Source organism: Rhizobium sp. BK181, assembly GCF_014193305.1.
In the GTDB taxonomy this organism is placed as follows: domain Bacteria; phylum Pseudomonadota; class Alphaproteobacteria; order Rhizobiales; family Rhizobiaceae; genus Rhizobium.
Map to the genome: position 1 here is coordinate 342,647 of NZ_JACHZA010000004.1, position 55,424 is coordinate 398,070.

General features: G+C 60.3%; 57 protein-coding genes (2 of these 57 running past the window's edge). 25 read left to right on the forward strand and 32 right to left on the reverse strand.

Features of this window, described 5'->3' with window-relative positions:
- The 7 genes from FHT77_RS14040 to FHT77_RS14070 form a co-directional block, all read left to right on the forward strand.
- On the forward strand, positions 1-767 hold the 3' portion of the coding sequence (locus tag FHT77_RS14040; RefSeq protein ID WP_016554928.1) for a branched-chain amino acid ABC transporter permease. 136 nt of this gene lie to the left of the window's left edge; 767 of the gene's 903 nt are visible here — the last part of the coding sequence; its start codon lies off the left edge, out of view; the stop codon is at positions 765-767.
- Between the two features lie 4 nt (positions 768-771).
- Positions 772-2,166: a high-affinity branched-chain amino acid ABC transporter permease LivM gene (gene livM, locus FHT77_RS14045; RefSeq protein ID WP_183755601.1), complete on the forward strand. Its 1,395-nt coding sequence runs from the start codon at positions 772-774 to the stop codon at positions 2,164-2,166.
- Positions 2,166-3,041, forward strand: a complete 876-nt coding sequence (locus FHT77_RS14050) for an ABC transporter ATP-binding protein (protein ID WP_016554926.1) — start codon at positions 2,166-2,168, stop codon at positions 3,039-3,041. The genes livM and FHT77_RS14050 overlap by 1 nt, the downstream gene beginning before the upstream one ends.
- On the forward strand, positions 3,041-3,769 hold the full coding sequence (locus tag FHT77_RS14055) for an ABC transporter ATP-binding protein (protein ID WP_016554925.1): 729 nt from the start codon (positions 3,041-3,043) through the stop codon (positions 3,767-3,769). The genes FHT77_RS14050 and FHT77_RS14055 overlap by 1 nt, the downstream gene beginning before the upstream one ends.
- A 24-nt stretch (positions 3,770-3,793) precedes the next feature.
- Positions 3,794-4,147, forward strand: a complete 354-nt coding sequence (locus FHT77_RS14060; protein WP_114713530.1) for a DUF6867 family protein — start codon at positions 3,794-3,796, stop codon at positions 4,145-4,147.
- Positions 4,148-4,266: 119 nt separating this feature from the next.
- Positions 4,267-5,391 (forward strand): branched-chain amino acid ABC transporter substrate-binding protein, encoded by a 1,125-nt coding sequence (locus FHT77_RS14065; protein WP_016554923.1) that lies wholly within the window; start codon positions 4,267-4,269, stop codon positions 5,389-5,391.
- 127 nt (positions 5,392-5,518) lie between these two features.
- Complete coding sequence (locus FHT77_RS14070) at positions 5,519-6,490, forward strand: 2-hydroxyacid dehydrogenase (protein ID WP_183755602.1); 972 nt, start codon at positions 5,519-5,521, stop codon at positions 6,488-6,490.
- A 71-nt stretch (positions 6,491-6,561) separates the two neighbouring features.
- Here the strand turns inward: FHT77_RS14070 and FHT77_RS31280 are convergent, their stop codons facing one another.
- Positions 6,562-6,822, reverse strand: coding sequence for a GNAT family N-acetyltransferase (locus FHT77_RS31280; RefSeq protein ID WP_246719829.1), 261 nt, complete (start codon positions 6,820-6,822; stop codon positions 6,562-6,564).
- Positions 6,823-7,162: 340 nt separating this feature from the next.
- Here FHT77_RS31280 and FHT77_RS14080 point away from each other — a divergent pair, with 340 nt between their 5' ends.
- The 11 genes from FHT77_RS14080 (at position 7,163) to ureG (ending at position 14,814) form a co-directional block, all read left to right on the forward strand.
- A complete protein-coding gene (locus FHT77_RS14080) occupies positions 7,163-7,984 on the forward strand; it encodes an urease accessory protein UreD (protein ID WP_183755603.1) in 822 nt (273 codons plus the stop codon).
- 20 nt (positions 7,985-8,004) lie between these two features.
- The gene (locus FHT77_RS14085; RefSeq protein ID WP_183755604.1) at positions 8,005-8,307 is read left to right on the forward strand and encodes an urease subunit gamma; all 303 of its coding nucleotides are present in this window, start codon (positions 8,005-8,007) and stop codon (positions 8,305-8,307) included.
- A gap of 7 nt (positions 8,308-8,314) precedes the next feature.
- Positions 8,315-8,569 (forward strand): DUF1272 domain-containing protein, encoded by a 255-nt coding sequence (locus FHT77_RS14090; protein ID WP_183755605.1) that lies wholly within the window; start codon positions 8,315-8,317, stop codon positions 8,567-8,569.
- Between the two features lie 10 nt (positions 8,570-8,579).
- A complete protein-coding gene (locus FHT77_RS14095) occupies positions 8,580-8,885 on the forward strand; it encodes an urease subunit beta (protein WP_183755606.1) in 306 nt (101 codons plus the stop codon).
- Positions 8,886-8,909: 24 nt separating this feature from the next.
- The gene (locus FHT77_RS14100; protein ID WP_183755667.1) at positions 8,910-9,314 is read left to right on the forward strand and encodes a lysozyme inhibitor LprI family protein; all 405 of its coding nucleotides are present in this window, start codon (positions 8,910-8,912) and stop codon (positions 9,312-9,314) included.
- A gap of 16 nt (positions 9,315-9,330) precedes the next feature.
- Entirely contained in the window at positions 9,331-9,954 is a 624-nt protein-coding gene (locus FHT77_RS14105; RefSeq protein WP_183755607.1) for a Urease operon accessory protein, read from the forward strand.
- 3 nt (positions 9,955-9,957) lie between these two features.
- Positions 9,958-11,667, forward strand: coding sequence for an urease subunit alpha (gene ureC, locus FHT77_RS14110; protein WP_183755608.1), 1,710 nt, complete (start codon positions 9,958-9,960; stop codon positions 11,665-11,667).
- 341 nt (positions 11,668-12,008) lie between these two features.
- The gene (locus tag FHT77_RS14115) at positions 12,009-12,860 is read left to right on the forward strand and encodes a GGDEF domain-containing protein (RefSeq protein WP_183755609.1); all 852 of its coding nucleotides are present in this window, start codon (positions 12,009-12,011) and stop codon (positions 12,858-12,860) included.
- A 95-nt stretch (positions 12,861-12,955) separates the two neighbouring features.
- Positions 12,956-13,426: an urease accessory protein UreE gene (gene ureE / locus FHT77_RS14120; protein ID WP_183755610.1), complete on the forward strand. Its 471-nt coding sequence runs from the start codon at positions 12,956-12,958 to the stop codon at positions 13,424-13,426.
- A gap of 7 nt (positions 13,427-13,433) precedes the next feature.
- Entirely contained in the window at positions 13,434-14,105 is a 672-nt protein-coding gene (locus FHT77_RS14125) for an urease accessory protein UreF (RefSeq protein ID WP_183755611.1), read from the forward strand.
- Positions 14,106-14,202: 97 nt separating this feature from the next.
- Positions 14,203-14,814 (forward strand): urease accessory protein UreG, encoded by a 612-nt coding sequence (gene ureG, locus FHT77_RS14130; protein ID WP_183755612.1) that lies wholly within the window; start codon positions 14,203-14,205, stop codon positions 14,812-14,814.
- A 3-nt stretch (positions 14,815-14,817) separates the two neighbouring features.
- Here ureG and FHT77_RS14135 read toward each other — a convergent pair whose 3' ends face one another.
- The 7 genes from FHT77_RS14135 to FHT77_RS14165 form a co-directional block, all read right to left on the reverse strand.
- Positions 14,818-15,498, reverse strand: a complete 681-nt coding sequence (locus FHT77_RS14135; RefSeq protein WP_183755613.1) for a Crp/Fnr family transcriptional regulator — start codon at positions 15,496-15,498, stop codon at positions 14,818-14,820.
- 143 nt (positions 15,499-15,641) lie between these two features.
- Entirely contained in the window at positions 15,642-18,932 is a 3,291-nt protein-coding gene (locus FHT77_RS14140) for an efflux RND transporter permease subunit (protein WP_183755614.1), read from the reverse strand.
- Positions 18,933-18,942: 10 nt separating this feature from the next.
- Complete coding sequence (locus FHT77_RS14145; protein WP_183755615.1) at positions 18,943-20,133, reverse strand: efflux RND transporter periplasmic adaptor subunit; 1,191 nt, start codon at positions 20,131-20,133, stop codon at positions 18,943-18,945.
- Between the two features lie 384 nt (positions 20,134-20,517).
- A complete protein-coding gene (locus tag FHT77_RS14150) occupies positions 20,518-21,489 on the reverse strand; it encodes an ABC transporter substrate-binding protein (protein ID WP_183755616.1) in 972 nt (323 codons plus the stop codon).
- Positions 21,490-21,545: 56 nt separating this feature from the next.
- The gene (locus FHT77_RS14155) at positions 21,546-22,673 is read right to left on the reverse strand and encodes an ABC transporter permease (RefSeq protein WP_183755617.1); all 1,128 of its coding nucleotides are present in this window, start codon (positions 22,671-22,673) and stop codon (positions 21,546-21,548) included.
- Entirely contained in the window at positions 22,670-23,554 is an 885-nt protein-coding gene (locus tag FHT77_RS14160) for an ABC transporter permease (protein ID WP_183755618.1), read from the reverse strand. The genes FHT77_RS14155 and FHT77_RS14160 overlap by 4 nt, the downstream gene beginning before the upstream one ends.
- Before the next feature lie 36 nt (positions 23,555-23,590).
- Positions 23,591-24,421, reverse strand: a complete 831-nt coding sequence (locus FHT77_RS14165; RefSeq protein ID WP_183755668.1) for an ABC transporter ATP-binding protein — start codon at positions 24,419-24,421, stop codon at positions 23,591-23,593.
- A 53-nt stretch (positions 24,422-24,474) separates the two neighbouring features.
- Between FHT77_RS14165 and FHT77_RS14170 the strand changes: the two genes are divergently transcribed.
- Positions 24,475-24,888: a cupin domain-containing protein gene (locus FHT77_RS14170; RefSeq protein ID WP_183755619.1), complete on the forward strand. Its 414-nt coding sequence runs from the start codon at positions 24,475-24,477 to the stop codon at positions 24,886-24,888.
- A 9-nt stretch (positions 24,889-24,897) separates the two neighbouring features.
- Here FHT77_RS14170 and hydA read toward each other — a convergent pair whose 3' ends face one another.
- Positions 24,898-26,352, reverse strand: coding sequence for a dihydropyrimidinase (gene hydA, locus FHT77_RS14175; protein WP_183755620.1), 1,455 nt, complete (start codon positions 26,350-26,352; stop codon positions 24,898-24,900).
- A 78-nt stretch (positions 26,353-26,430) separates the two neighbouring features.
- A complete protein-coding gene (locus FHT77_RS14180) occupies positions 26,431-27,684 on the reverse strand; it encodes a Zn-dependent hydrolase (RefSeq protein WP_183755621.1) in 1,254 nt (417 codons plus the stop codon).
- Between the two features lie 302 nt (positions 27,685-27,986).
- Between FHT77_RS14180 and FHT77_RS14185 the strand changes: the two genes are divergently transcribed.
- On the forward strand, positions 27,987-28,643 hold the full coding sequence (locus tag FHT77_RS14185; RefSeq protein ID WP_016554900.1) for a TetR family transcriptional regulator C-terminal domain-containing protein: 657 nt from the start codon (positions 27,987-27,989) through the stop codon (positions 28,641-28,643).
- A 10-nt stretch (positions 28,644-28,653) separates the two neighbouring features.
- Here the strand turns inward: FHT77_RS14185 and FHT77_RS14190 are convergent, their stop codons facing one another.
- The 11 genes from FHT77_RS14190 to FHT77_RS14240 form a co-directional block, all read right to left on the reverse strand.
- A complete protein-coding gene (locus tag FHT77_RS14190) occupies positions 28,654-29,724 on the reverse strand; it encodes a glycosyltransferase family 4 protein (protein ID WP_183755622.1) in 1,071 nt (356 codons plus the stop codon).
- Between the two features lie 376 nt (positions 29,725-30,100).
- Positions 30,101-30,403 carry a hypothetical protein gene (locus FHT77_RS14195; protein WP_183755623.1) on the reverse strand — a complete coding sequence of 101 codons (303 nt, stop codon included), beginning with the start codon at positions 30,401-30,403 and terminating at the stop codon, positions 30,101-30,103.
- On the reverse strand, positions 30,403-31,902 hold the full coding sequence (gene cysG / locus FHT77_RS14200; RefSeq protein ID WP_183755624.1) for a siroheme synthase CysG: 1,500 nt from the start codon (positions 31,900-31,902) through the stop codon (positions 30,403-30,405). The genes FHT77_RS14195 and cysG overlap by 1 nt, the downstream gene beginning before the upstream one ends.
- On the reverse strand, positions 31,874-34,531 hold the full coding sequence (locus tag FHT77_RS14205) for a nitrate reductase (protein ID WP_183755669.1): 2,658 nt from the start codon (positions 34,529-34,531) through the stop codon (positions 31,874-31,876). The genes cysG and FHT77_RS14205 overlap by 29 nt, the downstream gene beginning before the upstream one ends.
- Positions 34,531-34,866 (reverse strand): nitrite reductase small subunit NirD, encoded by a 336-nt coding sequence (gene nirD / locus FHT77_RS14210; protein ID WP_025658043.1) that lies wholly within the window; start codon positions 34,864-34,866, stop codon positions 34,531-34,533. The genes FHT77_RS14205 and nirD overlap by 1 nt, the downstream gene beginning before the upstream one ends.
- 4 nt (positions 34,867-34,870) lie before the next feature.
- Complete coding sequence (gene nirB, locus FHT77_RS14215; RefSeq protein WP_183755625.1) at positions 34,871-37,321, reverse strand: nitrite reductase large subunit NirB; 2,451 nt, start codon at positions 37,319-37,321, stop codon at positions 34,871-34,873.
- A gap of 18 nt (positions 37,322-37,339) precedes the next feature.
- Positions 37,340-38,602 carry a nitrate/nitrite transporter gene (locus tag FHT77_RS14220; RefSeq protein ID WP_183755626.1) on the reverse strand — a complete coding sequence of 421 codons (1,263 nt, stop codon included), beginning with the start codon at positions 38,600-38,602 and terminating at the stop codon, positions 37,340-37,342.
- A gap of 316 nt (positions 38,603-38,918) precedes the next feature.
- Positions 38,919-40,133 carry a CmpA/NrtA family ABC transporter substrate-binding protein gene (locus tag FHT77_RS14225; RefSeq protein ID WP_183755627.1) on the reverse strand — a complete coding sequence of 405 codons (1,215 nt, stop codon included), beginning with the start codon at positions 40,131-40,133 and terminating at the stop codon, positions 38,919-38,921.
- Positions 40,130-40,744, reverse strand: coding sequence for an ANTAR domain-containing response regulator (locus tag FHT77_RS14230; protein ID WP_183755628.1), 615 nt, complete (start codon positions 40,742-40,744; stop codon positions 40,130-40,132). Before FHT77_RS14230 ends, FHT77_RS14225 begins: the two co-directional genes overlap by 4 nt.
- 568 nt (positions 40,745-41,312) lie before the next feature.
- Positions 41,313-41,801, reverse strand: a complete 489-nt coding sequence (locus tag FHT77_RS14235; protein ID WP_183755629.1) for a DUF1643 domain-containing protein — start codon at positions 41,799-41,801, stop codon at positions 41,313-41,315.
- Between the two features lie 21 nt (positions 41,802-41,822).
- A complete protein-coding gene (locus FHT77_RS14240; protein WP_183755630.1) occupies positions 41,823-42,245 on the reverse strand; it encodes a PAS domain-containing protein in 423 nt (140 codons plus the stop codon).
- Between the two features lie 640 nt (positions 42,246-42,885).
- Between FHT77_RS14240 and FHT77_RS14245 the strand changes: the two genes are divergently transcribed.
- The gene (locus tag FHT77_RS14245) at positions 42,886-43,029 is read left to right on the forward strand and encodes a DUF1127 domain-containing protein (RefSeq protein WP_016554888.1); all 144 of its coding nucleotides are present in this window, start codon (positions 42,886-42,888) and stop codon (positions 43,027-43,029) included.
- Between the two features lie 258 nt (positions 43,030-43,287).
- Here FHT77_RS14245 and preA read toward each other — a convergent pair whose 3' ends face one another.
- The 4 genes from preA to FHT77_RS14265 all read right to left on the reverse strand — a co-directional run bounded on the left by preA (position 43,288) and on the right by FHT77_RS14265 (position 48,348).
- The gene (preA, locus tag FHT77_RS14250) at positions 43,288-44,601 is read right to left on the reverse strand and encodes an NAD-dependent dihydropyrimidine dehydrogenase subunit PreA (protein WP_183755631.1); all 1,314 of its coding nucleotides are present in this window, start codon (positions 44,599-44,601) and stop codon (positions 43,288-43,290) included.
- 15 nt (positions 44,602-44,616) lie between these two features.
- A complete protein-coding gene (locus FHT77_RS14255; protein WP_183755632.1) occupies positions 44,617-45,978 on the reverse strand; it encodes an NAD(P)-dependent oxidoreductase in 1,362 nt (453 codons plus the stop codon).
- Between the two features lie 367 nt (positions 45,979-46,345).
- On the reverse strand, positions 46,346-47,353 hold the full coding sequence (locus tag FHT77_RS14260) for a sensor histidine kinase (RefSeq protein ID WP_183755670.1): 1,008 nt from the start codon (positions 47,351-47,353) through the stop codon (positions 46,346-46,348).
- Positions 47,354-47,553: 200 nt separating this feature from the next.
- Complete coding sequence (locus tag FHT77_RS14265) at positions 47,554-48,348, reverse strand: response regulator (protein ID WP_114713500.1); 795 nt, start codon at positions 48,346-48,348, stop codon at positions 47,554-47,556.
- Between the two features lie 296 nt (positions 48,349-48,644).
- Here FHT77_RS14265 and FHT77_RS14270 point away from each other — a divergent pair, with 296 nt between their 5' ends.
- Both FHT77_RS14270 and FHT77_RS14275 read left to right on the forward strand, forming a co-directional pair.
- The gene (locus FHT77_RS14270; RefSeq protein WP_246719852.1) at positions 48,645-48,806 is read left to right on the forward strand and encodes a NepR family anti-sigma factor; all 162 of its coding nucleotides are present in this window, start codon (positions 48,645-48,647) and stop codon (positions 48,804-48,806) included.
- A gap of 8 nt (positions 48,807-48,814) precedes the next feature.
- Entirely contained in the window at positions 48,815-49,369 is a 555-nt protein-coding gene (locus tag FHT77_RS14275; protein ID WP_016554882.1) for an RNA polymerase sigma factor, read from the forward strand.
- Positions 49,370-49,453: 84 nt separating this feature from the next.
- On the opposite strand, the gene FHT77_RS14280 is transcribed toward FHT77_RS14275, so the two are convergent.
- The 7 genes from FHT77_RS14280 to hemP form a co-directional block, all read right to left on the reverse strand.
- A complete protein-coding gene (locus tag FHT77_RS14280) occupies positions 49,454-49,855 on the reverse strand; it encodes a hypothetical protein (RefSeq protein ID WP_183755633.1) in 402 nt (133 codons plus the stop codon).
- A 9-nt stretch (positions 49,856-49,864) separates the two neighbouring features.
- On the reverse strand, positions 49,865-50,224 hold the full coding sequence (locus tag FHT77_RS14285; RefSeq protein WP_183755634.1) for a YqjD family protein: 360 nt from the start codon (positions 50,222-50,224) through the stop codon (positions 49,865-49,867).
- Between the two features lie 142 nt (positions 50,225-50,366).
- Positions 50,367-51,158: a heme ABC transporter ATP-binding protein gene (locus tag FHT77_RS14290; protein WP_183755635.1), complete on the reverse strand. Its 792-nt coding sequence runs from the start codon at positions 51,156-51,158 to the stop codon at positions 50,367-50,369.
- Between the two features lie 10 nt (positions 51,159-51,168).
- The gene (locus FHT77_RS14295; protein WP_183755636.1) at positions 51,169-52,281 is read right to left on the reverse strand and encodes a FecCD family ABC transporter permease; all 1,113 of its coding nucleotides are present in this window, start codon (positions 52,279-52,281) and stop codon (positions 51,169-51,171) included.
- Between the two features lie 2 nt (positions 52,282-52,283).
- The gene (locus FHT77_RS14300) at positions 52,284-53,180 is read right to left on the reverse strand and encodes a hemin ABC transporter substrate-binding protein (RefSeq protein WP_183755637.1); all 897 of its coding nucleotides are present in this window, start codon (positions 53,178-53,180) and stop codon (positions 52,284-52,286) included.
- A gap of 7 nt (positions 53,181-53,187) precedes the next feature.
- On the reverse strand, positions 53,188-54,240 hold the full coding sequence (locus FHT77_RS14305; protein WP_183755638.1) for a hemin-degrading factor: 1,053 nt from the start codon (positions 54,238-54,240) through the stop codon (positions 53,188-53,190).
- A 9-nt stretch (positions 54,241-54,249) separates the two neighbouring features.
- A complete protein-coding gene (gene hemP, locus FHT77_RS14310) occupies positions 54,250-54,432 on the reverse strand; it encodes a hemin uptake protein HemP (protein ID WP_114713878.1) in 183 nt (60 codons plus the stop codon).
- Between the two features lie 186 nt (positions 54,433-54,618).
- Between hemP and FHT77_RS14315 the strand changes: the two genes are divergently transcribed.
- Together FHT77_RS14315 and FHT77_RS14320 are read left to right on the forward strand one after the other, a co-directional pair.
- On the forward strand, positions 54,619-55,017 hold the full coding sequence (locus tag FHT77_RS14315; RefSeq protein WP_409527454.1) for a hypothetical protein: 399 nt from the start codon (positions 54,619-54,621) through the stop codon (positions 55,015-55,017).
- A gap of 59 nt (positions 55,018-55,076) precedes the next feature.
- Positions 55,077-55,424, forward strand: partial view of an energy transducer TonB gene (locus tag FHT77_RS14320; RefSeq protein WP_183755640.1) — the start only. Its footprint extends 942 nt past the window's final position; 348 of the gene's 1,290 nt are visible here — the first part of the coding sequence; the start codon lies at positions 55,077-55,079; its stop codon lies beyond the right edge, outside the window.

Genomic DNA, 55,424 nt, shown 5'->3' on the forward strand with positions numbered 1-55,424 from the left:
GCGGCTTTGCCGGCCTTATTGTCTTTCTCGTTCTCACATCCATGTTCGCGGGCCTTCCGGTAGCGGTTCTGCTGTTGGTAATGCTGCTCATTGCGATGCTGATGACGAGCTTGTGGAACTGGACGATCGAGCGCGTTGCGTATCGTCCGCTGCGTGGATCTTTCCGCCTCGCGCCTCTGATCACCGCGATCGGCATGTCGATCACGCTGTCGAACTTCATTCAGGTGACGCAAGGTCCGCGCAACAAGCCGATCCCGCCGCTTGTCAGCACCGTTTACAACGTTGCGGGCATTTCGATTTCGCTGAAGCAGATCGTAATCATCCTCATCACGGTCGTGCTGCTGACGGTGTTCTGGTATCTCGTCAATCACACGTCCCTCGGGCGCGCCCAACGCGCAACCGAGCAGGACCGCAAGATGGCAGCGCTGCTGGGCGTCAATGTCGATCAGACGATTTCCGTTACCTTCATCATGGGTGCGGCGCTCGCTGCCGTCGCAGGTACGATGTATCTGATGTATTATGGTGTCGTGAACTTCAACGACGGCTTCGTACCGGGTGTGAAGGCGTTCACCGCGGCTGTTCTTGGCGGCATCGGCTCCTTGCCGGGTGCTGTTCTCGGCGGGCTGATGATCGGTCTCATCGAGTCGCTGTGGTCGGCTTACTTCACCATCGCGTACAAGGATGTGGCGACATTCGCCATCCTCGCTTTCGTGCTGATCTTCAAGCCGACAGGTATCCTGGGCCGGCCGGAAGTCGAGAAGGTATAACGTCATGGAAAATGCTGTACGTTCCGCTGACAAGTCCGCAAACGCCGGACTTGTTCAGAAGGGTATTAAAGAAGCTCTGTTCGCGGCTCTCATCTCGTTCGGCATGTTCGTGCTCTACGTCGGCCTGAAGACCGACCAGAACATCAGCAACGAACTCATCATCGTTCAGCGCTGGGGCCTCCTGGCCATCTTCGTGGCAATTGCTGCCGTCGGTCGTTTCTTGACGGTGGTCTTCTTGAGGCCACATCTCGATGCGCGCAAGTTGGCGAAGGCTCGTAGCGGCGAGCTTGATATCTCGACCGAGAAGGGCTTTTTTCACACGCACTTCTTGAAGATCGCGCTCATCGCGCTGCTGCTCTATCCGGTGTTTATCTATGCCGTTGCCGGTCCACAGGGCTCGCTGAAGTGGGTGGACAACTTTGGCATCCAGATCCTGATCTACGTGATGCTGGCCTGGGGATTGAACATCGTCGTCGGTCTCGCCGGCCTGCTCGATCTCGGTTACGTCGCCTTCTACGCGATCGGGGCGTATTCTTACGCGCTTCTATCCAGCTATTTCGGCCTCTCGTTCTGGGTGCTGCTGCCTTTGTCCGGTATTCTGGCTGCACTGTGGGGTGTCATTCTGGGCTTCCCGGTTCTGCGACTGCGCGGTGACTATCTCGCGATCGTAACGCTGGCTTTCGGTGAAATCATTCGCCTGGTGATCATCAACTGGACGGATCTCACCAAGGGGACGTTTGGGATCTCGGGCATTCCGAAGGCGACGCTTTTCGGCATTCCGTTCGATGCAAGTGCCGGCGGTTTTGCGAAGCTCTTCCACCTGCCAATTTCATCGGCCTACTACAAGATCTTCCTTTTCTACCTGATTTTGGCGCTTTGCATGCTGACCGCCTATGTGACGATCCGCCTGCGCCGGATGCCAATCGGCCGTGCGTGGGAGGCCATGCGCGAAGACGAAATTGCCTGCCGCTCGCTTGGGATCAATACCGTGACAACTAAACTCACGGCCTTTGCGACGGGTGCGATGTTCGGTGGTTTCGCCGGCTCGTTCTTTGCTGCTCGCCAGGGCTTTGTTTCCCCGGAATCGTTCGTGTTCCTGGAATCGGCGGTTATTCTGGCCATCGTCGTTCTCGGCGGCATGGGGTCGCTGACGGGCATCGCGATTGCTGCGATCGTCATGGTTGGCGGTACGGAATTGCTGCGTGAGATGTCCTTCCTGAAGATGATTTTCGGACCGGACTTCACGCCAGAGCTCTACCGCATGCTGTTGTTCGGTCTGGCGATGGTCGTTGTGATGTTGATCAAGCCGCGTGGCTTCGTGGGATCGCGTGAACCGACGGCCTTCCTCAAGGAGCGCAAGGCAGTTTCCGGCAGCTTTACCAAGGAGGGCCACGGTTGATGAGCCCTCAGGAAACAAACATGACCAGCGATACTTTGCTCAAGGTCGAGCACCTGTCGATGAAGTTCGGCGGCCTGATGGCGATCAACGACTTTTCGTTCGAAGCCAAGCGCGGCGACATTACCGCGCTCATCGGCCCGAACGGCGCCGGCAAGACGACGGTCTTCAACTGCATCACCGGCTTCTACAAGCCGACGATGGGGATGATCACGCTGAAGCAGAAGAGCGGCAAGGAGTTCCTGCTTGAACGCCTTCCGGACTTCCGGATCACCAAAGAGGCCAGGGTTGCCCGTACCTTCCAGAACATCCGGCTGTTTTCCGGCCTGACCGTTCTCGAAAACCTGCTCGTCGCCCAGCACAACAAGCTGATGAAGGCGTCCGGCTACACGGTGATGGGGCTGGTGGGCATCGGACCGTATCGGGCCGAGGCGAAGAATGCCATCGAACTGGCGCGCCACTGGCTTGAAAAGGCCGATCTTATGGATCGCGCCGATGACCCGGCTGGTGATCTGCCCTACGGCGCACAGCGCCGGCTTGAGATCGCGCGCGCCATGTGCACGGAACCGGAGCTTCTGTGCCTGGATGAGCCTGCCGCTGGACTCAATCCAAGAGAGTCGGCTGCGCTGAATGCGCTGCTGCGCAGCATTCGTACTGACAGCGGCACGTCGATTCTTCTGATCGAACACGATATGTCGGTGGTTATGGAAATTTCCGACCATGTCGTCGTTCTGGAATATGGCCAGAAGATCTCCGACGGCACGCCTGATGAGGTGAAGAATGACCCGAAGGTTATCGCAGCCTATCTCGGCGTCGAAGACGAGGAAGTGGAAGAAGTGATTGCAGCCGTAGAGAACCTCGAAGGAGGCTCGCACTGATGACTGGTCAGCCACTTCTCAAAGTCCAGGGCGTCGAGACCTATTACGGCAACATTCGGGCTCTGGCCGGAATCGATGTCGAAGTCCATCGCGGCGAGATCGTCAGCTTGATCGGCGCCAACGGTGCCGGCAAGTCGACGTTGATGATGACAATTTGCGGCAGCCCGCAGGCGCGCAACGGTTCGGTGGTTTTCGACGGTCGCGACATCACGCGTATGCCGACGCACGAGATCGCCCGGCTTCGCATCGCGCAGTCGCCCGAAGGACGTCGGATATTCCCGCGCATGACCGTCATGGAAAACCTCCAGATGGGTGCCGGCCTGGATAACCTGAAGTACTTCAACGAGGACGTCGAAAAGGTCTTTACGATGTTCCCGCGGTTGAAGGAACGCCAGACCCAGCGCGGCGGCACGCTGTCTGGCGGCGAGCAGCAGATGCTGTCGATCGGTCGCGCGCTGATGGCGCGTCCGAAACTGCTGCTTCTCGACGAACCGTCGCTCGGTCTCGCGCCGCTGATCGTCAAGGGCATTTTCGAGGCGATCAAGAAGTTGAACAAGGAGGAGGGGCTCACTGTCTTCCTCGTAGAGCAGAACGCCTTCGCGGCACTTCGCCTGTCCGACCGTGCTTATGTCATGGTCAACGGCAAAGTGACCATGAGCGGTTCCGGCGCGGAACTGCTGGCGAATCCGGAAGTGCGTGCCGCCTATCTCGAAGGCGGACGGCATTGAGCATGACGAAGGGGAGACTTTGATATGCAGGGACTTTTCTTTGAGGGCGATACCGGCGTTCGCAGTGCCATTCGGCTTTTCGTCGTGCTGATCGGATTCTGGACCGCTTGGCGAGCAGGCAAGGCTGCGGCGGACAGCTGGAGCGACTATCCGCTGGTGATCGCCTACACGGTTCTGCTCGCCGCTGCGATGCAGTTTCTGCATCACGCACTGTTTGATGGACCGGTCCTCAGCCTCTTTTACTATGTGATTGACCTCGTCCTTCTCTCGATCTTCTCGACGGCCGGCTATCGCTATCGCCGGACCAACCAGATGGTCAACAACTACTACTGGCTATACGAAAAGACGTCCCCCTTCTCCTGGAAGGCAAAACATTGACAGCCGGTTGAATCTAGGGACAGATTGCCCCTTCGAGTGGAACAAGTTTCCTGGCGCAGTAAAGTGGGTAATGCGCTGGGTGGTGGAACAGAACCCGCTAAAAAATTGGGAGTAATAGAATGAAAAAGTCTCTCCTGTCGGCTGTAGCTCTGACGGCGATGGTCGCCTTCAGCGGCAACGCATGGGCCGACATCATCGTTGGCGTTGCTGGTCCGCTGACCGGCCCGAACGCTGCGTTCGGGGCTCAGCTCCAGAAGGGCGCAGAGCAGGCGGCCGCTGACATCAACGCTGCCGGCGGCATCAACGGCGAGCAGATCAAGGTCGTACTCGGCGACGACGTCTCCGACCCGAAGCAGGGCATCTCGGTTGCGAACAAGTTCGCTGCTGACGGCGTCAAGTTCGTTATCGGCCACTTCAACTCGGGCGTTTCGATCCCGGCTTCCGAAGTCTACGCTGAAAACGGCATGCTCGAAATCACTCCGGCCGCTACGAACCCGAAGTTCACCGAGCGCGGTCTCTGGAACACGTTCCGTACTTGCGGCCGTGACGACCAGCAGGGTGCAATCGCCGGCAAGTATCTTGCTGACCACTTCAAGGACGCCAAGATCGCCGTCGTTCACGACAAGACGCCTTACGGCCAGGGTCTCGCTGACGAAACCAAGAAGTCTCTGAACGCTGCCGGTGTTACCGAAGTCGTCTACGAAGGCATCAACGTTGGTGACAAGGACTTCTCGGCCCTCATCGCTAAGATGAAGGAAGCCGGCGTCTCGATCATCTACTGGGGTGGCCTTCACACCGAGGCTGGTCTGATCATCCGTCAGGCTGCCGACCAGGGCCTCAAGGCTACGCTGGTTTCAGGTGATGGTATCGTTTCGAACGAACTGGCATCGATCGCTGGCGACGCAGTCGCCGGTACTCTGAACACCTTCGGCCCCGATCCGACGCTGAACCCGGCCAACAAGGACCTCGTTGCGAAGTTCAAGGCTGCTGGCTTCAACCCGGAAGCTTACACGCTCTACTCCTACGCTGCACTGCAGTCGATCGCTGGTGGCGCAAAGGCTGCCGGTTCCAACGACGCTGAAGCCGTTGCTGCGGCAATGAAGGCAAAGGGCCCGTTCCCGACCGTTCTCGGCGATATGTCTTTCGACGAAAAGGGCGACCCGAAGCTTCCCGGCTACATCATGTACGAGTGGAAGAAGGGTCCGGACGGCAAGTACAGCTACTTCCCGCAGGAAGCCAAGTAAGGGTTCATCCCCGACTTGTGCGGATTTTTGGAAGCCCGGTCGCAAGACCGGGCTTCTTCCGTTTGGCCCTCGGCGTTTTTTTGCGCTACTGGGTAGGAAGTCAATCACGGCAATCGGAACGGTTCTCATGTCCAAACCACGCATTCTCGTCACGCGTCGCTGGCCTGCAGCGGTAGAAAAGATCCTCTCGGACCGTTTTCACACGACGCTGAATGCGGATGATATCGCCATGAGTGGGGAGGCACTGAGCGATGCGCTTGACGCGTACGACGCCGTCCTGCCGACGGTCTCCGACCGGCTGCCGGCTGCCGTCTTTGATAGTGTGACGCAGCGTGCCCGCATCCTGGGGAATTTCGGGGTAGGCTACAATCACATCGACATAGGTGCAGCGAAGGCGCGAGGGATCGTGGTGACGAACACGCCCGGGGTGCTGACCGACTGCACGGCCGATATCGCCATGCTCCTGCTGCTCACCGTCGCTCGCAGGGGTGGCGAAGGCGAGCGCCAGATCCGGGCTGGCGAGTGGCAGGGCTGGTGCCCGACGCATATGATCGGGACGAAGGTCACCGGTAAGACAGTCGGTATCATCGGTTTCGGGCGCATCGGCAAGGCGTTCGCGCAGCGTTGCCACTTCGGCTTCGGAATGGATGTCGTCTTCTTCAATCGGTCGCCTGTCGATCCGACGGAAGCGGCGCGCTACGGCGCAAGACAACTGCCGACAGTTGAGGATGTATTGGCGCTCTCCGATTTCGTTTCCTTGCACTGCCCTGGCGGCGAGGAGAACAGACATCTGATGAATGCTGCCCGGTTAGCCTCGATGAAGCCCGGCGCGTTCCTCATCAACACGGCTCGCGGCGATGTCGTCGATGAAGCGGCGTTGATCGCGGCCTTAAAGGACGGTGTCATCCGCGGCGCCGGGCTCGACGTCTATGCAGCCGAGCCGCATGTATCGGAGGCGCTGAGAGCCATGGAGAATGTCGTCCTGCTGCCACATCTCGGAAGCGCAACGGAGGAAACCCGCACTGCCATGGGAATGAAGGTTGTGGAGAACATCACCGCCTTCTTCGAAGGCAAAGAGCCGCCGGATCGCGTTGCCTAGCGTCTTGGTCCGACTGATGGTTCAGGGTTAAAGACTTCGTTCAAAGTGCAATTCGCCCTCTCGGTTGCCGATCAAGCGCCACCCGGCGCGATGGTAAAGGCGCGCGGCGTTGCGGGATCCGTCGGCAGCCAGATGCTGTCGAAGCCGGCCGATTTCACTGTTGTGCAGGCCCGCTCGAGCAGGGCGCGTCCGATGCCACGGTTGCAGTGCCGCTCATCCACGAACAGTGCCCAGATGGAGCCGTTGCGTGTGTCCGCGGCTGAGAAGCCGCAAATACCGCTTTCATCCTCCCAGACAAAGATGCCGGGATTGACGATGAACCATGTCCTCAAGCGTAACCTTGGACGGATCGGACAGGGCGTTCTCGGAAACGCCGGCGCAGATTTCGACAATCAGGGCGATGCACTGCTTTGTCGCCCTGCGGATCAATGCAGCGTCCTCCAAATCTTTATCATTAGGTCTCGCGTGACCGATCGGAGATCTCATCTTACGGCTTCGGATGCCGGTCCATTGCGCACATGCCGCTTTTGTCGGCAGTTGAGGAGAGGTGCCGGCGTCATAGCGCCAGATCGCACTGCAACTTGGCACGGCACGGGAATTGCTTGCCGTCAATCGCTGGCCGGCGCCAGGAGAAACATCGGGACAAGCCGGCGACGCCTCGAAGGGGATGGAATGATGAACGTTGCTGCGGCCACAAGGCCGCAAAGGGCCGAGGGGCGCGGACATCTGGCTGCGAAGACGCTCGACGGGCGGACCCGCCTGCAAGAGTTGTATCAGGAGGGAGCGGCCAAGATCCGCCTTCCCAATACGTTCGATTCCTCGATGGAAGCCGTCATCATCAATACCGCGGGCGGCCTGACCGGTGGCGACCGGATGAATTGGAGCGTCGCGGCTGGCCCCGGCACCCGGATCGATGTCACCACACAGGCCTGCGAGAAGATCTATAAGGCGTCAGAGGGAACGGCCGAGGTCAACACTAGTATTGCCGTCGGCGCAAACGCCAGGGTGGATTGGCTGCCGCAGGAAACCATTCTTTTTGACCGCTCATCACTGTTTCGAAGACTAAACGTCGATCTTGATGACGATTCCGAATTCCTGGCCGTCGAGGCCATCCTGCTTGGCCGCAAGGCGATGGGGGAGGCTGTCGAGACGGGGCTCTTCCGGGATCGCTGGCGTATTCGCAAAGCAGGTCGGCTCTGCCACGCCGAGGAGCTGGCGCTGCAGGGAAATGTTGCAATGTTTGCCGGTGCCGATGCCGTGCTGTCAGGCAAGGTCGCGTTTGCAACGGTGCTGTATGTCGGGCCGCGGGCCGAAGCCTACCTTGGCGCAGTCCGGCCGTTGCTCGAAGGCCATATGGGCGGTGCCAGTAGCTGGGCCGGCAAGCTCGTCGTGCGCCTTTCGGCGCCCGATGGTTTCGCCCTGAGAAAAATCCTGATCCCGATCATTTCGACCTTGCGCAACGGAGCGCCGGTACCGAAAGTCTGGAATCTCTAGTTCAAGCAGATGGATGCACGATGAACCTCACACCGAGAGAAAAAGACAAGCTGTTGATTTCCATGGCGGCGATGGTAGCGCGGCGGCGGCTGGAGCGGGGCGTCAAGCTTAACCATCCCGAAGCGATCGCGCTGATTACCGATTTCGTGATCGAGGGCGCGCGGGACGGTCGTCCGGTCGCCGAACTGATGGAAGCCGGCGCCCATGTCATCGGCCGTCACCAGGTCATGGATGGTATCGCGGAGATGATCCATGACGTCCAGGTCGAGGCAACCTTTCCCGACGGCACCAAGCTTGTGACCGTCCACGAACCGATCCGCTGAGGTCATGATGCTGGAGCTGCGCCCCAATTGTGAATGCTGCGACAAGGACCTGCCGCCTGACAGTTCCGAGGCGATGATCTGCACATTCGAGTGCACATTCTGCGCCAATTGTGTCGCGGACGTCCTCGGCGGAGTCTGCCCGAATTGCGGCGGCGAACTCGTACGCCGGCCGGTGCGTCCGGCTGCCAAGCTTACCAAATACCCCGCGTCGACAAAGCGCGTTCTGAAGGCCGAGGGCTGCGCGCCCATCAAGGCCGTGTGAGGAGAAGATCATGATTCCAGGAGAGATCATCGCCGCGAGCGGCGATATCGAGCTGAACGTCGGCGCGCCGACGGTAACGCTCGATGTCTCGAACACCGGCGATCGGCCGGTGCAGGTCGGCAGCCACTATCATTTCGCGGAAACGAATGCTGGCCTCGCCTTCGATCGGGAGACGGCGCGCGGTATGCGGCTCGATATCCCGGCCGGGACGGCCGTCCGTTTCGAGCCCGGCCAGACGCGTTCGGTAACGCTCATCCCACTTTCCGGTAAACGCGAAGTCTACGGCTTCCGCCAACTCGTCATGGGCAAGCTCTAAATGACCAGGGAGGAAACGATGCGGGTGAGCTTGCATCTTCTGGCGGTCGGCGTCGCGATGTTCATCGCCTTCGGCGCCAACGCCGAAGATCTGGATTGCAAAAATCCAGTTACACAGGCCGACATGACGGCTTGTGAACAGGCGCGTCAGGAAACTGCCGACAAGGCGCTGAATGCACAATACAAGATCACCCGCGCCGCCCTCGCGGCACTCGACAAGGATCTTGATGCCGATATGCGCGGCGCCGAAAAGGCGTTGGTGAAGGCGCAGCGCGCATGGGTGGATTTCCGCGATGCGGAGTGTGAGGCGGCTGGCTTCCAGGCCCGCGGCGGCACGATGGAACCAATGCTCGTCGCAGGCTGCATTGCCGAGTTGACCGACGCTCGCACCAAGCAGCTCAAAGAACTCGCAGAGACGATGGGCAACTGACATGGTTGGCAGGATCATGGTCGTCGGCAACGGAGAGATCGGAGCGCAGGCCGCCGCTGCGGTAGCAGATGCCGCATTCGTAATCCGATTCAACGAATGCCGCTCCTACGAAGCGAGCCCGGGGCGAACCGACGTCGTCGCCGTCTGCAATACCGGGCGGCCCGGTAAGGCTATGCTTGCCTCCGAGGCGTGGCGGCAGCATCCCGCTGTGCGGGAAGCTGCGGCGATCTGGAGCGTGCGCGATCCGCGGAAGTTTGCGGAAATGCGGGCGCCGCTGGCAGTGACGCACCCCGAGCTAGATGACTTCTGTGACGACTATACGAGTCAATTCAACGCGTTCTGCGCGGACGTTGGCAAAGAGCATGTGGTCGTTGACAAAATGATTCATGAAGCCGTCGACACGGCGCTCGCGGCCCTTCACCCAGCGCCCTACATTGTGCCGAGCAGTGGCATGATCGTGATCGCCGAGGTGATGAGCAGGTTTCCCGAGGCGGCCATCGATCTCGCGGGCTTCGGCCACGTGGGTTGGGAATGGCATCCCTTCGCTGCCGAGCGGCAGCTTGTTGATAGTTATGTCGCCGCTGGCCGCGTTACGCGGCTGCCGGCGAGCGCAGCCATTTCTTCCTCCCAAGGAGCCTGACATATGCCCTACAAGATTTCCCGCGCTGCCTATGCCGGCATGTTCGGCCCGACCACCGGCGACAAGGTGCGCCTGGCCGACACGGAGCTCTTCATCGAGATCGAGAAGGACTTCACCACCTATGGCGAAGAGGTGAAGTTCGGCGGCGGCAAGGTGATCCGCGACGGCATGGGCCAAAGCCAGGCGACGCGGGCTCAGGGTGCCGTCGACACCGTCATCACCAATGTCGTGATCATCGACCACACGGGTATCGTTAAAGCCGATATCGGGCTCAAGAACGGCCGCATCGAGGCGATTGGCAAGGCTGGCAATCCTGATACGCAGCCGGGGGTCAATATCATCGTCGGCCCATCAACCGAGGCGATTGCGGGCGAGGGCAAAATCATCACTGCCGGCGGCATGGATGCGCATATCCACTACATCTGCCCGCAGCAGATCGAGGAAGCGCTTATGTCCGGCGTCACCTGCATGCTGGGCGGAGGCACGGGTCCGGCCCATGGCACGCTCGCCACCACCTGCACCGGCGCCTGGCATATCGAGCGGATGATCGAAAGCTTTGACGGCTTTCCGATGAACCTTGCACTTGCCGGCAAGGGCAATGCCTCGCTACCGGCGGCGCTCGAGGAAATGGTCTTGGCCGGCGCGTCGTCGCTGAAGCTGCACGAGGATTGGGGCACGACACCGGCGGCGATCGACTGCTGCCTTTCTGTCGCCGATGACTATGACATCCAGGTGATGATCCACACCGACACGCTGAACGAGAGCGGCTTCGTCGAGGACACGATCGGCGCCCTCGAGGGCCGCACGATCCACGCTTTCCACACGGAGGGTGCCGGCGGCGGACATGCGCCTGACATCATCAAGATCTGCGGCCAGTCGAACGTCATTCCTTCGTCGACCAACCCGACGCGGCCCTATACCGTCAACACTGTCGCCGAGCATCTCGACATGCTGATGGTTTGCCATCACTTGTCGCCGTCAATCCCCGAAGATATCGCGTTTGCCGAAAGCCGCATCCGCAAGGAGACGATTGCGGCAGAAGATATCCTCCACGATATCGGCGCCTTCTCGATCATCTCGTCCGACAGCCAGGCCATGGGTCGCGTCGGCGAGGTCGCGATCCGCACCTGGCAGACGGCCGACAAGATGAAGCGTCAGCGCGGCCGCCTCAAGGAGGAGACCGGAGAGAACGACAATTTCCGCGTCCGCCGCTACATCGCGAAGTACACGATCAACCCGGCGATCGCCCAGGGTCTCAGCCACGAGATCGGTTCGGTGGAAGTAGGCAAGCGCGCCGATCTGGTTCTGTGGAATCCGGCCTTCTTCGGTGTCAAGCCGGAGATGGTATTGCTCGGCGGTTCGATTGCGGCGGCTCCGATGGGCGATCCGAACGCTTCGATCCCGACACCGCAGCCGATGCACTATCGGCCGATGTTTGCCGCCCACGGCAAGTTGCGGACGAATTCGTCCGTTACTTTCGTTTCGCAAGCGTCGCTCGAGGCCGGTCTGAAGAGCCGTCTGGGTGTCGCTAAAAATCTCGTTGCGGTGAAGAACACTCGCGGGGGCATCTCCAAGGCATCGATGATCCATAACAGCCTGACGCCGCACATTGAAGTCGACCCGGAGACCTACGAGGTGCGCGCTGACGGCGAATTGCTGACCTGCGAGCCAGCGACAGTGTTGCCGATGGCGCAGCGTTATTTCCTGTTCTAGTCGATCATGTGCAGCCGGTACGTCTGCCGGCTGCTGTCAAAGCCATGCGTTAAGGTTGAATCTCCCAAAAGTTGTTTTCTGCTTTTGTATGTTCCACCTTGAGGCGGTCTGTCCGTATTAGGACATTCTTGTTTGTCTTCTCTGGAAAATATCAGAAAAACAACGGCTTGGTCGCTTTGGCTGTTGGGTTGATTCACCTCTGAAGACGTCTCGTTTTCGGGCGACTTTCAAGCGGCGATCAATTCACCAAATTCGCTCAAATCTTAACGATTCACTTAAGAACTCGGCAGCAGTTCGCCTCTAAGCAATGTGCCTGGCGGTGGGCAAGAAGGTCGATTCGCATGAGAATTTCACTCCAGGCGGAGCTTGGCGATTTTCGGGATCGCCACACAATTTACCTGTTCGCTCTCAAGATGAGCTTCCTCGCGGTGACCCTGTCGTCGGTGGTGATTGTGCTGATATTGCCGCCGCTCGACTGGATGGGAATGTTGCCCGTCCCATTCGCTCATGGCGTTGTCTATGGCGTCCTGCTGTCTTGGCTCATCGGCGGTGCCGTGTCGAGTGTGCTGTCGCTGGTGGCGGGTCACGCGATGCATCAACTCAGCGTCTCTCGAGCGGAGTTCGAGCAACTGAGCCGCACGGACGTGCTGTCAGGGCTTCTCAACCGGCGTGCCTTTACCGAGGCACTGGAGCAGGTTGATGGAAATGCTTGCCTCGTAATCTTCGACGTGGACCGGTTCAAGGCCATCAATGATCGCTTTGGCCACGCTTGTGGCGACGCCGTGATCGTCGCTGTATCCGCCATTCTCGCCACTGCCTTCGACGGACACTCCGCCGTGGCAAGGTTAGGTGGGGAGGAGTTTGGCGCGATCGTTGTCGGGGGCTCTGAGGAGCAGCGGATCGAGCGCGTGCGATCCGTCTGCGCAAGCCTGGCGGCGTGCCCTGTTGCGGCCGACGATTGCGTGGTTGCGCTAACGGTGTCGGCCGGCATTGCGGAGCTCAAGCCAGAGCGAAGCAAGGAAGGAGCCTATTCGGCGGCAGACAAAGCACTCTACTTGGCAAAGGCGCTCGGTCGAAATCGTGTCGTTCATGAGAACGAGGGCTTGTATCCGGGTTGGGGTAGGCGTCTTCCAGGCGAAACTTTGGGTGCGCGCATGAGCAACGTGGATTGTGATGAGGCGCGGCTAGCCTGAAGAGATTTGGGCGGCGTTTCCGTGGAAGCTCATTCCTTCTTGCATCGCACAAGGCAATTTTGCATGCTCGCAATCTCAAGCGAATTGGACATGTCATGCAACGCGTTACTTCCTACCTGCCAGCCGGCACGCCTTCTTCCAACCCAATCGGAAAAGTGGTTTTGCCGCACGACTTGAGGCATTTGCGGCGGAAGCTGCTCCATCTCGAAAATGGCGAGATGGTCATGCTCGACCTCAAGGAGCCGGTACTTTTTGCCAGCGGCGATATGCTGGTTCTCGAGGACGGCGAGCTCATCGAGATCGTAGCCGCTGACGAGAAACTTTTCGAGGTGAAGGGCAGGGATCGCCTGCACTTGATCGAGCTCGCATGGCACCTCGGCAATCGCCATCTCGGCGCGCAGATCGAGGAGGACCGCATCCTCATCCTGCGGGACCATGTGATCCGCTCCATGCTCGAAGGGCTGGGAGCGATGGTGCGGGAAGTGAGCGAGCCGTTCCAGCCCGCCCGCGGCGCCTACCATTCGCATGGGCATGATCATGCCAATCACCATCACTCGCACGGCTGAGTAGGACATGACGGATGATGCCGATCTGCAGGCTCTGCTGCGGCTCATGGCCTGGCTTTCGCCAGCTTTCCCTGTCGGATCCTTCGCGTATTCGTCTGGCTTGGAGCGCGCTATCCATGATGGGTTGGTCACCGATGCCCATTCGCTTGCAGCATGGGCGTCGAACCTGATCGAACGCGGGCCTGTCTGGAACGACGCCGTTCTCCTCGCGGAGAGCCACCGTTGTCACGGGCAACCGGAAAGACTTGGCGAACTGGCGGAACTCGCCGAAGCGCTCGCCGGCTCGCGCGAGCGCCATCAGGAGACGATGCTACTCGGCGATGCGTTCTTGTCCGCCGCCAGCGCGTGGCCGGACGAGGTCTTCGATCGACTGCCGCGACACGTGGCGTACCCGGTTGCGATCGGCGCCGTGGCGGGTGCCCATGGAGTGGCGTTGGAGAAGGCGATTGCGGCCTTTCTCCACGCCTATCTCTCGCAGGCAGTTTCTTCAGGCATCCGCCTCGGAGTGGCTGGGCAACGGGATGGCGTTGCCATTCTGTCGCGGTTGGAAGGCGACATAGCCTCAATCGCGAAGCGGGCAGCCGCTTCAACGCTCAGCGATCTCGGATCGGCCACCATCCAGGCGGACATCATGTCGCTTCGCCATGAAACGCAGTCGACGCGTCTCTTTCGATCGTGACTTATCAGGGCCACCAGCCGCTGCGACCTCAGTCATTTGCCGGTGGTCGCCTTTCGAGCGGCACGCTATCATCGGTCGTTATTGGAGTTTTCAAAGCATGAAATCAGGAAACGGACCCCTTCGTGTGGGGATCGGTGGCCCGGTCGGCTCCGGCAAGACGGCGCTCACCGAAAAGCTGTGCAAAGCTATGCGCGACCAATACTCGGTCGCTGTCGTCACGAACGACATTTACACCACCGAGGATGCCGAGGCGCTCATGCGCATGCAGGCCTTGCCGTCGGATCGGATCGTTGGCGTGGAGACCGGCGGCTGCCCGCATACGGCAATCCGTGAGGACGCGACGATCAATCTGCAGGCGATCGCCGGCCTCAACGAGCGGATTCCCGATCTCGATGTCGTGTTCATCGAGTCGGGTGGTGACAATCTGGCCGCCACCTTCTCTCCCGATCTGGCGGATATAACCATCTACGTCATCTCGGTTTGCCAGGGCGAGGAAATCCCTCGTAAGGGTGGCCCCGGCATCACCAAGTCCGACCTTCTTGTCATCAACAAGAAGGATCTGGCTCCCTACGTCGGGGCTGACCTTGTGGTCATGGACCGCGACGCGACACGGATGCGCCAGGCACGACCTTTTGTTTTCTCCGACATGAAGCGTGGTGACGGTGTCAGTTCCATCGTCAGCTTCCTGAAGGAACATGGCGGTCTGTAGCGATCAGACCTGCCGGAGCGCGCTGACATCCTCGATTGCGATGGCACGGCCGCTGACAGTCACGCCCGATGTCCGCAAGGCGGAGAACGCACGTGACAGCGCCTCCGGGGCCAGACCAAGTTTTCGTGCCAGCAGGCTTTTCTGGAACGGCAGCCGCAACGACGCCCGCGCACCTTCGTTGGTGCAGTGGGTGAGGAGATAATGCGCAACACGTTGTTGACTAGTCTGCATGCGATCTCGCGCCAAGCAGTCCATGGTTGACAACAAATGCTGCGACAGGGATCGTGCGATTGCTCTCCCCACCCGAGGCTGTTCATCGAGCAGCCTTCTGACCTGGACAAGATCGAAGCGGGCGAGGATCGCGTGTTCCATTGCCTGGGCGCTATAATTGTACCGGTCGCCGACGAGCACTAGGCATTCTCCGAAGCTGTCGCCCGGCTCGCAGATCCTGATATCCGCTTCGCGGTCTTCTGAACCCCGATAGAGGCGAACATAGCCACTCAGCACGCAGTAGAAGTAGCGCGCGTTGCCGCCTTCGCGGAAAAGAACATCCTGAGGCTCGTAGCGTACCGCCACCGCGCAGGACAGCAGAGCGTCCCGCTCTTGCCGGTCAAGGCTGGACGCGATTAACGCATCACCAAGCATCGCCTGTTGCGCGTTGCTCAGTTTCAAAGCTCTGGTCATCTGTTTCTCCCTGTGGCGCGGCGGGTGCCGCCCCTACCTGACATTGGTAAGGGTAACCGGGAGACGCGGTTCAGAACTTGATCCTGATCAAATGCGAATCAATAAAAAAGCCGGGGTGTTGCCCCGGCTCTTGGGTTCAGTGTCTATTCGGCCGCGAAAGGCGGCAGGCGAACAACATTGCCTGATTTGGCGCGCTTTCCTTCGGGCTTCTCGATTGCCGATACTCGGCCTTCCAGAGCGCCCACAGCCTGCGTGAGTTCCTCGCGGGACAACGCCAAATCTTCCTTGTCCTTCCTGCCGACCAGGCGGCCGAACATCCAGCCGAGCAGGCGGGAGAGATCGTCCATGATGAGGAAGAAGGAAGGCACGACGACCAGCGAAAGGACGGTCGACACGATAATGCCGCCGATCACCGCGATTGCCATCGGTGCGCGGAACGAACCGCCTTCGCCGACGCCGAGTGCCGAGGGGAGCATGCCAGCCGACATCGCGATGGAGGTCATGATGATCGGGCGGGCGCGCTTGCGTCCTGCCTCGACCATGGCTTCCACGCGCTCCATGCCGCGATGACGCATCTCGATGGCGAAGTCGACGAGCAGGATCGCATTCTTCGTGACGATGCCCATAAGCATCAGAATGCCGATCATAACCGGCATCGAGAGCGGGTTCTGGGTAACCAGCAGGCCGACCGCCACACCGCCAATCGCTAGCGGCAGCGAGAACAGGATGGTGAAAGGCTGGATGACGTCCTTGAAAAGGAGGATCAGCACCGTCAGCACCAGCATTAGGCCCATCAACATGGCGTTGACGAAGCTTTGCTGCATTTCGGTCTGCACCTTGGTGTCACCACTTTCGGCCAACTGGACCGTCGGAGGCATTTTGGCTTCATTGACGATCTGCCGGAACCGCGCCGATGCGGTATCGAGAGCCACGCCCTGCGGCAGGTCGGAGCCGATCGACACGACACGGTAGCGGTTGTTGCGCTTGATCGAGCTGACACCTTCCGAATAGTCGATATCGGCGACGGTCGAGAGCGGCACGGTCCCGCCGCTTGCCGTCTGGATCTTCATGGCGCGAAGGGCCGCGAGGTCGCGACGCATGTCGAGCGATGCCTGTACGCGGATCGGGATCTGCCGGTCGTCCAGGTTGATCTTGGCGAGGGCCGCATCGATATCACCAATGGTGGCGACGCGGATCGTCTCGGAGATCTGCTGCGGCGTGATGCCGAGGCGAGCCGCCTGATCCTTGCGTGGGCGAACCTGCAACTCCGGACGGGGCAGGGCGCCTTCGGCACTGACGTTGGCCAGCAGCGGATCGGCGCGCAGCTTCGCTTCCAGAACGCCGACGGTGTCGTTGAGATCCTTCTCGTTCTTGGAGAGGAAGTTGAACGAAAGGTCACGCTCGCCGCGATCGTTGAGCTTCAGGATCCGCACGTCAGGCAGATGGTGGAGCTTGGCGAAAACTTCCTTTTCAATATCCCACTGCGGACGAACTCGTCCCTTCGGTTCCACCTTGGGCAGATAGGATCCTATGATTGGGATTTTAACGACCAAGTCATCCAGCTTCTTCAAGAGCCTCTGATCAAGCTTGTGAAGCGTGAGTGTTACCGTGGCACGGCGTAATTCGAGGTCGCCCTTCGGCGACGCGCCGCCGAGCACGAAGACGCTTTCGACGCCATCGATATCCTTCACGTCCTTGTAGATCGCGTTGGTCGTCGCTTCCGTGTCATCGAGCGTTGCGTTCGGCGGCAGCTCTACGGACAGCACGATACGCGATGCATCTTCCGGCGGCAGGAAACTGCCGGGCACCTGGGCAAGCAGCATGACGGAGCCGATCAGGAAGGCGATCGCCGCAATCAGTGTCAAATAGCGGGTCCACCAGCGGCGGGTCGTGGCGCGCACCAGGCGCGTGTAGCCGCGGAAGAACGCACCGTCATTGTCGTGATGGTCTTCCATCCCGTCCTCTGCCCGCATCAGATAGGCGGCCATCATCGGGGTTATGAGACGCGCCACCATCAGCGAGAAGAAGACGGAGAAGGCAACCGTCAGGCCGAACTGGATGAAGTACTGGCCAGGGATGCCGGGCATGAACGACACCGGTACGAAAACGGCAATGATCGTGAAGGTCGTCGCGATGACGGCGAGGCCGATTTCGTCCGCCGCTTCGATTGCCGCACGGTAGGGCGTCTTACCCATCTTGATGTGACGGGCAATGTTTTCGATCTCGACGATCGCGTCATCGACGAGAATACCAGTCGCGAGCGTCAGGGCCAGGAAGCTGACGAGATTCAGCGAAAAGCCCATCAGGTCCATGATCCAGAACGTCGGGATCGCCGACAGTGGCAGCGCGATGGCCGAAATGAGCGTCGCGCGCCAGTTCCGAAGGAAGAGGAACACCACGATGATCGCGAGCAGCGCCCCTTCGATCAAGGTGTCGATCGCGGCTTCGTAGTTGCCGTAGGTGAAGTAGACGGAGTCGCTGATCAACTCGATGCCGACGTTCGGATTTTCCGCACGGACCTTCTCGAGGCTCTTGGCCACGGTTTCGGCGACGCTGACTTCGCTGGCGCCCTTCGAGCGGAACACGCCAAAGGTCACGACCGGCGTATCATCGAACCGCGAGAAGGATTTCGGCTCCTGGTAGGTATCCTTGATGACGCCGAGATCGGAAACCTTGACGAAGCGGCCGTTCGGCAGCGCAATCGTCGTGTTGGCAAGTTCGGCGACATTGCGGGCGTCGCCGAGCACGCGGATTGCCTGCTCGCTGCCCGCCACCTGGCCGCGGCCGGAGCCGAGGTCGACGTTGGTGCCGCGCAGCTGCTGGTTCACGCTGGCCGCGGTAATGCCGTGGGCGTTCAGCTTGTCGGGGTTGAGCTCGACGCGTACTTCCCTGTCCGCACCGCCGTAGCGGTCGACACGGCCGATGCCGGCCTGCCCCTGCAGGGCACGCTTGACCGTGTCATCAACGAACCACGAGAGCTCCTCGAGCGTCATGTCGGGCGAGGAGACTGCAAACGTCTGGATCGCCTGACCTTCAACATCGATCTTCGAGACGATCGGTTCTTCCACATTAGCCGGAAGGTCGCTGCGGATGCGGTCGATGGCGTCCTTGGTGTCCTGGACGGCCTGCTCGGTCGGGATTTCCATGCGGAACATGACGACGGTCTGCGACTGGCCGTCGGTCACCGTCGACTGGATTTCGTCGATGCCGGTTATGCTGGCAACGGCGTCCTCAATCTCCTTCGTCACCTGCATCTCGAGCTCGGCAGGGGAAGCGCCGCTCTGTGTCACGACGATGGAAACGAGAGGGACGTCGATATTCGGGAAACGCGTGATCGGCAGCTTGTTGAAAGACTGGATGCCGACGAAAAGCAAAAGTGCAAACGCCAGAAGCGAGGCAACTGGATTTCGGATAGACCAGGCTGAAAAGTTCATCGGCCGTCTCTCAGTTTGAAACCGGTGGCTGTTCACGAACCGGCGTGATGCGGTCGCCGTCGCGGACATAGGCGCCCGCCTTGGCCACGACCTCGTCGCCGGCTTTCAATCCCTTGACGATCTCGACATAGGCACCGTCCTGGATGCCGGTCTCGACCTTGGCAAACTTGACGACACTATCCTCGACCCTGCGGGCCGACGACCCCTCACTGCCCGACAACACCGCCGAGACCGGGAGAGCCACGTTTTCCGTGGTGCGCACGACGATGTCGGCGCTGCCGTACATGCCCGAACGTGCCTTGCTGGAGTCATCGATTAGAATGTGGACCAAACCGAGGCGTGTCAGCGGATCAACGGTCGGCGACACCAGCCGCACCGAGCCAGCAACCTTGTCGCGGCTGCCAGAGAGCAAAATGGTGGCCTTCTGGCCGGGTTGGACCTTGACGATCTCGCTCTCGCCCACTTCGGCCACCAACTCGATCTCGTCATCGCGGATGACCGTGAAGAGCGGGTCGCCGGTGGCGAGCGCAATCGCTCCGATCCTGGCGTTCTTCGCCGCCACAGTACCGGAAACCGGCGTCTTGACGTCGGTGCGGGCGAGCTTCAGATCGGCATCAGCGATCTGGCTTTCAGTGACCTTGATCTCCGCAACGGCTACCTGGATCGCCTGTTTTGCCGAATCAACACGGGCATTGGCCGAAGCGGCAGCGGCATCCGCCTGTTCGACGGTCGCCGTGGAAACGGTGCCCTTCTTGCCCATTTCCTGGGCGCGCGCCTGCTGCTGTCGTGCCTGCTCTGCGTTGGCCTCTGCTTCAATCAGCTGTGCCCGAAGCTGCGCGAGGCTCGCTTCGTTCTTGGCCTTGGTGGCCTGCATTTGGCTCTTCTGCAGAATGATTGCATCGTCGTTCAGCGTCGCCAGCGTGCTATCGGCCTGGACCCTGTCGCCGACATCCGCATTCAGAGCGCGGATTGACAATCCTTCGACCTGCGGCTGGATGTAGACTTCCTCGACCGGCTTCACCGTCCCGGTCGCCACGACGCGGTCGACCAGCGTGCGGGTGGTGGCTTTCGTCACCACGATCGCCGGCAGGTTCTGCTGCGGCTTTGCGACCGGCTCTTCCTGGGCAAAAGTCGTTGAAGCTACAACCGCCGCGATCAGCAGGGTGGAGGCGCGAAGTATCTTAACAGGCGTGCGTGCCATGCGTCGTCATCCAGTCTAGTCGGCAGACTCGCGCAAAATCATCAGTTCGCGAACGGCCGGTTCCCGTTTTGGTGTTCTCAGAAGTATTTCCGCATCATTTGCCGACTTTTGCTTAAGTCCCTCATCCGGCAAATCCCGCATCTAAGTGGTAGCGATTTGCCCATTGCGCAAGTCTGGCGGAAAATAATTCCTCATTCGAACACAATAATTACTGAAGTGATGCAGATCAATCACTCGCCGGTTATGCAAGCATTCCGATAGTTGATCGTGCGCCACTTTAGCTATGACGTTGGAGTCTCGCGCGATGCGACATCGGACGCAAATATTTTCATTAAAATGAAAAACGCGCGGGACCCCGCGCGTTTCCTGGTCTGTCGGACGCGTTTACTTGGAAGCCGCGTCCGTGATGTCGTGTGTCCAGGCGCCTGAAGGCTCCTTGTTGATGATCTTCTGGTCGAGGAGAGCCTTTGCCGTGCGATCATAGAGCGTCGTGTCGAGCTTGCCGGTGCCGTCGCCGATCAGCTTGGCCACTTCGCCCATCATGACCTTCTGGTGGTTTTCGTCCTGGCCGCCGGCGTCTACGACGATTCCGGCAGCCTCGTCGGGGTTCTCGACGGCGTATTTCCAGCCCTTCATCGAGGCTTTGACGAACTTGACCATCTTTTCCTTGAAGGCTGGGTCCTTCAGCTTGTCTTCCATGGCATAAAGGCCGTCTTCCAGAAGGTCGTTGCCCATGGCGGTGTAGTTGAAGACGAGCAGTTCTTCCGGCTTGAAGCCTGCATCGATCGCCTGCCAGTATTCGTTATAGGTCATGACGGAGATGCAGTCGGCCTGCTTCTGCAGCAGCGGCTGCACGTCGAAGCTCTGCTTCAGCACGGTAACGCCATCGGCGCCGCCATCTGTCTTGAGGCCGAGCTTGTTCATCCACGCGAAGAACGGGTACTCGTTGCCGAAGAACCAGACGCCGAGCGTATGCCCCTTGAAATCGGCTTCCGTCTTGATCGGGCCGTCCTTGCGGCAGATCATTTCCATGCCGGACTTCTGGTAAGGCTGGGCGATGTTGACGAGCGGAACGCCTTTTTCGCGGGCAACCAGCGCGCCGCCCATCCAATCGACGATGACGTCGGCGCCACCGCCGGCGATTACCTGTTCCGGCGCGATGTCAGGGCCACCCGGCTTGATAGTGACGTCGAGACCTGCCTCGTCGTAGTAGCCCTTTTCCTTGGCGACGTAGTAGCCGGCGAACTGCGACTGCGTCACCCACTTGAGCTGCAGCGTCACCTTGTCGGCAGCCATTGCATGGGCTGCCACGAGCGACATCGCGCTCGCCATCATCGCAACAATCAGTTTTTTCATTTTCTTGTTCCCTCTGAAGTTATGCCCCAATCCCATTCGCGGGAATAAAGCGACGCCTAGCCACCACGGATAGACGGATGCCAGAAAGTCACCGCCCGTTCTGCCAGGGCGACGACGCCGTAGAAGATCGAACCAACAAGCGCCGCAACGGCGATTTCGGCCCAGACCATGTCGACATTCATGCGCCCGATCTCCGTGGAGATGCGGAAGCCCATGCCGACGATCGGCGTACCAAAGAACTCCGCGACGATGGCACCGATCAGCGCCAGCGTCGAGTTGATCTTCAATGCATTGAAAATGAAGGGCATCGCCGCCGGAAGCCGGAGCTTCAGCAGCGTCTGCCAATAGTTGGAGGCGTAGGTCTGCATCAGGTCACGTTCCATCGGACCGGATGCGGCGAGGCCGGCGACCGTATTCACCAGCATCGGGAAGAAAGTCATGATGGTAACGACCGCCGCCTTCGACTGCCAGTCGAAGCCGAACCACATCACCATGATCGGCGCAACACCGATGATCGGCAAAGCCGACACCATATTGCCGATCGGCAGCAATCCGCAACGCAGGAAGGCGACACGATCGGCAAGGATGGCGACGGCAAAGCCCGCACCGCAGCCGATGATGTAGCCAGCGAATACTGCCTTGAAGATCGTCTGGCGTACGTCGTCAGCCAGGATCGGCAGCGAGCCGGCGATCCTGACGCCGATGGCGCTCGGCGGCGGCAGCAGAACGAAAGGAATGCCGGCGCCGCGCGTCAGCGCTTCCCAGATGATCAGGATCCAGGCGCCGAAGATCGCCGGGATCAGCAGCCGCAGGAACGACCGGCCCAAACTGGAACCTGGCGTCATTGCCGAAAGCTCGGTGACGCAGCGCCATGCAAGCAGCCAGCAGGCTGCTATCAGCAGGAAGAAGGATCTGGTGGCCAGACCTTCATTTCCGGTCACATCCGCGAGCAGCACCCATGCCGCCCAATGTGCTCCGACCAGCAAGACGGCGGCAATGTATGGCTTCGGCAACGATGCGAAGGAAATAAAGGCAAGGGCCACGATCAGGGTGATCGTCAGACCGACAGTCAGCGGTGACACAGGGTCCGGCGCGCCTTCGGCCATGAGCGGCAAGGTGATGATTGCGATCGCGGTCAGCACCAGGGCAAGAACGCCCTGCCAGGAGAAGGATATCTTCTTCATGCCGGTCTCCCGCCCATTGAGCGATCGACGATCTTTGCAATAAGACCAACGATCGCGACAAGGCTTGCGGCCAGCACCGAGCCTGCGACCAGTGCCGCCCATATGTCGATCGTCTGGCTATAATAGGAGCCGGCGAGCAGCTTCGAGCCTATGCCGGCGACGGCGCCGGTCGGGAGCTCGCCGACGATAGCGCCGACAAGGCTTGCTGCGATCGCAACCTTCATGGAGGTGAAAAGGAACGGCACGGAGGCCGGAACGCGCAGCTTCCAGAAGGTTTGCGCGGGCGTCGCGTTATAGGTTCGCATCAGGTCAAGGAACATGACCTCGGGCGAACGCAGCCCCTTCACCATGCCGACCGTCACCGGGAAGAAGGAGAGGTAGGTGGAGATCAGCGCCTTCGGGATCAGGCCGGTGATGTTGATGGCGCCGAGGACGACGATCACCATCGGCGCGATCGCCAGGATCGGTATCGTCTGCGAGGCGATCACCCAAGGCATGAGGCTGCGGTCGAGCGCCTTGATATGAACGATACCGACGGCGATCACGATGCCGAGCAATGTGCCGAAGCCGAAACCGAGCAGCGTCGACGAGAGCGTGACCCAGCTGTGGTAGACGAGGCTGCGATTGCTCGAAAGCTTCCGCAGGAATGTGTTCTCGACGACGTTCTGCACTACCTGATGCGGCGCAGGTAGCAATGGCTTCGGCTGCGAGAGCGTCTTTTCGATGAATTCCATCGTACCGGGCGTCTGGTTTGCCCGCTGATCCATATCGCGCTGGAAGGAGGCGTTCATCAGGACTGCCGCGACGTACCAGACTGCGACCAAGACCACGAGGATTGTCAGGACGGGAACGATCCTGTCTTTCAGAGAGTCCGCCTTCATGAGCACCCCCGCGCACCGGTCCTGGTGTTCAGCACCTCAATGCTCATAACTGTGCCCCGCTCTCAGACCATCGCGCACGCGATGGGCGATTTCGAGGAACTCGGGCGTCTCGCGAATATCGAGCGGGCGTTCGCGTGGCAGCGTTGAATCGATGATATCGGTCACGCGGCCGGGGCGGGGGGACATGACCACGATCTTCGTGGAAAGGTAGACCGCCTCGGGGATCGAGTGGGTGACGAAGCAGATCGTCTTGTTGGTGCGCGCCCAGAGCTTCAGGAGTTCTTCGTTCAGATGGTCGCGGACGATTTCGTCTAGCGCGCCAAAGGGTTCATCCATCAGCAGCAGATCAGCATCGAAGGCCAACGCACGTGCGATCGAGGCGCGCTGCTGCATGCCGCCGGACAGCTGCCAGGGGAATTTCTTTTCGAAGCCGGAGAGGTTCACAAGATCGAGCGCGCCGGCGATGCGTTTCTTCTGGTCGGCCGAAGCGTAGCCCATGATCTCGAGCGGCAGGGCGATGTTCTTCTCGATCGTGCGCCATGGGTAGAGTGCCGGCGCCTGGAAGACGTACCCGTAGGCGCGGGCCTTGCGGGCTTCCTCCGGCGTCATGCCGTTGACGGTGATCTCACCCGATGTTTTCCTTTCGAGATCTGCAATCACGCGCAGGAAGGTCGTCTTCCCGCAACCGGATGGCCCGATGAAGGAGACGAAGTCACCCTTGCGAACGTCGAGATTGACGTTTGTCAGCGCGTGCACGGGAGCATCGCTGGCATCATAGGTCAGACAGAGGTCCTTTGCGGATACGACGGAGGCAGCTTGCGTCAATGCTTGTGTATCCTGTTTTCCCCGCGCTTCTGCGCTTTGCATGATAGTATGAGTAGCTGTTTTCATTGTTCCGGCAAGGTCCATGGAGGATGACGATGGACGCGACATCAAAGCCCACCTGTCACATTGTGCGTCCCAGTCATGCCTACGACGGCAAACAGGGGCTGAGTTACTTCGAAGGCATCGCGGCCGAGACGGTCGGCGCCAAGGGCATCTGCATGCATTTGCTGACGATTCCGCCCGGCGTTCGCGCCAAGGCGCATCTGCACGAGTCGCATGAAACGGCGATCTACATGCTCTCCGGCGAGGCTCACACCTGGTATGGCGACGAGCTGGAGCATCATGTCATCGTGCACGCCGGCGAGCTGTTCTACATCCCTGCCGGTGTGCCGCATCTGCCTGCCAATCTCAGCAGTACCCCTTGCACCGCGATCATCGCCCGCACCGACCCGAACGAGCAGGAAAGCGTCGTCTTGCTTCCGGAGCTTGATCGGCTGGTGCAGGAGTGATGCCAAGGATCAGACCCCCGTTGCCGGGATGCCCGAGCGCTCGACCTTGCGGGGCGCGACGAGTTCCTTCCATGTCGACAGCGCCTTGTTGACCGCCTGGAACGGCTCGCGTTTGACGAACTGGCCGTGCCCTTCCTTGGTCTTGACGGTGCTCTCCTCGATCGCGACTTCGCCGCGCGTCAGCGTGTAGCGCGGCAGGCCGGTGACCTGCTTGCCTTCGAAGACGTTGTAGTCGATCGACGACTGCTGTGACTTGGCCGAGATCGTCTTCGAACGATTCGGATCCCAGACGACGATATCGGCATCGGCGCCGACGAGGATTGCGCCCTTCTTTGGGTAGACGTTAAGGATCTTGGCGATGTTGGTCGAGGTGACCGCGACGAACTCGTTCATTGTCAGGCGACCGGTGTTGACGCCGTGAGTCCACAGCATCGGCAGCCGATCTTCCAGACCGCCGGTGCCGTTCGGGATCTTGGAGAAGTCACCGACGCCGAAGCGCTTCTGATCGGTGGTGAAGGCGCAATGGTCCGTCGCCACGACCGAGAGCGAGCCGGATTGCAGGCCTGCCCAGAGGCTGTCCTGATGCTGCTTGTTGCGGAAGGGCGGGGACATGACGCGGCGGGCGGCGTGGTCCCAGTCCTTGTCGAAATACTCGCTTTCGTCGAGCGTCAGGTGCTGGATCAGCGGTTCGCCGTAAACCCGCATGCCTTTCTGGCGGGCGCGGCGGATGGCTTCATGCGCCTGTTCGCAGGAGGTGTGCACGACATAGAGCGGAACGCCGGCCATGTCGGCGAGCATGATGGCGCGATTGGTTGCTTCGCCTTCGACTTCTGGCGGGCGGGAAAAGGCATGGGCCTCGGGGCCATTGTTGCCGTCGGCGAGCAGCTTTGCGGTCATCGAGGCGACGACGTCGCCGTTCTCGGCATGCACCAGCGGCAAGGCGCCGAGTTCCGCACAGCGCTGGAAGGAGGCGAACATCTCGTCGTCGTTCACCATCAGCGCGCCCTTGTAGGCCATGAAGTGCTTGAAGGTGTTGATGCCCCTGTCCTTGACGACGGTCTCCATCTCGTTGAAGACGCGCTCGTTCCAGCCGGTGATCGCCATGTGGAACGAGTAGTCGGCGTTGGCGCGGCTGGTCTTGTTGTCCCACATCTGCAGTGCTTCGAGCAGCGACTGCTCCGGCCCCGGCAGGCAGAAATCGACGACCATGGTCGTGCCGCCGGCAAGGCCCGCGCGCGTGCCGCTTTCGAAGTCGTCGGAGGAATAGGTCCCCATGAACGGCATTTCGAGGTGAACGTGCGGGTCGATGCCACCAGGCATGACGTAGCAGCCGGTCGCATCAAGCGTCTCCGTGCCGGAGAGGTTCGGGCCGATCTCGACGATCCTGCCGCCCTCGATCTTCACATCCGCCTTGTAGGTCAGGTCCGCGGTGACGATGGTTCCGCCCTTGATGACTTTGCTCATGATCAGTTCCCTTGCATTGATTGCTCGCGGCTCTGCGTCCGCTGATAAAAGAAAAGGCGGGAATGACCCCGCCCTTGACTATGCAACGATTTCAGCGGTCTCGACGACGGCGTGGAAGAGGACATCAGCGCCTGCCGTTGCCCACTCCCTGGAGATCTCCTCCGCCTCGTTGTGCGAGAGGCCGCCGACGCAGGGGCACATGACCATGGTCGTGGGGGCGACCTTTGCCGTCCAGCAGGCATCGTGGCCAGCGCCGGAGATCAGGTTCATGTGGCTGTAGCCGAGCCGTTCGGCAGCGCCACGCACGCGGGAAACGAGGGTCGGGTCGAAGGTCACAGGAGCGAAGTGGCCGATCGCCTCGATCGCGCAGCCGACACCGAGCGCTTCGCAGATGGCAGGCGCTTCGGCTTCGATCCTGGCGCGCATGCCGTCGAGCTTTGCTTGGTCCGGCGAGCGGATGTCGACGGTGAAGACGACCTTGCCCGGCAGGACATTGCGCGAGTTCGGGGTGAAGAACACCTGGCCGACGCCGCCGACGGCGCCTGGCTGGTTCTCCATCGCCACGGTCTGCACCATCTCGACGATGCGCGACATTGCGAGGCCGGCGTTGACGCGCATGTTCATCGGCGTCGAGCCGGTATGGGCTTCCCTGCCGGTCAGGGTGAATTCGAGCCACCAGAGGCCCTGACAGTGCGTGACCACGCCGATCTGCTTGTTCTCGACCTCGAGGATCGGACCTTGCTCGATATGGTATTCGAAATAGGCGTGCATCTTGCGGGCGCCGACCTCTTCATCGCCAACCCAGCCGATACGCTTCAGTTCGTCGCCGAAGGTCTTGCCTTCGGGATCCTTGCGGTCATAGGCGTATTCCAGCGAGTGAACGCCGGCGAAGACGCCGGAGGCGAGCATGGCAGGCGCGAAGCGGGCGCCTTCCTCGTTGGTCCAGTTGGTGACGACAACAGGGTGTTTGGTCTTGATGCCGAGGTCGTTCATGGTGCGGACGACTTCGAGCGCGCCAAGTACGCCGAGCACGCCGTCATACTTGCCGCCGGTCGGCTGCGTGTCGAGGTGCGAGCCGATATAGACGGGCAGGGCGTTTGGATCGGTGCCGGGACGGGTCGCGAACATCGTGCCCATCTTGTCGACGCCGAGCGTCATGCCTGCGTTTTCGCACCATGTCTTGAAGAGGCTGCGCCCCTCGGCATCGGAATCCGTCAATGTCTGGCGGTTGTTGCCGCCAGCAATGCCCGGGCCGATCTTTGCCATGTCCATGAGGCTGTCCCAAAGACGGTCCCCGTTGACGCGCATGTTCTCGCCTGGTGCTGCCACCATGTCTAAAGTCCTCGCCTGTTTTTGCGGCCATGCAAAGCACATGTCCGCCTGTTCCCGTGGTCAGTATCCGAGCGCCCTTGTTTGTTTTATTAGCGCCGGAAAATCGCCAGTTGCCTTTGTTTAGCATCTGATCGATAATTTGACCGATTGGTAAACATTACAACTTCCGGCGCTGGGCTCAAGACGAAAATCAGGAAAAGTACAGACAAAATTACCGGCATCTGCTCATTTTTGCGGCAAGCTGTCGCGCCAGCCCAATCTTGAGTGAAACGGTTGAATTTGAAGGGGAAAACAAGGTCAACATGACAATCCCGAGAGCAGCCAAGACCCAGCGGCGCACGCGCATTCAGGAAGAGAAGGAAGAGCAGATTCTTGAAGCCGCGCTCGATGTGTTTTCGGTCAGCGGTTTTCGCGGTTCCACGATCGATCAGATTGCCGAAGTCGCCGGCATGTCGAAGCCGAACCTGCTCTATTATTTCCGCACAAAGGAAGCGATGCATCGGGCGTTGATCGACCGCGTCCTATTTACCTGGCTGGAGCCGCTGAGAGCCTTCGATGCGGACGGCAACCCCGAGAGCGAGATCCGCAGCTATATCAGGCGCAAGCTTGAAATGGCCCGCGATTTCCCGCGCGAAAGCCGACTTTTCGCCAACGAGATGCTGCAGGGTGCGCCGCATGTCGAGGATGAACTGAAGGGACCGCTGAAGCAGCTCGTCGACGAGAAGGCCGAGGTGATCCGCAGTTGGACGAAGGCCGGCAAGATCGCCAAGTGCGATCCCTATCACCTGATTTTCTCGATCTGGTCGACAACGCAGCATTATGCCGACTTCGACGTCCAGGTAAGGGCGGTGCTCGGGCAGGAACATGCCGGCGCCGGTCGCTTCGAGGATGCGGCGCGCTTCCTGGAGCAGTTGTTCATCGACGGGCTGAAGGTCAAGCCAGTGCCGAGCGCCTCGTGATCTGGTCGCGTCACGCCTCGTCGAAATCGAAGACCGCGGTGACGGCGGCACGCGCCTTGGCGTGGCGGGCTTTGTAAGATTGGCGGATCGCCTTCCGTCTTGCTGCCAGCGCAGGGTCCGGCGACATTGCCGATAACCAGGCCAATGCGGTCGGTATAAAGTCGCCGTTCGAGGGGATCAGAAGGTCGCTTTCGTCGAGTTGTTTTCCGATGCAGCCTCGGTTGCACGAGATGACGGCGTTTCCTGCCGCCTTCGCCTCGAAAATCACCAAGGGCTGCGCCTCATTGGTATAGGTGGTCGGGAAAACGAACACGTCGATCTCGCGATAGAAAGCTGTCTTCGCGTCATCGTACAGCGGGCCGCGATACTCCAAAACACTGCTCATTTCTGCGACAGCTGCGTCGATGCGGGCGCGCTCACCGGCGCCGGCCGGACCGGCAAGGACGGCCTTGATCGGCAGGTTCTCCTTCCGTGCCTGCCTTGCGAGATCGAGGAAAGTGTCGAGGCCCTTCTCAGCGGTGAGATTGCTGAGCATCCCAATTACGAGGTGGGTGCTGTCGGTCGCTTCATCGCTCTCCTCCCGCGGGGCCACGTAGGCAGCGTTGGAGATCAGGTGGCAGCGCGTACGGCCGCCATAGGTGTCAGCGAAGCGATCCCGCATCATGTCGCACAGGAAGATGTGTCGCAGATTGCGACCGCCGAGCGTGAGGATGCATCGCATGAGCAGGCTGGGCTTCTCGACGTAACTGAAACTGTGATGGTGCAGATAGGTGGGATAGCCGAGGGTCCTCGCGACCAGCACAATTAGAAGCGTGTAGATCAAGCCGAGGCCGCCTTCGCAGCCGAGATAGCAAACCCGGTTGACGCGCTTGCGATCGCGGAACAACTGGAGACAAGCACCGAGGACACGGGCGATTCTCACCGGATGCTTCAGCAACGAGAGCTTGCCGAAAGGCGGGGCGATGTTGGCGACTGTGATGCTGTTTGCTTCCGAAAGAAGCGCAATCATGCTCTTGGTCGCAAACGAGAAGCCGTTGAGCGGCGGAGGCAACTGACCGATCGCGACTATGTGGCGTGTCATGCGGGGGGCTACCTCTTTGCGCCTCCCGACTATCGCACCGGCTAACGAAAATGCAATCTCCTTGCGCCGTCAGTAGAGAGCGGCGGCTGCAGACGTTCGTGTCCATAACGCGGTCGTACTGAGCTTCCTCGGTTGCTGCCGGTGGCGTGAAAAAGCTGCACCCGCATTCACGAGGCCGAACGTCTTCGGAACCTCGCTCGGCATCGGTTGTAGACCATGAGGAAAGCACAGAAAGCTATTATGCTCGGCTGTTTCCCGTGCTCGCTTGAGCGTGGTTTGGTCACAGCCGGTGATGACAGCTCGGGCACCGCTAGTTACCAGACCGATGCCTGAGGTTCCGCCCGCGAAGAGGATTCGTAGCCTTATGGCGGGGGACTCAACTGAGTTGAAGAGAGACCGCGAGGCTCGCTACCGAAAGCGCCACAGATATGACTGGTGTCGGGGCGCGCATCGTCGCGCCAAGGAGGACACCAACCAAGACGACAAGGATGGCAAGCCCCGGATCGTTGCCGGCAAAAGCCAAGCCGATCGCGGAAAGGTTGATCGCGGTCGCAATTGTTGTGAGCGGCGCTGCCGTCACCGCCGCCTTGGTGTCCGGTGAGAATATGCTGGCGAAACGCGGCCAGCTCAAGGCAATGGCAAGAACGAGGAAGACGGGGGCGATCGCGTGGAACTGCATCAGCGCGCTCCCAAGGCCATGCGGCGATCGCTGCCAAAGCCGTCGGTGTCCTGAGCGACGATCTGGCGTGCTGCAAGCGTGCTACCGATGGCGATCAGCACAGGGTTGTCGTAGCCGATCTGCGCGATCCCATCAGAGATGGTTGCAAGCGTGCCGTTCCAAGCCCGCTCGGTCGTCCGGCTGACGTCGCTGATAATGATAACAGGCGTTTCCGACGAGAGGCCTTCATCGATCAAGCGATCGGCGATGAGCGGCGCTGTTCTGCCGCCCATGTAGAAAACGGTTGTCGTATGGGAATCGGCAACGGTCCTCCAGTTGACATCGGTAGGCAAGCCTCCATGTCGGGAATGGCCGGTGATGAAGCGGACGGATTGAGCATGGTCGCGATGCGTCAGCGAGATCCCGAGGCGCGAGGCCATGGCGCTTGCGGCGGTGATGCCGGGGATGACATCGACAGGAATGTTCTCCCGATCGAGATGGGCAATCTCCTCGCCGGCACGACCGAAGATCATCGGATCGCCGGACTTCAGCCGCACGACGCGTTTGCCTGCCTTGGCAAGCGTCACCATCATGTCGTTGATGTCCTCCTGGCGGCAACTCGTGCGGCCGCCGCGCTTGCCGACGAGCATGCGCTTGGCCTCGCGCCGAGCGAGTTCCAGCACCTCCGATGAAACGAGGTCGTCGAAGAGGATCACGTCTGCGGCTTGCAGGGCACGAACGGCCTTCAACGTCAGAAGCTCCGCATCACCGGGGCCCGCGCCGACCAGCGTTACTCGGCCGCGCGAGGAGTGGGCGGGCGCTTCCCGAAGCCTGTCGGCCTCCTCGAGAAGCAGCCCGCCGACGCCCTCCTCCGGCGTATCGGAACTTGAAAACGCGCGATCGACAAACCGCTCCCAAAAGGCGCGGCGGAGCGGGCCGGGCGTCAGCCGTTCATTGACCCGGTCGCGCAAGGTCTGAGCGAGTTCAGCCCAGCCCTTCAGTGCACGTGGTAGCAATGTCTCGATCCGACGCCGGATCGCCTGGGCGAGGATCGGGGCTGCCCCATCCGTCGAGATCGAGACGACGACCGGCGAGCGGTTGACGATCGAGCCGAACTGGAACTGGCAAAAGGCTGGCTTGTCTATGACGTTGACCGGCACGCCGGCGAGGCGGGCAGCGTCGAAGAAGGCTTTCGCCTCGTCGTCTTCCTCACAGTCGGCAATGGCGATGGCCGCGCCGGCGAAGATCGTTTCATCCCATTCATGGCAGTGACGAACGAAACTACCCTGAGGATGCTCGGCGCCGCGCAGGATGAGCCTCTCGAAAGTGGTGGAAAGCGCGTCAGCATAGACATGCACCTGCGCGCCGCAGGCACCGAGAAGCTCGGCCTTCCAGGCGGCGGCGTCGGAGCCGCCGGCGACGACCACACGCTTGCCTTCGAGCGCCCAGAACACCGGCAGCTTGGCAAGCGGTTCCATGCGGGCGGGTGCTTCATTCCGCGGCTGCTGCAAGACATCCATCGATGATCCCCCTGATCTCGGCGCGGCAGGAGCCGCAGTTGGTTCCGGCATTGAGTTCCTTGCCAACGGCTTCGACGCTGTGGCAGCCACCGCGAACGGCGGCGACGATCTGGTTGACGCCGACGCCGAAGCAGGAGCAGACGGTGGCGCCCGGATCGGGCTTATCTGCGCCGGGGCGACCGGCGACGAGGGCGAAGCGCTTGCGCAGATTGGTGTGCTCGGCGGTGAGCTGCGAGATCGCCCAGTTGCGGGCAACCGCCACGGGTTCACGGGCCAGGAACAGCGCCGCGAGCAGTCGCTTGCCATCGAAGAAGGCGAGCCTCAGATCGCCGGACTGCTGGTCGGCGTAGCCGAGCGGCTCGACATTCTCGGGAATGGCGAAGGTGCTGCGGCACCAGGTGCACCAGTCCTCGACCGGCTGGTCGAAGGCAAGCTCCACCCGCCAGCCGTCTTCGGCCTTTGCCAGCGCCCAATAAGCGGCTTCGAAATTGTCCGGCTTGGCTAAGGAAACGGCAAAGCCGTAACGCGCCGCCTTGAAGCGTCGAGCAGCAACCGCAACATTCTTCGATGCCGGCTGGCCGGAGATTGCGTCTGTCAACGGCGCAACGACGGCGTCGATGCGAGCCTTGGCGGCAAACTGATCGTTCCAGTGCATCGGTACAAAAATGCTGCCGCGCGCCTGACGCTCGGTGATCAGGGCGCGAACCACGGCTTTGCCGTGCGGGCTCTCGATTTCGACGAGGCCGGCATTGCCGACGCCGATCTCGATCGCGTCGCGCGGGTGAAGTTCCGCGAAGGGTTCGGCGATATGGGACGAGAGCCGCGCGCTTTTGCCCGTGCGCGTCATCGTGTGCCATTGGTCGCGGATGCGGCCAGTGTTCAGGGTGAAGGGATAGTCGGCGCTGGTGCGATCCGAGGAGACCGGCTTGACGGCGATGAAGCGTGCCTTGCCGTCGGCGTGGTAGAAGCCGCCCTTGGCGAAGAAACGGGTCACATCAGTCTCACGGCCGGCAGGCTGCGGCCATTGGAACGGCGAGAGCTCGTCATAGGTCTGATGGTTCATGCCGGTATAGGCGCCGATATCGAAGTCGCGACGGCCGTTGTTCTCGAAAGCTGAGAGGGCAGCGTGTTCGTCGAAGATCCCGGCATTGGAGTCGAAGTCGAAGGCCTGCGTAAAGCCCATCCGTTGCGCCACTTCGGCAAGCTGCCACCAGTCGGCCCGAGCCTCGCCGGGTGCATCGAGGAAAGATCGCTGGCGGGAGATCCGGCGCTCGGAATTGGTGACAGTGCCGCTCTTTTCGCCCCAGCCGAGCGAGGGTAGAAGGACATGGGCGTGACGGGCGGTGTCGGTGCTTTTCAGGACGTCGGAGACGACAACGAAAGGACAGGCCTTGATGGCGGCCTCGACGGCGTCGGCGTCAGGCATCGAAACGACCGGGTTGGTCGCCATGATCCAGAGTGCCTTGATACGGCCATCAGCAACGGCCCTGAACATGTCGACCGCCTTCAGGCCCGGCTTTTCCGCAATGGTCGGCGCATTCCAGAAGCGCTGGACACGGTCGCGATCCTCGACACTTTCGATGGCCATGTGGGCGGCAAGCATGTTGGCAAGCCCGCCGACTTCACGCCCGCCCATGGCATTCGGCTGGCCGGTGAGCGAGAAAGGACCCATGCCCGGCCGGCCGATGCGGCCTGTGGCGAGGTGACAGTTGATGATGGCGTTGACCTTGTCGGTACCAGACGAGGATTGATTAACGCCCTGGCTGTAGCAGGTGACGACCTTCTCGGTCGTTGCGAACAAGCGGTAGAATTCGCGAAGCTGCATGGCCGGAAGGCCGGTCATATCAAGCACCTCGTTGAAGGAGACGCCTGTCGCAGCCGTAAAGGCCTCTGCAAAGCCGTTGGTGTGTTCGGCGATGTAATTCTGGTCGATGGCGTTGCTTGCGATCAGGTGTTCGAAAAGGCCGACGAAAAGCGCGACGTCGCTATCGGGACGGATGGCCAGATGCAGGTCGGCGATATCTGATGTCATCGTCCGGCGCGGATCGATGACGACAACCTTCATGCCGGGGCGCGCCGCCTTGGCGGCCGCCAGCCGCTGATAGATGACCGGGTGACACCAGGCGAGGTTCGAGCCGGTGAGGATCACCAGATCGGCAAGCTCGATATCCTCATAGGTGCCAGGCACGGTGTCCGAACCGAAGGCGCGGCGGTGACCGGCGACGGAGGATGACATGCAGAGACGCGAGTTCGTGTCGATGTTGGCCGAACCGATGAAGCCCTTCATCAGCTTGTTGGCGATATAATAGTCCTCGGTCAGCAGCTGGCCGGAGACATAGAAGGCAACGGAATCGGGGCCGTGCTCATGGATGGCGTCCGAAAACCGCTGTGCGACGAGGTCAAGCGCCTGTCCCCATTCCGCCCGCTCCCCCGCAATTTCCGGGTGGAGGATGCGCCCGTCGAGATCGACGGTTTCTCCGAGCGCCGAACCCTTGGAGCACAGCCGCCCGAAGTTGGAGGGGTGGTCCGGGTCGCCCTTGACGGACACCTTGCCGTCTTCCGCGACCTTGGCGATGACGCCGCAGCCGACACCGCAATAGGGACAGGTTGTCTTGACCTCTTTCTCCATCATTCGGCCGCCATCATCAGGCTTTCGAGCGCGATGTAGAGGGCGCCGTCCTCGTTGCGGACAGGAATGGTCCGCACTTCGCCCTCATCGGCTCCGAGCGCCTTGCCGGTTTCGAGCGAGATCACCCAGTTGTGCAGCGGGCAGGTGACGGCCTTGGCATGGACGATTCCCTGGGAGAGCGGCCCGCCCTTGTGCGGGCAGTGGTCCTCGATGGCGAAGACCTCGTTTTCGGCCGTGCGGAAGACGGCGATCTTGCCCTGGGGTGTCTTCACGCAGCGAGCGCCGCGGAGCGGAATGTCGGAGATGTCGCCGATTGAAATCCAGTTCATATCCATCTCCTTACTCAGCGGCCTGCGGGTAACCGATGGTCGCCATTGGCTTGAACTCATGCTTGTCCTTGCCGGAGACGCGCTCCGACCAGGGATCGACCTGGGCGAATTTCTGGGAGAAGACGAAGCGATCGTAGTAGGCCTTGCGCTTGTCGGCGTCTTCCATGATCTGGCGGCGGATCTCGTCGAGGCCGACGCGCTTTGCCCACTTGTAGATGCGCTCGAGATAGCGGGCCTGTTCGCGATACATCTGTGTCAGCGCCACGATATGCTCCAGCGCCTCGTCCTCGCTCCTGACGAGGCCGAGGACCTCCGTGCCCTTGATGTCGAGGCCGGCAGCACCGGCGAAGTGGATCTCGAAACCCGAGTCGACGCAGATGACGCCGATGTCCTTGCAGGTCGCTTCGGCGCAATTGCGCGGGCAGCCGGAGACCGCCATCTTCAGCTTCGCCGGTGTCCAGGAGCCCCACATGAACTTCTCGATGCGAATGCCGAGACCGGTGGAATCCTGAGTGCCGAAGCGGCACCAGTCGGAGCCGACGCAGGTCTTCACCGTGCGCAGACCCTTGGCGTAAGCCTGGCCCGAAACAAAGCCCGCCTTGCCGAGATCGGCCCAGACTGCCGGCAGGTCTTCCTTCTCGATGCCGAGCAGGTCGATGCGCTGACCGCCCGTCACTTTCACCATCGGGATTTCGAACTTGTCGACGACATCGGCGATGGCGCGCAGTTCGTTGGAGTTCGTCACGCCGCCCCACATGCGCGGAACGACGGAATAGGTGCCGTCCTTCTGGATGTTGGCGTGGACACGTTCGTTGATGAAGCGCGACTGGTAATCGTCGGCATACTCATCCGGCCAGTCGCAGACGAGGTAATAGTTGAGAGCCGGGCGACACTTGGCGCAACCGCACGACGTCTTCCATTCGAGCTCCTGCATGACCGCAGGGATGCTCTTCAGGCCCTTGGCCTTGATCAGGCGCCTGATGTCGTCGTGGCCGAGTTCGGTGCAGGTGCACATCGGTGTGACGGCGGCGGGGTTGTAGCTGTCGCCAAGCGTCAGCGTCATCAGCTTCTCGACGAGGCCGGTGCAGGAGCCGCAGGAGGCGGATGCCTTGGTATGGGCGCGCACATCGTCCAGCGACGTCAGGCCTTTGCTTGTGATCGTCGAGGTGATCTTGCCCTTGCAGACGCCGTTGCAGCCACAGATTTCCGCGTCATCCGGCAAGGCTGCAACGGCCGCCATAGGGTCCAGCGGCGACCCTCCCTGATAGGCCTGACCGAAGATCAGCGTTTCGCGCATCTCCTTAATATCGGTCTGTTTCTTTTTCAGATCGTTGAACCAGGCGCCATCGGCGGTTTCGCCGTAGAGCACGGTGCCGATGATCCTGTTGTCCTTCAGCACGAGGCGCTTGTAGACGCCGGCTGAAGCGTCGCGCAGCACGATTTCCTCGCGATCGTCGCCGTCGGCGAAGTCACCGAGCGAGAAGAGCTCGATGCCTGTCACTTTGAGCTTGGTCGGCGTGTCGGAATGCACGAAGGCAGCAGAGCGGTCGCCGGATAGATGCGAGGCGGCGACGCGGGCCATCTCGTAAAGCGGGGCGACAAGCCCGTAGACCATGCCACCGACTTCGGCACATTCGCCGAGCGCCATGATGCTGCCGTCCGAGGTCAGCATGCCGTCATCGACGACGATGCCGCGGTTGACGGCAATACCGGCGTCCTTGGCGAGCCCGACGCTCGGGCGAATGCCGACCGCCATGACGACGAGGGTTGCCGGAATGATGCGGCCGTCGTCGAGCTCGATGCCCTCGACCTTGCCGTTGCCGACGATGGCCTTGGTGTTGGCCTTGGTGATAACCTTGATGCCGCGTTCTTCCACGGCCTTTTGAAGCAGGTAGCCGGCAGCCGGATCGAGCTGGCGTTCCATCAGTGTCGGCATCACATGAAGGACGGTGACGTCCATGCCGCGCGAGGCAAGGCCAGCCGCGGCTTCGAGGCCGAGCAGGCCACCGCCGATGACGATCGCCTTCTCGCGAGACTGGGCGGCAAGCAGCATCGCCTGCACGTCGTCAAGATCGCGATAGGTGATGACGCCGGGCAGATCCTTGCCGGGCACGGGAATGATGAAGGGCACGGAGCCGGTGGCGATCACCAACTTGTCGTAGCTTTCGGTGACGCCGTGATCCGACGTGACCGTCTTGGCCGCACGGTCGATCTTGATGATCTTGTGGCCCTTGTAGAGGGTAATGCCGTGCTTGATGTACCATCCATCGCCGTGGATGATGATTTCTTCGTATTCCTTCTCGCCAGAGAGAACCGGCGAGAGCATGATGCGGTCGTAATTGACGCGCGGCTCGGCGTTGAAGATCGTGACCTGATATTGGCCCGGTGCCTTTTCGAAAAGGTGCTCGAGCATGCGCCCTGGCGCCATGCCGTTGCCGATGATGACAAGCTTCTCAGTCATGGTTTTCAAGTCCTCGGATCAGGTGGCAGCGACGGCTTGGGCGGAGAGGCCGCGTCGGTCGAGTTGCTTGACCGACAGGTGCATCCAGACCAGCGAGATGGCGACGATCGCAAAGAGCAGCATGAAGCAGCTCGACCAGAGGCCGGTCATGTCCTTGAGGAAGCCGAAGGCGATCGGCAGGATGAAGCCGCCAAGACCGCCCATCATGCCGACGATACCGCCGACGGCACCGACGCTCTCGGGATAGTAGGCAGGAATGTGCTTGTAGACCGCAGCCTTGCCGAGGCTCATGACGAAGCCGAGGGCGAAGATGACGACGATGAAGACGACAGGCGTGATGCCGACCGTTGCGCTCGCGCCGGCTGCCGGCAGCGACAGGATGAGCGTTGCGACGGCTGCGACTGCGAACATCACGTACATCACGCTACGAGCGCCCTTCTTGTCAGAGACAACGCCGCCGAAGGCGCGGAAGATGCTGCCCGGGATGGAATAAGCGGCCGCGACCATGCCTGCAGTTGCGAGATTGAAGCCGTAAACACCGACCAGATAGCGGGGCAGCCACAGAGACAGGGCAACGAAGCCGCCAAAGGCGAAGAAGTAGTAGAGCGAGAAACGCCAGACTTGGACGTTCTTCAGCGGCGCGAATTCCTGTGCCAGGCTCTTGGAGGCAATCTTGCCTTCGCGGCGAAGGCGGAATGCCGGGTCATCCGTCGTGGTGAACCAGAAGACGATTGCCATCAGCGCCAGGCCGACGGCCCAGATCTGAGCAACCGCCTGCCACCCCCAGGCGATCAGCACGAAGGGCGCTGCGAATTTGGTCACTGCGGCGCCGACGTTGCCGGCACCGAAGATGCCAAGTGCCGTTCCCTGCTTCTGAGCCGGGAAGAACGGCGAGACATAGGCGACGCCGACCGCGAAGGAGCCGCCGGCAAGGCCAACGCCGAGGCCGGCGATCAGCATCTGCGTATAGGTCTGGGCATAGGAGAGGAGGAAGGTCGCCAAGGCAGCGGCCAGCATGGTGAGCGTGTAGACGAGGCGGCCGCCATAGCGGCCGGTCCAGATGCCAAGGACGATACGGACAAGCGAACCGGTCAGAACGGGTGTGCCGACCAGCAATCCGAACTCGGCCTCGTTCAGGCCGAGATCCTGTTTGATGCGGATGCCGATGATCGCGAAGATCGTCCAGACGGCAAAACAGAGGGTGAAGGCAATCGTGGACATCCACAATGCTTTGGCTGGTTCGCCGGCGGACATGGACTGCGTGTTCCTGATAACAGACATGGCTTCTCCGGGGCCCGACAAGGTCGTGCCTATCCATCGCTAGGGGTTAAAAACAAAAAGCCGCTGGTCAGGGCGCGCTTACACGGGAGGTGCGCGAGATATCCTGATCAGCGGCTTTGCTGTGGGCGCCCGTCGTTGGACGCAAATTCTTGGCCTGTTGGCCTGCCTATAACAAAGCAAGGGCCGTGCCAGTTTAATTAAGTCATTGTTTTTGAATGGATAGCATTGATCGCGAAAATCAGGCGATCATTTATGCGCCAACGCATGCGCAGCAATCGCTCTAAAAATTGTGCAATGCGTATAAAATGGGCATGCTTTAGCTGCGGACCTGGCTGGCGATGTAACTGTCGACGTCAGCGGGATCGAACAGGCCGCCATCGAAGAAACCGTCCGGCCCCAGTGTCAGTGCGCCGCTTGAGCCGACAGGGGTTTCGACCTGAAGCGCACCTTCCACCTTGGAGCTTGCGGCCGGCATGGCAATATTCAGTGCCTTGAGGGCACTTCGGTAAATATCGGGCCGGTAAGTGTCGTTGGCGATCTGCTGATGCTCCGGAGTATGCCGGATGTGCTCCCAGCGAACCATCTGCGTATAGAACCATAGGGCGTGGCTCTTCCAGGGAAAGGTCGCCGCCTTGGCATTGGGGACGAAAAAGTCCCTGATGCTCAGCGTTTCGCCTCCGCCGATTTTCAGAAGGCCGGTTAGTGCGGGCAGCAGACTTTCTGCGGGCCGATCCACGTAGGCGGGCCGCGCCAGGAGGTTGGCAAGTTCCTCGCGATTGCCGGTGTCAGCGCACCAGAGGGAGGCGCCGTAAAGAGCGCGCAAGAGAGCCGCCAGGGCTTCAGGGTGACCATCGGCCCAGCGGCTGTTGACGCCAAGCACCTTCTCCGGACTGGATTTCCAGATGCCCGCCTTCACTGTCGCCAAGTGCGCTCCGCTGTGGAGCACGCCGAGCGTATTCCAGGGCTCGCCGGCGCAATAACCGTCGATCAGACCCGATGTCATCGCATCAGCCATATCGGGCGGCGGCAGGATGCCGATCTCTACATCCTCCTCGGGGTCAATGCCGCTTGCTGCCAGCCAGTAACGCAGCTCGTAGTTATGGCCTGAATAGGGGTGGACGACGCCAAAGCGCAGTCGTTCGCCTTTCCTGTTGTCGATGACCCTGCGCAAGGCGAGACCGCTGGAAAGTGCATCAAGATCCGGCGAGGCGCCGCATTCGGCCATCTCGCTCCACAGGCCCGCGGAAACGGTCACGGCATTGCCGCCAAGTCCAAGCGCCATCGGCACGATCATACGCGGTGCCGGTGCGGTCAGTCCGAGATTGCAGGCGATCGGCATGGGGGCGAGAATATGGGCCACATCGAAATGGCTGACCGCAAGCCGGTCGCGAATCGTCGCCCAGGAGCGTTCACGCACGAGCGTCAGCGCGACGTCCTGTTCGGCGGCAAGGCCCTTTTCCTTGGCGACAACCAAAAGCGCGCTATCGAGAAGCGGCAGGAAGCCAGCGGTAATCTGATGCGTGCTTGTCATGCGTCGGTTCCCGGATCGAGGAGGATTGCGGCTGTGATCAGGCTCTGCGCGATCTCGACGATCTTCCTGTTCTGGTTCATGGCCGTGCGCCGCATGAGCGCATAGGCCTCATCTTCGCTCAGCCCGCGGGATCGCATCAGCAACCCCTTCGCGCGGTCGATCAGCTTGCGGTTTTCCAGTTCGCCGCGCGTTTCCTCCAGCTCACGGTTCAGGCGCGAGAAGGCGTTGAAACGGCTGATAGCCATCTTGAGGATCGGGCGGACACGCTCTTGCTTCAGGCCGTCGACGATGTAGGCGGAAACGCCAGCTTCAACAGCGGCCTCGATGGAAGCTTCGTCCGACTTGTCGACGAACATGGCAATGGGGCGTTTTACCGCGCGGGAAATCTGGAAGATGCTTTCCAGCATGTCGCGGTTCGGGTTCTCGAGGTCGATCACGATGACATCAGGGTTGATTTCCATGATGCGCCTTGCAAGGCCTTTCATGTCATCGATGAGCGTGACGTTGTCATAGCCCGCCTCGCGCAGACCGACTTCGATGATCGACGCCCGAATGCTGTTCTCATCGATGACGAGCACGTTGAGGTCCCTGGGTTTGGCAAGAGGGGTCATTATGCGTCTACCGCCGTGTACTCGTGAGACGCATGGAGCGGACCGTCTTTGATGTCAGTTTGACCGGAAGGGATCATGGCTTCGTCGCAAACGCCCTTGAGTTTTGAGGTCATGCATAGACTCTCGCGAGGCGCATTGCTTGCGCGATGTTCGCCTTAAAATCAAGCTATTTTGCGAATCGCCTAATTATTGAGCTTTTGGAGATCGGGCGAGCATCTCGTCCTTTGTATCTTACTTTGTCCGCGCAAGCCGTAGTTACATCGCCTTTCAAATCCAAGGAGAGAGAAAACAATCGCGACACATGCCGGATGTTCTCTGGGACCGTAACGCAAATGGAGAAACCAACCACCATGTTCACATTTTTGCTTGTCATGGCCGCCACGGCTGTCGCGCTTGCTGGTAGCGTGTTCGCCTCCCGATCGGTTGACGTCGCTCTTTCGGTCGTCCCCGCGAAATATCGTCCCAGCCAAAAACAAACTCTTCGGGACGAGCTTCGGTGAACGCAGGGACTGCCCCAGGTCACATGCTTCATTTGTCGCGCTTGGGCTGGGCTGCCAAGTTTTCCGGTTCAGATCCACAACGGTTTTGGTTCAGCGGTCGCCGAAATATATAGCGGGTGGGAAGGATGCCCGTTGGATGTAAGCTTGAGTGCGCAGCACCGGGACGACCGGAGCATTTCGAAAACTCTGGAACCACGTCCGAGGTACGCGCCGTGTCTTCCCCACGCGCAGACGATTTGGCTGTAGTCCTTGCCGATCCTACGAAGATAACGATCGTTCGCCGGTCCAACAGGATCGGTGTGTTCGTAGATTAAACTTGGAGAGGTCGATCTCAGTGCAAACAGGTTGCCGACCACGAGACCGCCGAATCCCCACGACCTAGCGAAGGTGATGCATCGACGAAGGGTCGGGTCGTCGTCGCGTGCGTTCGCGGTGGATGGGTTGAGCATCAAGAACGCAACTGTTTTCTTCAGCGGGTCCCATTGGCGCTCGAGCCGGTATCGGTAGCAACCGCAACTTGAAAACACTGCTGACGAGACGATGAAATTGTCGCTCATTCGCCATTTTCCACTCGGCCGTCAGTGATGGACCGTCGCCGTTGCCGCCTCGCTTTCGAGGATGACGATGCCGGAATAAAGAACCGGCGTACCGTCGCGATCACGAAAGCATCTGCCAAATGCAGCCTCCCGCACGTAATGATTGTTTGCTGCCATGACACGGTAGACCGACTGCTGCGGTCGCTCGCCAACGATGGTTTCGGTGATGGCTTTCGCCAGCTTCGGTCGATCTTCGGGGTGGACACGGTCCAGATACGACTGAAGCGGCAAGCCGCGCATGGTTTCCCGGGCAGCCAGTCCGAACAGTTCCGCAGGCGCGGCGTCGGCGTACACGAGATCGTTGGTCATATCCCAAGTGAAGATCCCTGCATCCTCTGTTTCGGGGTCGGACAGGTCTACCCCGAAGATGCGGTCGGTGTCCGGTTTGTCGGCGTCCGGCTTCATGGATCCTCCAATTAGGAAGGTTTTAGAGCGTAGTCGCTGTGCGGCAAGGGGAGATCATTCCAGGGTCCGTCTCAGTAGGACCGCAGTAAGTCATCGCTCAATGTGAGGACTTCCATAGTTTATCTCCACCTGCTACTTAGGCGGTCGAAATGCGGCCACGTAAGAGGTTATATGACTGACGCGACAAACAGCATTGCAGCAACGAAGGCGCATGTCACCTTGCGTAGCGATCTGACGGGAACGTTGGCTTTTGTCTTTGTTGCCAGTCTTGCAATACTTGTCTGGGCGGGATGGGGAAAAACAAGCGACGTAGATGGGACCGTCCGGCCAATAGGTCCCAATCCGCAAATCAGCGCTCACCAGTAATAGTGCCTGTTTTAGAGGCTCGCTCAGGCGGTCGCTGACGGTCAAGCGCCGCTAGTGAACGTCGCGCTGTCCACGAGAGAAGCGCCATCGAGGCGAGCTTTCAGCGATGTCGGTCAACACCCGCCTTTTTGGAAGACATGCGTTGCAAGCATGGCTGGGATCGATTCTTGGCGCTCCAATCCCCCACATAGCGCCACTATATGAAGGCCATCGAAGTAATCGAAGCGCCAAGGACTGGCAGCTAACTTCGAAAGCCCAAGGAAAGGGGATTATCATGAATGTAGCACGTTCTTTCAACAATTGGCGCAAGTACCGTCAGACGGTCTCCGAGCTTGGCCGGATGAGCAACCGCGAACTGCACGACCTTGGCATCAATCGTGCCGACATCGAGACGGTAGCAAGGGCTGCCGCGCGCTAAGTAGCGCTATTGCAATGGTTTCGAAGCGCTCGTCTTTTCAGGCGGGCGCTTTTGTTTGTGCGGGCGCTCCCGAACCCACGATGAGATGTGTGCCGGGTTAGGAGAGAACTTTCCTGCGGATTATACGCGTCCAATTGTGGGCGCTGGTCGAGAGGCGAAATCAGCGGCTCTGCTACTCCTCATTCCTATGCTTGGTAGGAAAGAGGAGTAGGGTTCAGCAAGTAAAGGGCCGCGGAGAAGCCGCGGCGCTACAGTCCATCACTCCGCGGCCTGTCGAGCCATCGGGTTGTTCGGATGGGTCGTCCAGTTTGCATAATTCGGATCGACGATCTTGCCGGTGCGCTTGTCGAGATCGCCAACCGGAAGCTGCTCCATGGTGATGCAATTCTCGACAGGACAGACGTTGACGCAGAGATTGCAGCCGACGCATTCCTCTTCCATCACCTCAAACTTCCTGATGCCATTCACGAACTGGGTGATCGCTTGGTGCGAGGTGTCCTCGCAGGCGATGTGGCAGCGACCGCACTTGATGCAGGCATCCTGGTCGATCTTCGCCTTGGCGATGTAGTTGAGGTTGAGGTACTGCCAGTCCGAAACATTCGGGACCGCGCGGCCGGTGATGTCGTCGAGGTTGCGGTGGCCCTTGGCGTCCATCCAGTCCGAGAGACCGGTGATCATCTCCTGGACGATCTTGAAGCCGTAGGTCATCGCCGCCGTGCAGACCTGCACGTTACCGGCACCGAGCACCAGGAACTCGGCCGCATCGCGCCATGTTGTGACGCCGCCGATGCCTGATATCGGCAGGCCATAGGTTTCCGGATCGCGAGCGATCTCGGCCACCATGTTGAGGGCGATCGGCTTGACGGCCGGTCCGCAATAGCCACCGTGGCTGCCGCGCCCGTCGATCGACGGTTCCGGAGCAAAGGTGTCGAGATTGACCGAGGTGATCGAGTTGATCGTGTTGATCAACGAGACGGCGTCGGTGCCGCCAACCTTGGCGGCCCGCGCCGGCTTTCTGATATCGGTGATGTTGGGCGTCAGCTTGGTGATGACAGGCATGCGCGTGTATTGCTTGCACCAGCGCACGACCATTTCGATATATTCCGGCACCTGTCCGACCGCGGAGCCCATGCCGCGTTCCGACATGCCGTGAGGACAGCCGAAGTTGAGCTCGATGCCGTCGGCGCCGGTCTCCTCGACCAGCGGCAGGATCGCCTTCCAGGCATTCTCCTCGCAAGGAACCATGATCGAGGCGATCAGCGCCCGATCCGGCCAGTTCATCTTCACCTGCTTCATCTCGCGCAGGTTGGTGTAGAGGTCGCGGTCGGTAATGAGCTCGATGTTGTTCAAGCCGAGCAGGCGGCGGTCGGCGCCCCAGATCGCGCCGTAGCGCGGGCCGTTGACGTTGACGACGGGCGGACCTTCCTCACCGAGCGTCTTCCAGACGACGCCGCCCCATCCGGCCTTGAAGGCACGTTCGACGTTGTAGGCCTTGTCGGTTGGCGGTGCCGAGGCAAGCCAGAATGGGTTGGGTGATTTGATGCCGACGAAATTATTGCGGAGATCAGCCATTGTTCATTCTCCCATTCACGCGACGGCAACGGCCGGCTGCGCGCCGGCAGCAAGCATACGGTTGATGGATTCAGCGGCGTCGCGCCCTTGCGCGACCGCCGAAACGGTCAGGTCGTCACCGCCGACGACGCAGTCGCCGCCGGCCCAGACGCCGTCGAGCGAAGTCTTGCCATCCGCATCGATGGCGATGCGACCGGATTCCATGCGCAGAGCACCGAGGCCTGACGCGTCGAAGGTCTGACCGATCGCCTTGAAGACCTGATCGGCGGCGATGACACCGGTTTCGCCAGTCGTCGACAGGCGGCCATCGACTAGCTTGGTATATTCCACCTCGATCGCGGCGACCTTGCCATCCTGTGCAAGAATCGACTTCGGCGCCAGCCAATGGCGGATTATGACGCCCTTGGACGTCGCAAGATCCTGCTCGAATTCCGAGGCGTTCATGTGCTCCTTGCCGCGGCGATAACAGATCGTCACCTCTTCGGCGCCGAGGAGCTTCGCCTGCACGGCGGCGTCGATGGCGGTCATGCCTCCGCCGAGAACGACGACGCGGCGGCCGATGGCAACGTCGCCCTTGTCTGTGGCCTGGCGCAGGCCTGCGATGAAGTCGACGGCATCATCGACTCCGGCCAGGTTTTCGCCTTCGACACGAAGCGCATTGACGCCAGCAAGGCCGATCCCGAGGAAGACGGCATCATATTGCGACTGCAGGTCGGCGAGCGAGAAATCGCGGCCGAGCAGTTGGGCGTGACGGACTTCGATGCCGCCGATCGCAAGGACGTAGTCGACTTCCTTCTGGGCGAAGTCATCGACCGCCTTGTAGGTGGCGATGCCATATTCGTTGAGGCCGCCGGACTTTGCCTTGCCATCATAGATGACGACGTCATGGCCTTTTACGGCGAGGCGGTGAGCGGCGGCAAGGCCAGCAGGACCGGCGCCGACCACGGCGACCTTCTTTCCTGATGAGGCGGCGCGGCTGTAGAATTGTCTATCCGCCTCCATGGCGGTGTCGGTGGCGTAGCGCTGCAAGCGACCGATTTCGACAGGACGCTCCTCTGCCGTGTTGCGCACGCAGGCCTGCTCACACAAGTCTTCGGTGGGACAGACGCGGGCGCACATGCCGCCCAGAATATTCTGGTCGAAGATCGTCTTTGCCGATCCGATCGGATTGCCGGTGGCGATCTGCCGGATGAAGAGCGGAATGTCGATTGAGGTGGGACAGGCCGTCATGCACGGCGCGTCGTAGCAGAAATAACAGCGGTCAGCTGCAACCAGCGCCTCGTGCTTGTCGAGGCGCGGATGAAGATCGGAGAAATTCGACTCGTACTCTGCAGGCGAAAGCCGGCCAGCACGAATCCCAGTTCCCAGTCGTTCCATTGAAGTTCCCTCATTATTGGTAAACGGCCAGTGAGGGAAAGCGTAACTCAGCTTCAAAAATTTATCAAACGGTAAAATTTTCGAAGTTTTTGGTGTCTATATCTTTGTTTTTATATTGTTATTTTCTTTCGAGCCGAGGGCTGTCAGAGCCTGTTATCGCCCCGCAAATAAAAAAGTAAAGAAATCGATATTTTTCTGAGAAACGCCGGGAACCATTTGGATACCTGCTCGTTACTGCGATATCCAAACGATGACCGCATCGACCCAACATGCGCGCCCCCAACCCATCGTTTGGACGTACTCACGGTCCCCTCCCGGTGAGTGAAAGAACAGCCGGTGCGCCGCCCTCGCACTGGCTGTTCTTCGTTTAGCGCATGGCGGCTTTTTGAGGGGGGCGCCTAAGAATTTCGAATTCGGCGTCGGGGATTGTCAGGTTATATTCGATCCTACCAGGTACCAGCGTCAGTTCGGCCTTGCCGTTGACAGAGGAGGGTACGACGCGCTCCAGCACCGTTTTACCGAAGCTGTTCTCGCTGAATTCATGAATCTCGGCGGGATCGCACAGCGTCTCCGTCCATGAAATCTCGATGGTCCTTCGTCCGGCCGAGGCCACTTCGCGGCACGTTAGAGTGACGGCAGGCTTGCTGCCGGCGATTGCTCCGTAGGATGCCGAGTTGACGATCAATTCGTGGAGCGCCAGACCGACATGCACGGCGGCATTGGGAGTGAGGTGAACGTTTATCCCGGAGATCGGCAGCGGTCCCGCGGTCTCCGGCCAATACGGTGCGAACTGCTTCTCAGCCAGTTCGAAGAGGAAGGCACCACGCCAGCTGGAGTCGGTAATCAGGTCCTGAGAATTCGACAGCGATTGCAGCCGCCCCCGGAATTTCATCAGAAAGCTATCCAGTGATATGGTGTTGCGGGCTGTTTGGGTGGCAATGCCCTGGATAATTGCGAGAAGGTTCTTGGAGCGGTGGGAGAGTTCGCGAAGAAGGGACTTCAGCACTTTCTCGCGATGCCGTGTTTCCGTTACCTCTGAGATGACGGAAAGGATTCCGACCGGTTGATCGCCACCGGCGCGTTCGATTTTCAACTCGTAGGTGCGCATTTCACCGTCGATCGAAATGTCGACTTCGGTCGTAGCAGGTCTTCCGGTTTCGAATACCTGCTGCTTCAGTTTCGCCAGATTGGCTCCCTGCAGCTCGCCGAAAAGATCGGCGTCGGTTCCGCCTGGTATCGCCAGTGACTGGAAATGCGGAGGGAGGTTATCGGCATAGGTGATCGATAGGCGAGGATCCTGGTAGATCACGCAGATCCCTGCACTGGCGAGGGCTCGCTGCAGCAATACCGCTTTTTCTTCCAGCGCGAAGGGCATGCCGGGCACTGGTTCATTCGTATTCACCTAGTCGCCTTTCCCGTGTTGATCTTCTCTCAGTCCCCCTGAGAAAGATGCCCTTCGATAGGGAAGCTCATCCTAGAGTAAAGCGCTGAAACAAAACCTTAAGGCGGAAGAGCGTCTCGGATTTACCCGAAACGCACCCCCGTTTCCTTTTGTTCCTGTAAGGCGCCATTTCCTCAGGCAGCGGCCTTGGTGGATTCGTTGAAGAAGAGCGCCTGACTGATCAAGGCCTTGACCATGTCAGGATTGAACGGCTTCGTGACCAGGAATGTCGGCTCCGGTCGTTCGCCGGTCAGTAATCGCTCCGGAAAGGCGGTGATGAAGATCACTGGCACGCTCGCGGTCTTGAGGATGTCGTTGACCGCATCGATGCCGGAACTGCCGTCGGCAAGCTGGATATCCGCAAGAACCATGCCCGGTCGGGTCCTATTGTAAAGCGCAACTGCTTCGGCGTGGGTACGCGCAATGCCGGTGACGCGGTGGCCCAGGCTTTCTACCATCTGTTCGATGTCCATCGCGATCAGCGGCTCGTCCTCGATGATCATGACATCGGTCGCAACCTGGCGAGAGATTTCGCGTGATGCGCTGTCGAGCAGGCCGACCACTTCATCTTCTTCCACGCCCAAGATCTCGGCGATCTCTCCGACGCGAAAGTTTTCAACAGAGGCCAGGATAAAGGCCTGACGGGCGCGCGGCGAAACCTTGGCGAGGTTCAGCGTTGCACGCTGCTCCCACGCGTAAGGTGACGCCGGTTCCGGAATCTGGACCGTGACGGAACCAAAGAGCGCGGTGAAAAGTTTGTACAATGCGACGCGGTCATCCGCAGTATCCGGGAAAATGGATATGTCGGTAATGATCGCCTCAAGCACAGCAGCGACGTAGGCGTCGCCTGAGGTCTGCGTTCCGGTAAGCGCGCGGGAATAACGACGCAGGTAAGGAAGGTGCGGCGCGATTCGAGTCGAAAGTGTCATTTAAAGCTCCCACTAGAGGCCCGAGCGGCCCTCAATGGCGATTAAAACGTCACGGACTGTAAAAATGTTCCTGAGAAGTAGGAACTTTTTTTCCCTGGCAGCATTATCGTGCCTACAACAGAGGGCTCATCGCATTTGTTCCATGGCACCTGACGGGGTGTTCGCCAATCAGTCGGCCCAAGCGGCTGAATTAGTTAAGACGAACTTAAGGCGGGCGGCAGGACGGGCGAATAACAGAAGTAAAGTGACGATTGATGACGACACGGAAGAATGAAAAAGATCGGCAGCGGCTGGAAATGCGCGCAAGCGATATACTGGACCCGAACAGCCAGATCGGGGTGAAGTTACGATCGCTTTATGCTGCCGTGCAGGAAGAGGCTATTCCGGACCGCTTTCTCGATCTGCTCGAGAAGCTGGATCAAGCCGAACTTGTCGCTTCCGCCAAAGCCGCGAAGTAGGTGGCTCCATGGAAAAGCAGCAACCGAGCTTCAAACGCGAACTTCTCGCGTCTCTTCCCAGCCTCCGAGCCTTCGCTATCTCGCTGATCGGCCGGCACGACCGGGCTGATGACCTTGTTCAGGACACCATCATGAAGGCCTGGGCAAAGCAGGATCATTTCGAGATGGGCACGAACATGAAAGCCTGGCTCTTTACGATCTTGCGCAACGAGCTCTACAGCCAGATGCGCAAGAGCGGACGCGAAATCCAGGATAGCGACGGCTTGTTCACCGAGTCGATGGCAATGCACCCGTCGCAGTATGGGGCGCTTGACCTTCAGGATTTCAAGAAGGCACTCGACCAGTTGCCGCCCGATCAGCGTGAAGCGATTATCCTGGTTGGGGCCTCCGGGTTCTCCTACGAGGAAGCAGCGGAGATCTGCGGATGCGCCGTCGGGACTATCAAGAGCCGCGTCAACCGCGCTCGTCAGCGCCTCCAGGAGCTGCTTCAGATTTCCGGCGAGGCCGATTTCGGACCGGATGCGACGTCGTCGCCGCTGACCTCCAAGGCGTTCGCTTTCTGAATTCTGCACATCTCAGCGATTAAAGGCCGGCTGCCTCGGGGCGCCGGCCTTTTTCGTGAGAGTTGATTGCAGCAATGCGAGCCGTCAGTCGTCTCGCTTGGAACCCATGAGATTGGCTGCCACGATTGCTGCGAGCACTCCGGCGGTCAACAAGGGTTGCGCGCGGACGAGACCAATGCCGACTGCGGCGAGTGATTCCAGTGCCTGCTTGCGTTCCTGTGCACGACGGGCTTCCTGAGCGTTGATCACCATCATGATGACGAGGACCACGATCGCGATCAGCAGTGCTGCCGCGGCCAGGAAGAGGGCTGCGCCGATAGGCCCGTAGATCCCTGATAGCCATATCGCACCGGCAACGACCGCGAGTGCGTAGGCGGTCAACAAAAGCACGGCGGCAATCGCCACGAAAATACCGTTGCGCTTGGTACGCGCAACGGTCCGATGAACACTCGTGCCTACCAGCAGGCTGAGAATCGGGAAGAGCATCGAGCCTCCTTAACGGCGGGCAAGGAGGGCGAGGACAAGCCCAAAGGCTGCCGCTGCGCCGACGGTGGCGAGGGGATGCTTGCGCACCGTGTTGCGCATTTCATGCGCGCCGCGAAGATAGCCTTCCTGCAATTCGTGGATCAGGTCTTCGCTGCGAGCGACAAGATCGTCGTAACCTGCCGCCGCCTGATAGCGAAGGCGATCGCTCGACTTCCGAGACTGCTTTCCGGCAATCTTCGTTAGCGCTGCGATCTCCTCGCGAAGAGACTCGATCTGCTCTTCGATGGTGGATTCGATGTTGTGAAGCGTGCCGCCGTTACGCCGGCTGCGAATGGGGTGGAGGAGCGAAGAGGCCACGATTTTCTCCATCGGTAAGGCACGCTCTGGTGCGGCCTGGTTTAACACAGGGCCGTCGCCGACGTTTGCATGAAGATTGTCGCCCGGCAATGACCCACATCGTCAATTGCTTAACGCGGTCGTCCGGCAAAAAGTTCCGCTACGCTGGATTGTATCAGGCCTGGATCGCACTATGCGCAAGTACGAAAGGCGTGCCGTCCTTCGGGACCTGATTAATCCGCAGCGCACAGCCAAAGACGGATTCCATCGTCTCGTCCGTCAAGACATCGCGGACGCTGCCGCTGGCAGCCACTTGCCCCGATTTCATCAGGATGATCCGGTCGGCAAAGAGCGCGGTCAGGTTGAGGTCATGCATGACGGCGATGACGCCGCCGCCAGCCTCGCAGAATTTGCGCGCCAGCGTCATTATGGTCAGCTGGTGGCTGATGTCGAGGCTGGATACCGGCTCGTCAAGCAGAAGCCAGCAGGGCTTTTCGTCGACGACAGGCTCGGCGATCTGGCAGAGGACGCGGGCGAGTTGAACACGCTGCTGCTCCCCACCCGAAAGCTCCTGATAGAAACGGCCTTCGAAGCCGTCGAGATCGACGGAGGCCAGCGCATTCGCAGCAGTCTGCTCGGCCTTCTCGGGTTTTCTGTTGACGCCGGTGGTCAAGCCCATCCGCACCACTTCGCGCACAGTGAATGGAAAGGAGATCGAGCTTGCCTGCGGCAGCACGCCCCGCATTGTCGCCAGCTGCCACGGCTGCAACCGGTTGACTTCCTGCCCATTGAAAGCAATGGAGCCGGAGTAGGGAAGTTCACCCGAGACCGCCTTCATCGTCGTCGTCTTGCCCGAACCGTTCGGGCCGGCAATCGCGGTCAACTGTCCCGCCTCCGCCGTAAAACCGACCTGACTGACAATGGTCTTGCCGGAAAGGCGCACGGAAACGCCGGATACTTCAATCATTGCTCAATACTCAAAGGGCAAGGCGTGCGCGATGCCGCAACAGAATCCAAAGGAAGAACGGGCCACCGACAGCCGCGGTAATGATGCCGATCGGCAGTTCGGCCGGCGCGACGATGGTCCTTGCAAGCACATCTGCGAATATCAGCAGTGAGCCGCCGAGAAGCGCCGAGGCCGGCAACAGGAAGCGGTGATCGGGGCCGATCGACATGCGCAATACATGCGGAACGACGATGCCGACGAAACCGATACCGCCGCTGACCGCGACGGAAGCTCCAGTTGCTGCGGCGACGCAGACGATGGCGATGTTTTTCAACCGTTGAACGGGGACACCCATGTGAAACGCTGTGGCTTCGCCAAGCGTTATCGCATTCAGGCCACGCGCCATGAACGGTATCGCGGCGAAGGAGAGAAGGATGATGGGGCCGGCGGCGGCAATCTTTGCCCATGTCGCTCCAGCAAGTGAGCCCATGCCCCAGAAGGTGAGGTCGCGCAGTTGCTGATCGTTGGCCATGTAGATCAGCAGGCCGGTGAGCGCACCGGCAAGCGAGCCGAGCGCGATACCGGCAAGCAGCATCGTGGCGACCGAGGTCTGGCCGTTCCCGGTTGCGATCCGGTATAGCAACCACGTGCTGGCAAGGCCGCCGCCGAAGGCTGCGATCGGCAAAGCGTAGATGCCGAGCAGCGTGTAGAGCGGTGCTGCAAAGGTGCTGGCGAGCACAATGATAACGACTGCTCCGAGACTTGCCCCGGAGGAGACGCCGACCAGCCCGGGGTCCGCAAGCGGATTGCGGAACAGGCCCTGCATGATGGCGCCCGAGACGGCCAGCGAGCCACCGACGAGGAAGCCAAGGATGGCGCGGGGCATGCGGATATCAAAGATGATGATCCTGTCACGCGCGTTCAGCGCTTCGTCGGAGCCGGCGATGTTGGCAATGACATCGACAAACGAGGCGTTTGAGGCGCCTGTCGTTACTGAAAACAACAGCGACAGGACGGAGCCGGCCGCAAGCAGAAGGATCGCCAACAGGGCAAGGCGACTGCGATCGCCCGCCCTGTGGAGTTCCCGGAGACCTGCCAGCGAAAACATGGCGCGCTTCTGTCCCATGGCGTCCAAGAGAGCCATCATCAGCTCCCGTAGATCGCCGCGTTCAATTCGCGGACGGCGCTCGCGGTGCGGGGGCCGAAACCGAGGAGATGCAGACCATCCATGCGAATGATCGCCTTTTTCTGCGCGGCAGGCGTCAGGGCCAATGCTGGCTGCCTGAGAAGGTCTTCGTTGGTGGTGCCGGATCCGTCGCCGCGGTTCATCATCAGAATGACATCAGGCTTGGCTTCGACGATCGCTTCATCGGTGAGGGGCTTATAGCCGGGAAAGTTGCCCACGGCGTTGACCGAACCCGACAGCTTGATGATGCCATCAGCAGCCGTGCCGGTCCCAGAGGTCATGATCTTGCCGCCCTGCATGCTCAGAATGAAGAGGATGCGCTTGCGCTCGCTTTCGGGCCGCTTGGCGGCGTCGGCGATTGCCGCGTCCAGATCGGCGCCGACCTTGTCCTCCAGTGCCTTTGCCTTGTCGGGCTGAGCGAGGAGGTCGCCGACCCGGTCGATCTTGGCGAGGATGCCTTCGCGGGTATAGGCATTGGGCACCGTCTCGAAGGGGACGCTCGCGCCCTTGAGTACGTTGAGCGCTTCCGGAGGACCGGATCCCTCGATGGCGATGATCGCCGTCGGGTTCATCGCAAGGATGCCTTCCGGCGACAGCGCGCGCATATAGCCGACATCGGGCAGCTTCGTTGCCGCTTCGGGATACATGCTGGTCGTGTCGCGCGCGATCAGGCGGTCCTGCTCACCAAGCGCGTAGATGATCTCGGTGACGTCACCGCCGACGGAGACGAGGCGGCTCGTATCCAGCTTGTCGGCGGCCATCACATCGGGCGCGGCAGCGAACGACGAGATGATCGCCGCCACCGAAAATGCCATTGCCCGAAGCCGCTTGCTTTGCGGTTCCTTACGCATCGTCATCTCCCGCTCAAGCCGCGACGCTGGTTCCTGCGCGCGGCAGGTTTTCCATGATGCCGCGCCAATCGTCGCGCTCGTCGGTGCCTTCCTTACGCTTGCCGAAGAACTGGATGATCATTTCGCCCTCGGCATTGTAGGCCTCGAGCGAGGTCACATGGCCGTCCTTCGTCGGCTTGCGCACGGCCCAGGTCTCGGTGATGTGATCCTGCCTGAGGTGCAAGTGGAAGGTGGGGTCGAAGATGTTGATCCACGGACCCATCGGCTGCACGTTGAAGATCGGGCCGGAATGGATCTGGACGATGCCGTTGTTGGCGACAAAGCACATGACCGGTAGGCCAGCCTTGACCGAGGCATGCATCATCTCCGCCGTCGCGGTGTTGTCGAGCTGCCATGCATAATCGTCGCCGACGGTGCGAACGGCGGCCTGGCGGCCGATCTTCAGCTTGCGCAGCATGCCGAAGAATTCGTGCGTGTCGGTGAGCTTGCTCCAGTGCTCCCGCAGTTCGTCGCGCGTGACTTCGCCGCTCTCGTCCATGGACGAGGGTGTCGGATCAGCGACGAACTCCTGAGATTGATCGTCGAGCTTCAGATTGCTGACGATTGCGTGATAGGCCTCGACATTAGAGTTCGGGCGAAGATGGATCTTGTGAACGGCGTTGCCGGCCTTGTCGAAGTACTGCAGGCTGAGGCGCTCCTGGTCGCCGTCCTTCTTGGAGACGGCGAAAGCATGCGCCCAGCGGTTCGGGAAAATGCGGAGGTCGATGTTTTCCCCAAGCACGATCGAAGCGTGCGGTCCGGCGGTGATGTTTTCGTAAACGCCGATCTTTTCGTGAACAGCGCTTTCGTTGCGGGAAAGGGCCATGACTTCGCCGAGTTCAGCGACCCGCTCCAGAAGTTTCAAGGCGCTGCCGTCGATACGGGTCGCGCTGACGCCGACCTCGGCTGCAACTAACGCGGCTTCCGGAATCTGAAGCTGAGCGGCGATGTCACGCTCGCGCATCTTCGGATTCTCTGCACGGAATGCGCGAATGTCGGCGGGAGCCGGTTTCGTGGTTTCAGTCATGTCCTAGCCCTACTTATTGAGAATGAGTTTGCCCTGACGGGTGATTTTCATGCGGTAGACCACGCCATCGTGGCGGATCATGATTTCGGTCGCTCCGCGAAAAATGTCCGCACTTTCCAGAACGCGCATTTCTGCCGTTGGTTCGCGCTGCAGCGACGCATGACTAAAGGTGTCTGGCTTCTCAACCATCATTTCCGGTCGGTTATTTCTGCTTGATCCGCGGCGCGCAACGCCGGGAAAATCCATTATTATCTTGACTCTCATAGTCATCATTTTTTAATGACGCAATAGCGGAGTTTATAAGTCAAGTTTTAGGTTCTACTGATGGAAGGAATGGCAGTGAGCAAGATTGCGGCGCTTTTGACGAGCGGTCTGATCATGGTTGCGGGTGCTTCGCAGGTTCTTGCTCAGGATGCAGCCGCAGCATCGCCGTCCAAGGGGCTCGAGGTCGAGTTGAATGGCCTTGCGCCCTCGCAGAAGGGCTGCATGATGACCTTCGTCGCGCTCAACAATCTCGCTGCGCCGATCAGCAAAATCTCCTTCGAGCTTGCTTTCTTCAACGACAAGAATGCGGTGGACCGGGTCACCGTACTGGATTTCCGTGATCTTCCACAGGGCAAGAAGCGAGTGCGTCAGTTCGATATGCCGAACGTCAAGTGCGAGAGCGTCACGCGTCTGCTGATCAACGACGCGCCGATCTGCGATGGGCCGGCCTCGGGTGAATGCATGAAGGGGCTCGTCACGCGTTCACAGGTTTCCGTTCCCTTCGAGGGTTGAGTGGTTCGCCGGCATGACAGCCGGCGATTTTCTGTTTCAACTGGCCGAGGCAGGCGCAAATGGCAGTTTCAGCAAAATCCAAATCGAGAGTCATTCTCGTCGAGGAGCCGGTCGCCGACAGCGGAATGAACGACAACAATCCCGGAATGCATCCCGGGCATGAATTGTCCGATCTTCGCAATGCACCGCGCCAGCCAGCTGCGGAAGTCTCCATTCATTATGCCCGCTTGGCATTGATCGAATCCTTCCCGCAAGACCCGCAGAGCGCCAGCAGCAGCGTCGCAGCGGCGCCGGCGCTGGACGCAAGTGCCGAAAGGGAAAGGAACGAAAAACCACGTCAGCGCAATGTGGTGATGGCTTGCCTCAGTTCCTTGGCGTGCCATGCGGCCGTCATCGCGATCCTGGTG

What these genes read in the sequence shown, in the direction of transcription:
- livM (WP_183755601.1), top strand. Translation starts at nt 772, where the DNA reads ATGGAAAATGCTGTACGTTCCGCTGACAAGTCCGCAAACGCCGGACTT.
- FHT77_RS14050 (WP_016554926.1), top strand. Translation starts at nt 2,166, where the DNA reads ATGAGCCCTCAGGAAACAAACATGACCAGCGATACTTTGCTCAAGGTC.
- FHT77_RS14055 (WP_016554925.1), top strand. Translation starts at nt 3,041, where the DNA reads ATGACTGGTCAGCCACTTCTCAAAGTCCAGGGCGTCGAGACCTATTAC.
- FHT77_RS14060 (WP_114713530.1), top strand. Translation starts at nt 3,794, where the DNA reads ATGCAGGGACTTTTCTTTGAGGGCGATACCGGCGTTCGCAGTGCCATT.
- FHT77_RS14065 (WP_016554923.1), top strand. Translation starts at nt 4,267, where the DNA reads ATGAAAAAGTCTCTCCTGTCGGCTGTAGCTCTGACGGCGATGGTCGCC.
- FHT77_RS14070 (WP_183755602.1), top strand. Translation starts at nt 5,519, where the DNA reads ATGTCCAAACCACGCATTCTCGTCACGCGTCGCTGGCCTGCAGCGGTA.
- FHT77_RS14080 (WP_183755603.1), top strand. Translation starts at nt 7,163, where the DNA reads ATGATGAACGTTGCTGCGGCCACAAGGCCGCAAAGGGCCGAGGGGCGC.
- FHT77_RS14085 (WP_183755604.1), top strand. Translation starts at nt 8,005, where the DNA reads ATGAACCTCACACCGAGAGAAAAAGACAAGCTGTTGATTTCCATGGCG.
- FHT77_RS14090 (WP_183755605.1), top strand. Translation starts at nt 8,315, where the DNA reads ATGCTGGAGCTGCGCCCCAATTGTGAATGCTGCGACAAGGACCTGCCG.
- FHT77_RS14095 (WP_183755606.1), top strand. Translation starts at nt 8,580, where the DNA reads ATGATTCCAGGAGAGATCATCGCCGCGAGCGGCGATATCGAGCTGAAC.
- FHT77_RS14105 (WP_183755607.1), top strand. Translation starts at nt 9,331, where the DNA reads ATGGTCGTCGGCAACGGAGAGATCGGAGCGCAGGCCGCCGCTGCGGTA.
- ureC (WP_183755608.1), top strand. Translation starts at nt 9,958, where the DNA reads ATGCCCTACAAGATTTCCCGCGCTGCCTATGCCGGCATGTTCGGCCCG.
- FHT77_RS14115 (WP_183755609.1), top strand. Translation starts at nt 12,009, where the DNA reads ATGAGAATTTCACTCCAGGCGGAGCTTGGCGATTTTCGGGATCGCCAC.
- ureE (WP_183755610.1), top strand. Translation starts at nt 12,956, where the DNA reads ATGCAACGCGTTACTTCCTACCTGCCAGCCGGCACGCCTTCTTCCAAC.
- FHT77_RS14125 (WP_183755611.1), top strand. Translation starts at nt 13,434, where the DNA reads ATGACGGATGATGCCGATCTGCAGGCTCTGCTGCGGCTCATGGCCTGG.
- ureG (WP_183755612.1), top strand. Translation starts at nt 14,203, where the DNA reads ATGAAATCAGGAAACGGACCCCTTCGTGTGGGGATCGGTGGCCCGGTC.
- FHT77_RS14135 (WP_183755613.1), bottom strand. Translation starts at nt 15,498, where the DNA reads ATGACCAGAGCTTTGAAACTGAGCAACGCGCAACAGGCGATGCTTGGT.
- FHT77_RS14140 (WP_183755614.1), bottom strand. Translation starts at nt 18,932, where the DNA reads ATGAACTTTTCAGCCTGGTCTATCCGAAATCCAGTTGCCTCGCTTCTG.
- FHT77_RS14145 (WP_183755615.1), bottom strand. Translation starts at nt 20,133, where the DNA reads ATGGCACGCACGCCTGTTAAGATACTTCGCGCCTCCACCCTGCTGATC.
- FHT77_RS14150 (WP_183755616.1), bottom strand. Translation starts at nt 21,489, where the DNA reads ATGAAAAAACTGATTGTTGCGATGATGGCGAGCGCGATGTCGCTCGTG.
- FHT77_RS14155 (WP_183755617.1), bottom strand. Translation starts at nt 22,673, where the DNA reads ATGAAGAAGATATCCTTCTCCTGGCAGGGCGTTCTTGCCCTGGTGCTG.
- FHT77_RS14160 (WP_183755618.1), bottom strand. Translation starts at nt 23,554, where the DNA reads ATGAAGGCGGACTCTCTGAAAGACAGGATCGTTCCCGTCCTGACAATC.
- FHT77_RS14165 (WP_183755668.1), bottom strand. Translation starts at nt 24,421, where the DNA reads ATGCAAAGCGCAGAAGCGCGGGGAAAACAGGATACACAAGCATTGACG.
- FHT77_RS14170 (WP_183755619.1), top strand. Translation starts at nt 24,475, where the DNA reads ATGGACGCGACATCAAAGCCCACCTGTCACATTGTGCGTCCCAGTCAT.
- hydA (WP_183755620.1), bottom strand. Translation starts at nt 26,352, where the DNA reads ATGAGCAAAGTCATCAAGGGCGGAACCATCGTCACCGCGGACCTGACC.
- FHT77_RS14180 (WP_183755621.1), bottom strand. Translation starts at nt 27,684, where the DNA reads ATGGTGGCAGCACCAGGCGAGAACATGCGCGTCAACGGGGACCGTCTT.
- FHT77_RS14185 (WP_016554900.1), top strand. Translation starts at nt 27,987, where the DNA reads ATGACAATCCCGAGAGCAGCCAAGACCCAGCGGCGCACGCGCATTCAG.
- FHT77_RS14190 (WP_183755622.1), bottom strand. Translation starts at nt 29,724, where the DNA reads ATGACACGCCACATAGTCGCGATCGGTCAGTTGCCTCCGCCGCTCAAC.
- FHT77_RS14195 (WP_183755623.1), bottom strand. Translation starts at nt 30,403, where the DNA reads ATGCAGTTCCACGCGATCGCCCCCGTCTTCCTCGTTCTTGCCATTGCC.
- cysG (WP_183755624.1), bottom strand. Translation starts at nt 31,902, where the DNA reads ATGGATGTCTTGCAGCAGCCGCGGAATGAAGCACCCGCCCGCATGGAA.
- FHT77_RS14205 (WP_183755669.1), bottom strand. Translation starts at nt 34,531, where the DNA reads ATGGAGAAAGAGGTCAAGACAACCTGTCCCTATTGCGGTGTCGGCTGC.
- nirD (WP_025658043.1), bottom strand. Translation starts at nt 34,866, where the DNA reads ATGGATATGAACTGGATTTCAATCGGCGACATCTCCGACATTCCGCTC.
- nirB (WP_183755625.1), bottom strand. Translation starts at nt 37,321, where the DNA reads ATGACTGAGAAGCTTGTCATCATCGGCAACGGCATGGCGCCAGGGCGC.
- FHT77_RS14220 (WP_183755626.1), bottom strand. Translation starts at nt 38,602, where the DNA reads ATGTCTGTTATCAGGAACACGCAGTCCATGTCCGCCGGCGAACCAGCC.
- FHT77_RS14225 (WP_183755627.1), bottom strand. Translation starts at nt 40,133, where the DNA reads ATGACAAGCACGCATCAGATTACCGCTGGCTTCCTGCCGCTTCTCGAT.
- FHT77_RS14230 (WP_183755628.1), bottom strand. Translation starts at nt 40,744, where the DNA reads ATGACCCCTCTTGCCAAACCCAGGGACCTCAACGTGCTCGTCATCGAT.
- FHT77_RS14235 (WP_183755629.1), bottom strand. Translation starts at nt 41,801, where the DNA reads ATGAGCGACAATTTCATCGTCTCGTCAGCAGTGTTTTCAAGTTGCGGT.
- FHT77_RS14240 (WP_183755630.1), bottom strand. Translation starts at nt 42,245, where the DNA reads ATGAAGCCGGACGCCGACAAACCGGACACCGACCGCATCTTCGGGGTA.
- FHT77_RS14245 (WP_016554888.1), top strand. Translation starts at nt 42,886, where the DNA reads ATGAATGTAGCACGTTCTTTCAACAATTGGCGCAAGTACCGTCAGACG.
- preA (WP_183755631.1), bottom strand. Translation starts at nt 44,601, where the DNA reads ATGGCTGATCTCCGCAATAATTTCGTCGGCATCAAATCACCCAACCCA.
- FHT77_RS14255 (WP_183755632.1), bottom strand. Translation starts at nt 45,978, where the DNA reads ATGGAACGACTGGGAACTGGGATTCGTGCTGGCCGGCTTTCGCCTGCA.
- FHT77_RS14260 (WP_183755670.1), bottom strand. Translation starts at nt 47,353, where the DNA reads ATGCCCTTCGCGCTGGAAGAAAAAGCGGTATTGCTGCAGCGAGCCCTC.
- FHT77_RS14265 (WP_114713500.1), bottom strand. Translation starts at nt 48,348, where the DNA reads ATGACACTTTCGACTCGAATCGCGCCGCACCTTCCTTACCTGCGTCGT.
- FHT77_RS14270 (WP_246719852.1), top strand. Translation starts at nt 48,645, where the DNA reads ATGCGCGCAAGCGATATACTGGACCCGAACAGCCAGATCGGGGTGAAG.
- FHT77_RS14275 (WP_016554882.1), top strand. Translation starts at nt 48,815, where the DNA reads ATGGAAAAGCAGCAACCGAGCTTCAAACGCGAACTTCTCGCGTCTCTT.
- FHT77_RS14280 (WP_183755633.1), bottom strand. Translation starts at nt 49,855, where the DNA reads ATGCTCTTCCCGATTCTCAGCCTGCTGGTAGGCACGAGTGTTCATCGG.
- FHT77_RS14285 (WP_183755634.1), bottom strand. Translation starts at nt 50,224, where the DNA reads ATGGAGAAAATCGTGGCCTCTTCGCTCCTCCACCCCATTCGCAGCCGG.
- FHT77_RS14290 (WP_183755635.1), bottom strand. Translation starts at nt 51,158, where the DNA reads ATGATTGAAGTATCCGGCGTTTCCGTGCGCCTTTCCGGCAAGACCATT.
- FHT77_RS14295 (WP_183755636.1), bottom strand. Translation starts at nt 52,281, where the DNA reads ATGGCTCTCTTGGACGCCATGGGACAGAAGCGCGCCATGTTTTCGCTG.
- FHT77_RS14300 (WP_183755637.1), bottom strand. Translation starts at nt 53,180, where the DNA reads ATGACGATGCGTAAGGAACCGCAAAGCAAGCGGCTTCGGGCAATGGCA.
- FHT77_RS14305 (WP_183755638.1), bottom strand. Translation starts at nt 54,240, where the DNA reads ATGACTGAAACCACGAAACCGGCTCCCGCCGACATTCGCGCATTCCGT.
- hemP (WP_114713878.1), bottom strand. Translation starts at nt 54,432, where the DNA reads ATGATGGTTGAGAAGCCAGACACCTTTAGTCATGCGTCGCTGCAGCGC.
- FHT77_RS14315 (WP_409527454.1), top strand. Translation starts at nt 54,619, where the DNA reads ATGGTTGCGGGTGCTTCGCAGGTTCTTGCTCAGGATGCAGCCGCAGCA.